The 55,876-nt window shown below is 60.7% G+C and carries 59 protein-coding genes (1 of these 59 cut by a window edge); 20 read left to right on the forward strand and 39 right to left on the reverse strand.

The features are described from left to right. Together FSO04_RS47230 and FSO04_RS14440 are read left to right on the forward strand one after the other, a co-directional pair. A partial coding sequence (locus tag FSO04_RS47230) for a hypothetical protein (protein ID WP_206753078.1) occupies positions 1-269 on the forward strand: 269 nt, incomplete at its 5' end. Between the two features lie 975 nt (positions 270-1,244). Beyond that, the gene (locus FSO04_RS14440) at positions 1,245-1,745 is read left to right on the forward strand and encodes a hypothetical protein (protein WP_154560335.1); all 501 of its coding nucleotides are present in this window, start codon (positions 1,245-1,247) and stop codon (positions 1,743-1,745) included. A 241-nt stretch (positions 1,746-1,986) separates the two neighbouring features. Here FSO04_RS14440 and FSO04_RS14445 read toward each other — a convergent pair whose 3' ends face one another. From FSO04_RS14445 to FSO04_RS14475, 7 genes are all read right to left on the reverse strand, one after another. Next, positions 1,987-2,427, reverse strand: a complete 441-nt coding sequence (locus FSO04_RS14445) for an ester cyclase (RefSeq protein WP_154560336.1) — start codon at positions 2,425-2,427, stop codon at positions 1,987-1,989. A 38-nt stretch (positions 2,428-2,465) separates the two neighbouring features. Beyond that, on the reverse strand, positions 2,466-2,813 hold the full coding sequence (locus FSO04_RS14450; protein ID WP_154560337.1) for a hypothetical protein: 348 nt from the start codon (positions 2,811-2,813) through the stop codon (positions 2,466-2,468). 204 nt (positions 2,814-3,017) lie between these two features. Continuing rightward, a complete protein-coding gene (locus tag FSO04_RS14455) occupies positions 3,018-3,593 on the reverse strand; it encodes a hemerythrin domain-containing protein (RefSeq protein ID WP_154560338.1) in 576 nt (191 codons plus the stop codon). A gap of 381 nt (positions 3,594-3,974) precedes the next feature. Next, positions 3,975-4,940, reverse strand: coding sequence for a hypothetical protein (locus tag FSO04_RS14460; protein WP_154560339.1), 966 nt, complete (start codon positions 4,938-4,940; stop codon positions 3,975-3,977). Positions 4,941-5,017: 77 nt separating this feature from the next. Then, a complete protein-coding gene (locus FSO04_RS14465; RefSeq protein WP_154560340.1) occupies positions 5,018-5,821 on the reverse strand; it encodes a glycosyltransferase family 2 protein in 804 nt (267 codons plus the stop codon). Positions 5,822-6,067: 246 nt separating this feature from the next. Then, positions 6,068-7,192: a glycosyltransferase family 2 protein gene (locus FSO04_RS14470; protein ID WP_233464855.1), complete on the reverse strand. Its 1,125-nt coding sequence runs from the start codon at positions 7,190-7,192 to the stop codon at positions 6,068-6,070. Then, on the reverse strand, positions 7,189-7,521 hold the full coding sequence (locus tag FSO04_RS14475; protein ID WP_154560341.1) for a hypothetical protein: 333 nt from the start codon (positions 7,519-7,521) through the stop codon (positions 7,189-7,191). Before FSO04_RS14475 ends, FSO04_RS14470 begins: the two co-directional genes overlap by 4 nt. A 542-nt stretch (positions 7,522-8,063) precedes the next feature. On the opposite strand from FSO04_RS14475, the gene FSO04_RS14480 reads away from it, so the two are divergent. Then, a complete protein-coding gene (locus tag FSO04_RS14480) occupies positions 8,064-8,285 on the forward strand; it encodes a hypothetical protein (protein WP_154560342.1) in 222 nt (73 codons plus the stop codon). A 724-nt stretch (positions 8,286-9,009) separates the two neighbouring features. On the opposite strand, the gene FSO04_RS14485 is transcribed toward FSO04_RS14480, so the two are convergent. From FSO04_RS14485 to FSO04_RS14500, 4 genes are all read right to left on the reverse strand, one after another. Further along, positions 9,010-10,542, reverse strand: coding sequence for a sensor domain-containing diguanylate cyclase (locus FSO04_RS14485; protein WP_154560343.1), 1,533 nt, complete (start codon positions 10,540-10,542; stop codon positions 9,010-9,012). A gap of 247 nt (positions 10,543-10,789) precedes the next feature. Beyond that, positions 10,790-11,212, reverse strand: coding sequence for an ExbD/TolR family protein (locus FSO04_RS14490; RefSeq protein WP_154560344.1), 423 nt, complete (start codon positions 11,210-11,212; stop codon positions 10,790-10,792). Continuing rightward, positions 11,209-11,919 carry a MotA/TolQ/ExbB proton channel family protein gene (locus FSO04_RS14495; RefSeq protein ID WP_154560345.1) on the reverse strand — a complete coding sequence of 237 codons (711 nt, stop codon included), beginning with the start codon at positions 11,917-11,919 and terminating at the stop codon, positions 11,209-11,211. The genes FSO04_RS14490 and FSO04_RS14495 overlap by 4 nt, the downstream gene beginning before the upstream one ends. Before the next feature lie 2 nt (positions 11,920-11,921). Further along, the gene (locus tag FSO04_RS14500; protein WP_233464856.1) at positions 11,922-12,284 is read right to left on the reverse strand and encodes an energy transducer TonB; all 363 of its coding nucleotides are present in this window, start codon (positions 12,282-12,284) and stop codon (positions 11,922-11,924) included. Positions 12,285-13,122: 838 nt separating this feature from the next. Here FSO04_RS14500 and FSO04_RS14505 point away from each other — a divergent pair. Continuing rightward, positions 13,123-15,408: a TonB-dependent receptor gene (locus FSO04_RS14505; RefSeq protein WP_154560346.1), complete on the forward strand. Its 2,286-nt coding sequence runs from the start codon at positions 13,123-13,125 to the stop codon at positions 15,406-15,408. Between the two features lie 79 nt (positions 15,409-15,487). On the opposite strand, the gene adh is transcribed toward FSO04_RS14505, so the two are convergent. Continuing rightward, the gene (adh, locus tag FSO04_RS14510; RefSeq protein WP_154560347.1) at positions 15,488-17,008 is read right to left on the reverse strand and encodes an aldehyde dehydrogenase; all 1,521 of its coding nucleotides are present in this window, start codon (positions 17,006-17,008) and stop codon (positions 15,488-15,490) included. Positions 17,009-17,482: 474 nt separating this feature from the next. Here adh and FSO04_RS14515 point away from each other — a divergent pair, with 474 nt between their 5' ends. Then, the gene (locus FSO04_RS14515; protein WP_154560348.1) at positions 17,483-19,210 is read left to right on the forward strand and encodes a methanol/ethanol family PQQ-dependent dehydrogenase; all 1,728 of its coding nucleotides are present in this window, start codon (positions 17,483-17,485) and stop codon (positions 19,208-19,210) included. A gap of 91 nt (positions 19,211-19,301) precedes the next feature. Beyond that, positions 19,302-20,534: a c-type cytochrome gene (locus tag FSO04_RS14520; protein WP_154560349.1), complete on the forward strand. Its 1,233-nt coding sequence runs from the start codon at positions 19,302-19,304 to the stop codon at positions 20,532-20,534. Positions 20,535-20,650: 116 nt separating this feature from the next. Here FSO04_RS14520 and pqqE read toward each other — a convergent pair whose 3' ends face one another. The 6 genes from pqqE to FSO04_RS14550 all read right to left on the reverse strand — a co-directional run bounded on the left by pqqE (position 20,651) and on the right by FSO04_RS14550 (position 26,102). Next, a complete protein-coding gene (pqqE, locus tag FSO04_RS14525) occupies positions 20,651-21,787 on the reverse strand; it encodes a pyrroloquinoline quinone biosynthesis protein PqqE (protein WP_154560350.1) in 1,137 nt (378 codons plus the stop codon). A gap of 1 nt (position 21,788) precedes the next feature. Continuing rightward, the gene (gene pqqD / locus FSO04_RS14530) at positions 21,789-22,070 is read right to left on the reverse strand and encodes a pyrroloquinoline quinone biosynthesis peptide chaperone PqqD (RefSeq protein WP_154560351.1); all 282 of its coding nucleotides are present in this window, start codon (positions 22,068-22,070) and stop codon (positions 21,789-21,791) included. Continuing rightward, positions 22,067-22,786, reverse strand: coding sequence for a pyrroloquinoline-quinone synthase PqqC (gene pqqC / locus FSO04_RS14535; RefSeq protein ID WP_154560352.1), 720 nt, complete (start codon positions 22,784-22,786; stop codon positions 22,067-22,069). The genes pqqD and pqqC overlap by 4 nt, the downstream gene beginning before the upstream one ends. Positions 22,787-22,788: 2 nt before the next feature. Next, positions 22,789-23,712 (reverse strand): pyrroloquinoline quinone biosynthesis protein PqqB, encoded by a 924-nt coding sequence (gene pqqB / locus FSO04_RS14540; protein ID WP_154560353.1) that lies wholly within the window; start codon positions 23,710-23,712, stop codon positions 22,789-22,791. A 69-nt stretch (positions 23,713-23,781) separates the two neighbouring features. Beyond that, on the reverse strand, positions 23,782-23,856 hold the full coding sequence (pqqA, locus tag FSO04_RS14545) for a pyrroloquinoline quinone precursor peptide PqqA (RefSeq protein ID WP_006410019.1): 75 nt from the start codon (positions 23,854-23,856) through the stop codon (positions 23,782-23,784). Between the two features lie 272 nt (positions 23,857-24,128). Further along, positions 24,129-26,102 (reverse strand): sigma-54-dependent Fis family transcriptional regulator, encoded by a 1,974-nt coding sequence (locus FSO04_RS14550; RefSeq protein ID WP_154560354.1) that lies wholly within the window; start codon positions 26,100-26,102, stop codon positions 24,129-24,131. A gap of 474 nt (positions 26,103-26,576) precedes the next feature. Here FSO04_RS14550 and FSO04_RS14555 point away from each other — a divergent pair, with 474 nt between their 5' ends. From FSO04_RS14555 to FSO04_RS14575, 5 genes are all read left to right on the forward strand, one after another. Beyond that, positions 26,577-27,035, forward strand: a complete 459-nt coding sequence (locus FSO04_RS14555; RefSeq protein WP_154560355.1) for a universal stress protein — start codon at positions 26,577-26,579, stop codon at positions 27,033-27,035. A gap of 193 nt (positions 27,036-27,228) precedes the next feature. After that, on the forward strand, positions 27,229-28,044 hold the full coding sequence (locus FSO04_RS14560; protein ID WP_154560356.1) for a creatininase family protein: 816 nt from the start codon (positions 27,229-27,231) through the stop codon (positions 28,042-28,044). Positions 28,045-28,106: 62 nt separating this feature from the next. Continuing rightward, positions 28,107-29,279 carry a YncE family protein gene (locus tag FSO04_RS14565; RefSeq protein WP_154560357.1) on the forward strand — a complete coding sequence of 391 codons (1,173 nt, stop codon included), beginning with the start codon at positions 28,107-28,109 and terminating at the stop codon, positions 29,277-29,279. Positions 29,280-29,660: 381 nt separating this feature from the next. Continuing rightward, the gene (locus FSO04_RS47505; RefSeq protein ID WP_233464857.1) at positions 29,661-29,897 is read left to right on the forward strand and encodes a haloacid dehalogenase-like hydrolase; all 237 of its coding nucleotides are present in this window, start codon (positions 29,661-29,663) and stop codon (positions 29,895-29,897) included. Between the two features lie 144 nt (positions 29,898-30,041). After that, positions 30,042-30,623, forward strand: coding sequence for a hemerythrin domain-containing protein (locus tag FSO04_RS14575; RefSeq protein WP_154560358.1), 582 nt, complete (start codon positions 30,042-30,044; stop codon positions 30,621-30,623). Between the two features lie 193 nt (positions 30,624-30,816). On the opposite strand, the gene FSO04_RS14580 is transcribed toward FSO04_RS14575, so the two are convergent. From FSO04_RS14580 to acs, 3 genes are all read right to left on the reverse strand, one after another. After that, positions 30,817-31,560, reverse strand: coding sequence for a YoaK family protein (locus tag FSO04_RS14580; RefSeq protein WP_154560359.1), 744 nt, complete (start codon positions 31,558-31,560; stop codon positions 30,817-30,819). Between the two features lie 49 nt (positions 31,561-31,609). Next, a complete protein-coding gene (locus FSO04_RS14585) occupies positions 31,610-32,215 on the reverse strand; it encodes an acetate uptake transporter (protein ID WP_154560360.1) in 606 nt (201 codons plus the stop codon). Between the two features lie 106 nt (positions 32,216-32,321). Next, entirely contained in the window at positions 32,322-34,298 is a 1,977-nt protein-coding gene (gene acs, locus FSO04_RS14590; RefSeq protein ID WP_154560361.1) for an acetate--CoA ligase, read from the reverse strand. 290 nt (positions 34,299-34,588) lie between these two features. Between acs and FSO04_RS14595 the strand changes: the two genes are divergently transcribed. Beyond that, positions 34,589-34,780, forward strand: coding sequence for a DUF2964 family protein (locus FSO04_RS14595; RefSeq protein WP_154560362.1), 192 nt, complete (start codon positions 34,589-34,591; stop codon positions 34,778-34,780). 67 nt (positions 34,781-34,847) lie between these two features. Here FSO04_RS14595 and FSO04_RS14600 read toward each other — a convergent pair whose 3' ends face one another. From FSO04_RS14600 to FSO04_RS14610, 3 genes are read right to left on the reverse strand one after another with little or no spacing between them, the layout of a single operon-like run. Further along, the gene (locus tag FSO04_RS14600; RefSeq protein ID WP_154560363.1) at positions 34,848-35,318 is read right to left on the reverse strand and encodes a hypothetical protein; all 471 of its coding nucleotides are present in this window, start codon (positions 35,316-35,318) and stop codon (positions 34,848-34,850) included. Positions 35,319-35,333: 15 nt separating this feature from the next. Then, complete coding sequence (locus FSO04_RS14605) at positions 35,334-35,735, reverse strand: DUF3564 domain-containing protein (protein WP_154560364.1); 402 nt, start codon at positions 35,733-35,735, stop codon at positions 35,334-35,336. A gap of 47 nt (positions 35,736-35,782) precedes the next feature. Further along, the gene (locus FSO04_RS14610) at positions 35,783-36,076 is read right to left on the reverse strand and encodes a c-type cytochrome (protein WP_372342366.1); all 294 of its coding nucleotides are present in this window, start codon (positions 36,074-36,076) and stop codon (positions 35,783-35,785) included. A 349-nt stretch (positions 36,077-36,425) separates the two neighbouring features. Here FSO04_RS14610 and FSO04_RS14615 point away from each other — a divergent pair, with 349 nt between their 5' ends. Then, the gene (locus FSO04_RS14615; RefSeq protein ID WP_154560365.1) at positions 36,426-36,701 is read left to right on the forward strand and encodes a DUF1488 family protein; all 276 of its coding nucleotides are present in this window, start codon (positions 36,426-36,428) and stop codon (positions 36,699-36,701) included. A gap of 30 nt (positions 36,702-36,731) precedes the next feature. Here FSO04_RS14615 and FSO04_RS14620 read toward each other — a convergent pair whose 3' ends face one another. From FSO04_RS14620 to FSO04_RS14640, 5 genes are all read right to left on the reverse strand, one after another. Next, positions 36,732-37,760 (reverse strand): Acg family FMN-binding oxidoreductase, encoded by a 1,029-nt coding sequence (locus FSO04_RS14620; RefSeq protein ID WP_154560366.1) that lies wholly within the window; start codon positions 37,758-37,760, stop codon positions 36,732-36,734. Between the two features lie 332 nt (positions 37,761-38,092). Continuing rightward, positions 38,093-38,875 carry a helix-turn-helix domain-containing protein gene (locus tag FSO04_RS14625; RefSeq protein ID WP_154560367.1) on the reverse strand — a complete coding sequence of 261 codons (783 nt, stop codon included), beginning with the start codon at positions 38,873-38,875 and terminating at the stop codon, positions 38,093-38,095. After that, positions 38,868-39,299, reverse strand: a complete 432-nt coding sequence (locus tag FSO04_RS14630; protein WP_154560368.1) for a response regulator — start codon at positions 39,297-39,299, stop codon at positions 38,868-38,870. Before FSO04_RS14630 ends, FSO04_RS14625 begins: the two co-directional genes overlap by 8 nt. Positions 39,300-39,483: 184 nt before the next feature. Next, positions 39,484-40,131: a response regulator gene (locus FSO04_RS14635; RefSeq protein WP_154560369.1), complete on the reverse strand. Its 648-nt coding sequence runs from the start codon at positions 40,129-40,131 to the stop codon at positions 39,484-39,486. Continuing rightward, positions 40,128-42,272 (reverse strand): sensor histidine kinase, encoded by a 2,145-nt coding sequence (locus FSO04_RS14640; RefSeq protein WP_233464858.1) that lies wholly within the window; start codon positions 42,270-42,272, stop codon positions 40,128-40,130. The genes FSO04_RS14635 and FSO04_RS14640 overlap by 4 nt, the downstream gene beginning before the upstream one ends. A 322-nt stretch (positions 42,273-42,594) precedes the next feature. On the opposite strand from FSO04_RS14640, the gene FSO04_RS14645 reads away from it, so the two are divergent. Next, positions 42,595-43,071, forward strand: a complete 477-nt coding sequence (locus tag FSO04_RS14645; RefSeq protein ID WP_154560370.1) for a universal stress protein — start codon at positions 42,595-42,597, stop codon at positions 43,069-43,071. 111 nt (positions 43,072-43,182) lie between these two features. On the opposite strand, the gene FSO04_RS14650 is transcribed toward FSO04_RS14645, so the two are convergent. From FSO04_RS14650 to FSO04_RS14695, 10 genes are all read right to left on the reverse strand, one after another. Then, entirely contained in the window at positions 43,183-44,010 is an 828-nt protein-coding gene (locus FSO04_RS14650; protein WP_154560371.1) for a universal stress protein, read from the reverse strand. Then, a complete protein-coding gene (locus tag FSO04_RS14655; RefSeq protein ID WP_154560372.1) occupies positions 44,007-44,510 on the reverse strand; it encodes a universal stress protein in 504 nt (167 codons plus the stop codon). Before FSO04_RS14655 ends, FSO04_RS14650 begins: the two co-directional genes overlap by 4 nt. 42 nt (positions 44,511-44,552) lie before the next feature. Further along, entirely contained in the window at positions 44,553-45,389 is an 837-nt protein-coding gene (locus FSO04_RS14660; protein ID WP_154560373.1) for a universal stress protein, read from the reverse strand. 139 nt (positions 45,390-45,528) lie between these two features. Continuing rightward, on the reverse strand, positions 45,529-45,633 hold the full coding sequence (locus tag FSO04_RS47510) for a hypothetical protein (protein ID WP_325063524.1): 105 nt from the start codon (positions 45,631-45,633) through the stop codon (positions 45,529-45,531). Positions 45,634-45,806: 173 nt separating this feature from the next. Beyond that, complete coding sequence (arcC, locus tag FSO04_RS14670; RefSeq protein ID WP_154560374.1) at positions 45,807-46,718, reverse strand: carbamate kinase; 912 nt, start codon at positions 46,716-46,718, stop codon at positions 45,807-45,809. Between the two features lie 10 nt (positions 46,719-46,728). After that, on the reverse strand, positions 46,729-47,727 hold the full coding sequence (argF, locus tag FSO04_RS14675; protein ID WP_154560375.1) for an ornithine carbamoyltransferase: 999 nt from the start codon (positions 47,725-47,727) through the stop codon (positions 46,729-46,731). Between the two features lie 38 nt (positions 47,728-47,765). Then, positions 47,766-48,983: an arginine deiminase gene (locus tag FSO04_RS14680; protein ID WP_154560376.1), complete on the reverse strand. Its 1,218-nt coding sequence runs from the start codon at positions 48,981-48,983 to the stop codon at positions 47,766-47,768. A 25-nt stretch (positions 48,984-49,008) separates the two neighbouring features. Next, the gene (gene arcD, locus FSO04_RS14685) at positions 49,009-50,490 is read right to left on the reverse strand and encodes an arginine-ornithine antiporter (protein ID WP_154560377.1); all 1,482 of its coding nucleotides are present in this window, start codon (positions 50,488-50,490) and stop codon (positions 49,009-49,011) included. A gap of 33 nt (positions 50,491-50,523) precedes the next feature. Next, on the reverse strand, positions 50,524-51,984 hold the full coding sequence (locus FSO04_RS14690) for an MBL fold metallo-hydrolase RNA specificity domain-containing protein (protein ID WP_154560378.1): 1,461 nt from the start codon (positions 51,982-51,984) through the stop codon (positions 50,524-50,526). A 36-nt stretch (positions 51,985-52,020) separates the two neighbouring features. Continuing rightward, the gene (locus tag FSO04_RS14695) at positions 52,021-52,260 is read right to left on the reverse strand and encodes a hypothetical protein (protein ID WP_154560379.1); all 240 of its coding nucleotides are present in this window, start codon (positions 52,258-52,260) and stop codon (positions 52,021-52,023) included. A 306-nt stretch (positions 52,261-52,566) separates the two neighbouring features. On the opposite strand from FSO04_RS14695, the gene FSO04_RS14700 reads away from it, so the two are divergent. The 6 genes from FSO04_RS14700 to FSO04_RS14725 all read left to right on the forward strand — a co-directional run. Next, positions 52,567-53,079 (forward strand): flavodoxin family protein, encoded by a 513-nt coding sequence (locus FSO04_RS14700; protein ID WP_154560380.1) that lies wholly within the window; start codon positions 52,567-52,569, stop codon positions 53,077-53,079. Between the two features lie 157 nt (positions 53,080-53,236). Further along, a complete protein-coding gene (atpD, locus tag FSO04_RS14705; protein ID WP_154560381.1) occupies positions 53,237-54,730 on the forward strand; it encodes a F0F1 ATP synthase subunit beta in 1,494 nt (497 codons plus the stop codon). Beyond that, on the forward strand, positions 54,727-55,185 hold the full coding sequence (locus tag FSO04_RS14710) for a F0F1 ATP synthase subunit epsilon (protein ID WP_154560382.1): 459 nt from the start codon (positions 54,727-54,729) through the stop codon (positions 55,183-55,185). Before atpD ends, FSO04_RS14710 begins: the two co-directional genes overlap by 4 nt. After that, on the forward strand, positions 55,182-55,499 hold the full coding sequence (locus FSO04_RS14715; protein ID WP_154560383.1) for an AtpZ/AtpI family protein: 318 nt from the start codon (positions 55,182-55,184) through the stop codon (positions 55,497-55,499). Before FSO04_RS14710 ends, FSO04_RS14715 begins: the two co-directional genes overlap by 4 nt. Further along, entirely contained in the window at positions 55,492-55,764 is a 273-nt protein-coding gene (locus FSO04_RS14720; protein ID WP_154560384.1) for an N-ATPase subunit AtpR, read from the forward strand. Before FSO04_RS14715 ends, FSO04_RS14720 begins: the two co-directional genes overlap by 8 nt. A 2-nt stretch (positions 55,765-55,766) precedes the next feature. Further along, positions 55,767-55,876 carry the beginning of a F0F1 ATP synthase subunit A gene (locus tag FSO04_RS14725; protein WP_154560385.1) on the forward strand. The gene runs 589 nt beyond the window's last position, so 110 of the gene's 699 nt are visible here — the first part of the coding sequence; the start codon lies at positions 55,767-55,769; its stop codon lies beyond the right edge, outside the window.

Raw genomic sequence — 55,876 nt, forward strand, 5'->3', positions numbered from 1 at the left:
CTGTTGCTGGAAGGCATTGCCTTCAAGGACGGAGAACCGGTGCAAGACGATCAACCCGGTCAGCAGAAACTCGCCGCCTGACGTCGCCGGTCATCAACCGCTCATACACCAGACTTGACCGTATCTCTCGCCGCAATAAACTCAGTAACAGTCATCTGATAGCGGACTTCTCGACGGACGCCAGGCGTCCTTCGGTCGATATCGGTCAGCACGACAGCTTTGCCGTCGATCGACGCCTCAAGGCGCAACGCGCGAATCTCGCGTTCTGATGGGGCTTCCGTCTCCGACATAAGCGTCATCGTGCCTGCTGCACTATGGACAGGCATGGTGAGTCCCCTTCACTCGTCCAGATCAGCACTGCGCCAGCAACTCGCTGTGCGAACTTCGCTGAAATCCTTGTTGTAGTACGCTCACGAACAGAGGTGGGAGTCGTTACCTGAGCTTTGCGAAAATCTGATTTCCAGGTACATCCACGACCCAGTGTGAGTCACGGCTTATCGTCAGCAGCGGAATCGCTAACGTCGACAGGAATACGAGCGATTCTTATCTGCATTAACAAACCGAAAACTTATGCGTTAACGCTGCTATCGGGTCCCGTGAAGAATGGGACCCCATCAAGGTTTGGCTTGCAGGCTATGGTGCGCCAACTTTTCTGAACAAACAGTAGGACTTATCCCACGCGTCGGGGAGCAAAGACCCCCTCTCCGCAGCACGAGGCCGTCGTGGGCAGGAGAGTGCATCACCGGCATGCACCTTCGCTTTACTGGCGACGGGTCGACCGACCCTATCAACGATATTCGTCAAGACGTTAACTGTTCGGTTGTGTCCGGCTCAATGAGTCAGTGACGTAATGTGATCTACGTCAAAGTATGCGTGGAGAATGTCAGAAGGGGAATGCACCGTCGCCTACGCGTTGGGATTCGGTGTCTTTATCGAGTATGGATTGAAGCGCGCAGCTTCGTCGCCGGTCCAATCATTGAGCTGCGCGAATCTCCGTTGCAACGATTCCATTTCGTTGCGACCAAATACCTCATCAGCCGTATCGGTCGATCAAGGGACCGTGTATCGCGCCCTTGAGTATCTCGCACCGGCAAACTTCTCAGGCACCGCTGATTTAACTTGTGGTTGGCACTGGCGCTCTTCTGATCCACGTCAAATGGGGTCGGGCCAAGGCGGTCGATGATGCGATCAGGCGAGAAAAACTCATAACTCGCAGGTTCATCGATCGATGTCGGGAGACCGTCATGAAAAAATTCCTTGTTGCTGTTGTCACTGGTCTTGCCCTCAGCGGCCAGATGTTACCGACAACCGCAGCCGCGCAGACCACGCAAACGAAAAAGGCCCCTCCCGCGCAGGTGCCTAACACCGCTGAATTCGACAAGCAGCTCGCGCAGGTTCGGGCAGAGATGAAAACGATGCAAGCCCAAATGGATCAGGTCCGTCAGACGCAGGATCCACAAGAGCGGCAGCGGCTTTTGCAGCAACACTGGGCCACGATGCAAAGTGCCATGAGCGCAATGCGCGGTCTATGGCGACCGGGAATGATGGGCGGTCCTGGGATGATGGAGCCCGGAATGATGGGCGGTTGGGGGCATATGGGCGGCTATTACTCGAACCTGACACCCGAACAGCTTCGGCGACGCCAGTATATGACCGACCAGTACCTGAACATGCAGCAGATGATGATGAACAATATGATGTTGCACCAGCAGTACCTGATGGGGTTGCCTGCATCGACGAAATAGACGCGGACGCCGCCGTGAACGCTGACGATCGCCGATCTGTGCCACGGTACCTGATCAGTCACGCCTGGCAACTAGAGGAAGAAATGGCTGTTGTCGCCCGGAAGCTGCCCTTGGGGTCGCGCTTCCCGCAACGGCCGGAGAGGGTCGCCCGCGTCGGTAGGACATTCGAGCGACTTCTCTGCGCGGACAACGAGCCTTCGATTTAGTCGATTGCAACCGTTCGTAAATAGACAATGCTTGTTCAATTGAGGCTGGGCGGCAGCGTTCCGAGCTGATGGAAGACACTTAGCCAGTCCTCGAGATGCCAGGTTTTCGCTATACGTTCGCCGCGGAACTCGTGAAAAGAGTGAATCGCAAACTCGATTGGCTTGGATGTCGCTGCGATGCCCATCAGAGATCCAGACTGCGTTCCCCTGACTTTTGCCCGCACGCCAACCATGTTTCCGTGGATCAATACATCCAGGATCTGAATGTCCATGTCCGGCAACGCAGAAGCCAAGTCAACAAATACTGGAATCATCTGGTCTGGCCCCCCGGCCGGCCCGAAAGACGCAGGCACGTATTGCCAGTCGGGCGTAACAACCGTCCGCAGAAGCGCTACGTCTTTTTGAGCGTGCGCGCGGTAAAAGCGGCCAATGATCTGCTGCGCAAGATCGCGGGTTATTTCGTTTGCCTGGACCATGGCATCACCTCTCACCGACAGAAGACGACACGCCCGGTCTAGAGGGCATGTTGCAAGGCAAAATTGAAGGCGAGGATGCCAATGGAACAGCCCACCCCAGCCAGAACATTTGTAATTCGATTATCGAGATCGTGATGTCGCCCCAACCAGGCTCCCAGGAGGAAAGCGACTTCGAAAATGATCTGGAGTGCGACGAACACGAGCATGAGCAGATACTCATAGCCCATAAACTTGTAGTTTGAGAAATTCATCCCGTAGTCGAAAATCCACCTGCCGACGCGATGAGTTTCGTAGACGAATAAAAGAAACGGGAACAGATAACTGGCAACGTACGTGGGCATCGTTGCGTGCCGCAGTTCCAGACGAAAGTGGTGCATGGCTTGCATATCGCCTCCCTTCTTGGCGGCAAGCGTCCTCACATCCTGTCACACCTGGAACGATCTGGCGGGCGGTCAAACATTCCATGAGTGTCGCTCGCAGAATGCGCTCTTGCCGGGCCGAACTGGTGATTCCGGGATGAAGGGCACTTACCGTCTAGCATGAACATGCGCCAACGCTGTCGCATTGACGCAGATCAACATTTGCATTTCCTATGGTTCCCGGGTGGCCTTGACGATCATCGCAAAGAGGCGGCCGAGATCTGCCTCAACCGTGACGCCGGCGAACGGATCGCGGTTTGTGCCAAACGCCTCGTCCAGCTCGTTCCAGTCTTCCTCCGTCAGCCACTGACGCGCGGCAGGCAGAATCACCTCTTCTTCCAGGCGCCTGTGATTTGCGGAGAACGCGGCGTATTCTTCGACCATCTTGCGCAACACCGGGAGCGCGGACTCGCCAACGAGTTCGTATCGGGTCAACGCATGTTCGATGTTTCGTATTCGAGCCTTGCCCTCAGCGTGCTGTTTCTCTAACTCGTCGATGGTCTTGTCGAGGTCGTTGGCATGGTGTCGCAAGCGCGCGAACAGGTAGCGCTCTTCCTTGGGATGATGTAGCTGCTCCGGATACTCGCTAATGTAATACAGCATGGACCGAAACATCGTCGGTCTAGGCACGGCTGCGCCGGCACCGAGCAGTTTGACAAAGCGTTGCATGCCCGTGACGACCATCGTTAGCTGCTGGTGTTCCCTAATGATGACCCGTACGGCCTTTCTCGCTACCGGCGTTTGCATATCGAACCCCTTACCCGTCGACACGGCGGGTTCAGCCTGCGGACGGCTGAGTCCCGTGTATCAAAAGTATGGAGGGCACGACGGGTAACCCTATGATCTGCATCAAGGATTCAGGTCAACTCTCGGCCTCAAAGCGGTGTGAGGATGCTTCTGGCAATAGGAGTATTCGTTCTTTTCATGAGAAATCTGGCGCTTTCGCCCAGAAAATCCAAATGCATCAACGGCTTGAAGAATCGTTGACGGCGCGAAATCGCCGAACCGGAGAGCCTTTCTGCAAGCGTCTCTGCGCGAGGCTACCGTCAGATTTCTCACGAGAAGGACGATTGCCCCCTGGAGGGCGAAAAACAGAGTAAACCTCAGCGATCGGAGATGCAGATACCCTCAGTTGAAGGGAAACATAAATCGGCCCGTCACGCTCGTATAGCGATAGCCGCTACCGCCCCCCGCGAAGCCAGCCGTGTGGTTGTTGGTCGTGTCCACGGCGACCTGCCACTGCATGGTCCGGCTACGGTGATTTTGCAGGCCGATGCGCGCTCCCCAGATGTTGACCACCCCGTTCTCCGTATTCTGACGCCCAAGGTCAGCGCTCACGAAAAATGCCGCCTTGTCGCTGAGTGCGGCTCGCCAGGAAAGCCCACCCGAATACTCGGCCAGCCAGCGTGGCGAGTAGTAGTCGCCACGATTGGGATTGCTGTCGTAGTAGTTCCGAGTCTTGATGTAGGAGTTCAGCCCACTGTTTGCCACCAGTTCGTAATTCCATCGCGTGCGCAGCATTGGACGCGTGTTGTGATCCGAGAACCACATCGCACCCGCTACCGCCCCGACGGTAAAACGCGGAGTGAACTGATGATCCAGTACCAGCATGAGGCTGTTATACGTCAGACCTTGCTCAATCCCGCTGATCGAATCGACCACATTTCGCTCGGCGCTCACGCCGAGCGACGTGTCACCGCTGATGTGCCGCATATAGTCGAGCATGCCTGTTGGCGTAGCGTAGCCGCCGGTGTCCATGACGCCCAGGTGCGCGTCCACGATCTGCTGCGCGTCATGTTGTCGGTACTGCCCGTACAAGCCTCGCCCGTAGACCGACCAGTCGGGCGCGTTGTAATGCGTAACGCTCGCGCCCAGCCCCCAGCCATTCGGGAAAAGATAGCCGATGTTCGCCCGTTCTTCGTCGAAGTGGTCGCTGTCGTTGCTGAACAATGCATCTCCGGTCAGCGTGCCGTATTTGCCCGGTCCATCGCGGGACTGGGCATACGCGGACACTGGCGTGCATATTGCCAGGACGCTGGCGAGGCTCAGCGTGCGCCAGAGCGCACGCGCGTCAAGATGGCTGCATGCATACATGAATGGACAATCCCTTTCTTTTTTTCCGTTAGCTCGTCACTTGGTGCCCGAGTGTTTGCCGCGTGTGATGAATCGCATCACGCAGGCTGCAAGACGAGCTCGTAAAACAGGCTGTAGAAGACGAACCCGGGCACGTTGCGGCGCACCTTCAGACCTTGCTCCGCAAACATTCGGGACTGGATCCGGTACATGATCCCATTGACCATCATCACCAATGGCAGCACCAGCAGCGTCACAGGCCCTGCAATCCAGTAGATGCCGAACAGCGCTAGCAGCAGCCCCGGTAAGAAGACGAGCGTATAGACCAGATCCAGATGCGGAAACAACGGGTTCCGCCAGATGAACAGCGTGATCATGCGTGGCTTGAACAATAGTTGCCAGTGCGCCTTGAACGCTTCCATCAGACCGCGAGACGAGCGCTGACACTGTCGGATGAACTCGGGCCACGTGGCGGGCACGTTGGCGCACAGGAAGGCATTCTCGGCATAGCCAACGCGGTATCCGGTCTTCAGGATGGCTGAGGTCGGCACAATCTCCTGGCCCACGACACGCGGCCAGCCAGCCACCTCGCGTAGCACGCACCGGAGACCGCCGTTGACGTGATCTCGGTTCCAACGGCTGTTGAGTTGATCAGCGACATTCGCAACGTCACTTGGACCTCGCGCACGAGAAAATCCGAATCTTGAAGGGCACCGGTACAGGTAATCACTCGCGCGTAACCCGACGAACTGATCGCCTTGCACATATCGGTGAAAATATTCCACCGAGGGACGCTGTTCCTCGAAACTTTCGCGATCGCTCGTCACGAAGACTTCCGATCCTCCTGCCTGCCGGGGTGCCGATATCGGTTGCACATGGGTTGCCGCCGCAGCCACCTTCATTGCGATCCACGACACACATAGCGACGAGCGGGGTGTCATTTCGTCCCCCACGTTTTTCGCGTTTTCAGCAACTCGTCAAGGTAACCAAGTACGCTAGCCGGCTGTAGCAAAAAACTATAAAACAGCAGGTAGGCGGCCAACCCAACGCCATTGCGCCGTACCGTCAGGTGGAGTTGCCTGAACGTTTTTTTTCGACCGAAAACATGACGGCACTCATCAATCCCGCCAGCGGAACCAGGGTGACGGTCATCGGACCGACGATCCAGTAAACCCCGAAAAGAGCAGACACGAGGCCCGGGATAAAGGCAAATGAGAACGCCACATCCAACCAGGGAAACAACAGGTTCCAATAGATAAAAAAGTCGACAGGCGCGGCGTCGACAGGATGTCGGGATGTTGCCGAAACGCTTCCATCATTCCGCGGGCCCAGCGCTGACGCTGCCGGACAAACTGCCGTACCTTCGTCGGCACATTCGTGAAGCAGAACGCATCTTCGCAATGGCCGACCCGATAGCCGGCTTTCAGCAGGGCCCAGGTCAGCACGATGTCTTCGCCGACGCACGGGGGCCATCCCCCTACCTCCCTCAGCACCCGTCGGTCGTATAACGAAAACTCCCCTTGCGCAACCAAGGTTCCCTGATACAGGGACTGCATGCGTTTGATGGCCGCAATTCCGACGAAATAATCCCATTCCTGGCAACGCGTCAACCAGTTTTGACGGGAGTTTCTCACCAGTATCGCCCCCGCTACGGCGCGCGTGTTCGGCGGATTGTTCACGTACCGTTCGACGATGTTCACGAGCGCTCGACCATGTAGCTGGGAATCCGCGTCGACCGTCAGGATCAAATCATGCTGCGCGCGGCTCAATCCTTCATTGAGTGCATTGGCTTTCCCATCATTTGTAGGGATGTCGATGAGTTCCAGCCACGCGTACTCGGTCCGCGCGGCCCTTACCACCTGAGCGGTGCGATCGCGCGACCCATCATTAATGACGATCACCTGCATCGACGCCGGATACTGCTGCCGACCAATGGCCGCCAGCGTATCGTGTATTGAGGCCTCCTCGTTGTAGGCTGCGATCAGAATTGTCACGGGCGGATAGCTCGCCGACGGCGCATGAGTCGGGCGCCGGTCAAGTAAGAGGCTGACCACGAGAAAGGCATTCATGAAGCCCGGCACGATCGCGATGCCGCCGACCGCAAGCACCGTCGCTATACTTCCGATCCAATGAGACAGATCCGCCATCCATGGCCGCGCGGCCCACACGGAAAACGCTGTCCAGCTTGTTGCCGCGCACAACGCCAGCAGAAATTTGCAGCGTACCGAGAGATAGGCATGATGTCGATGGACACTGGGGGCTGTGTTATTCATTCGAGTCGGCTCGCGTTACAGATACGCTTATAAGGAGCCAATCTGGTTCCTATAAACATATAGTCGGTCTCAAGCTTTCGTTGAATACCCACGCGGGCAATGGTGCAATTGGCCTGCAGGGCAAGTGTGATGTTGAACGTCGTAGTACCTGTACCATTCGCATAGGATGCTGCACGCGCGAACGGCCGGGTCGGACCAAATCGGCGTCGCGGCGAGCGCGGGCGAAAATAATCTTTGTTCCATCGTGAGCCTTCCTTGCGGACGATGTGCTGATGTGGATCCGCGCGCACCGCCCACGCCAGGACCACGAACCCTATGACTTTCGTCACTACAGGTTCCGATTCAATTGGAATTCAGAAATAGAAGCTCGAAATTATTCGTTCTTTGCGAGCATGGTCTAACCCCCGATTCACGATGGCGAACTACTGATATTTATTCACAATCCCTATGCATGTTTTATGTCTTGTTTTGATCAGCGATACATTTACGCTGACGCACATCTTAAGAAATAATGTATTCAGTCATTTGATCTGAATCAGAACCCCGTGACGTCTTGCCGAACAGCTGAGACGGCGGGCGGTACCGAACCACACGCAGTCAAAACATTCACTCCCGATGCTGGCTTTCTCATGTCCACACCAACTTATCGACAGAATGCCGGCGCATCTGAACGCGTCTTGCGAGCGCACTTGATGTAGATCAAACCTGCTGCCCCTCCAGGCGCAAATAGCCTCTGGAAGCCGGTATGCCCCGCATAAACGACGAACTCATCATTGGCGATGTAGCGTACAGGGGCACGGCGGAACCCTGCTCCCCCTACTGGTCAATCGCGTGCGAGGTCACGTCGAACCGCTAATTCCAAAGGACCGCTATGAATTTTGGTGCGCACGAAATCTTCCCCTCCGATTGGGTTCGTACTGGAAGCGGCCACACTTGGCTGTTGCAAGCCAGCAAGAAATATCGTGCCGAATCCGAAAATCGTTTCGCTGGAGCAAATGCCGGCCAGGTCAAGATGAAAGTTGCGGATATTCTTCATGTCCAGACAGACCACCACCGCGAAAGCGCACGGGGTACGCCCCTTGAGGTTGCTTGAGCTATGCGTCACGCGGCAAGTGCTCTGTAGGCGAACGCCTACAGAGCATGACGTTCGGCTACGTCATTCTCGGGCTCCTCTGATTTAACTTCGCGGGTGTCTGTCCAATAATAAATTCACGGACCTGTGGAACGACTTTCCGTCGCAGTCCAACCGGAGTTCACGTCATGAACAGCAACCGCGTTTCCCTGCGATCTCTTGTGGATAAATGGCTTGCACCTACGCTTTCGATGCCCGCGAGGGTGACGCAGATTGGTCGGGTGCTCGCGACGCACGGCCGCTATGTGCGACTGGAAGGATGCATCTCGACCGGACCACTGACGATCGTATTCTTCCGGCATGAGGACGGTTCCTGGTGTGTGTTTCCGTCCGTCCCCGCGTCACCCTCGATGTCTGGACGTCTCTTTGCGAACTGAGCCGTCATGCCCATAAAGTGAATCGACCATACACCCATTCTCATTGCGATGGCGCCGCCGAGCGGCCCGCGCCGACGTTGCCACGCTTGCGGCACTGAGAAAATTCGGCCAGACAGTTCCAATACTGTGAAAGAGGCGAGGAGCGCGACGACGGGTGAAAGTAAAACAAGAAATGGTAGATACTTTTCGCTATCGCAAGCACTGGCCCTGACCCCGCACCCAAGTAAGGCAGCTACGGTCTCAAGACCATTACGGTCATGCACGGCATGCTTCCGCGTGCCGAGATCAGACTTGCTAGCGGCACTGCTCTACTTCGCGACCGCGTCCATGGCCCAAAAACGAAATACCCCTTTGCCCGCTTTCTTTGCGTCGTACAAGGCCGCATCAGCCCGCTTCTTCAACAGTTCAAGGGGCTCGTGTTCTGTTGCGAAGGCAATGCCGATGCTCACGCCAATTTTCACCGTCGCGCCTGCTGATAGCGCATAGGGTTCGGATAGCTGCTGGATAATGCGCTGCGCAAGTGCGGCGGTGGAGGACGTGGTTGAGCTCTCAAGGACAATGGCGAATTCGTCGCCGCCGAGCCGTGCCACCAGCTCCCCTTGTCGCAGCGTCCGTCGCAATCGCTCGCCGACCATTTTCAGTACTTCGTCGCCCGCCGCGTGGCCAAAGCCGTCATTCACCTGTTTGAAGCTGTCCAGATCGAGATACATCACCGCCAATGCCGGATCGTGATCGTCCGCGCACCGGGAAAGTTTCCACTCCAGTTGTTCGCGCAGGTAGCGTCGGTTCGGCAGACCTGTCAGCACGTCGTGACGGGCCCATTGAAGAATTCTGGCCTCGGCGGTCCTACGCTGCGTCACGTCCTCGATGATGATCACAGCGCTGCCGTCAGGCACCGGATTGCGAGTCATCTCGAGCTGGCGGCCATCATTGAGATTCAGGTCAAGCGGAGCGTGTTTCTCCAACAGCCATGTCGTACACCGCTCGACAAGCTGCTTCCGGAGCGTTTCGCCATACTTCGCGAGCCCTAACTGACCAATGAACTCAGGGAGAGGGACATTGAGCTTCAGCATCTCGACAGGGGCGCCGAAAAGCTCTGCGGTTCGGCGATTGGCAATGATCACCTTCGCGGCGCTGTCGATGGTGCACAGCCCGTGCGGCATATACGCCAACGCCGCATCGAATTGGGCCCCAAGTTCAGCGTGCCTTTGTTCGGCCGTCATCAGGGCAACAAGCATCGCATAGTGGCGCCTGACCACCGAAGTCATCGCCGCAACGTACAGGCAAAGTGGTGGCACCAGAATCCACATTGCGCTACGGGAGGCGAGCAGCCCGGCCAGTCCAATGGGAATTGCCCCTAGGCAAATCTGCGCGATCGCCAGCCGGGGCAAGGCTGCATTTCTTGATGCTATTCCGCCTAGAATCCCGGCCGTCACCATGACGGCGAGCGCTGCCAGTTCGCCGTCATGGGACAGGATGCAGCCCATCGTACCGAGGCCGAACAGCAGGCAGGCCAGTAGCGAAGGCGGGACGTATCGGACGGCCCACGGGCCAGGGTGAACCGCACCCGTACGGCTGCGCACGATGTAAGCACGAGCGATCCCGAGCCGTGTTAACAGGAGGCCAATATCCGCCACGAGCCATAGCTCGGCCCACGTCTGATGCAGACGGATCGCGGCTACGAGCGCAATGAAACCGCTTGCGCCCCCCGACATGACGAGCGGCCGTATGTTTTCAAAGAGCGTCGACAGCAGTGACGAACGAACGGCGACCGTGACGTCGCCGTTGTGCGGCGCTGGCGTCGCAAGAATCGAATCGAGAATGAATGTCTTGCCGGGCATGCTATGACCGCATCTGAAATTTTCTGCCAGGCCGCGTCGAGTGACGACTGCTCCCTGTGTTTGCGGAGAAAGCAGTGCTCTTACCGGGCGCTCAATGCCACTTTTTCGTTAGAGAACGTTGAACTGAGGAACTCTCGCTTTAACCGGTTCGTCCCCGTATGCGCGTTGACTATAAACACCCAATGGGCAACTCCGTTGATTTAAGTCAAAGGCATGAAAGGGGCATGAAGCGCAGGGCCGCGCTACGTCAATTCCGTGGCACCACGTTCGCCGTTATGACTGCGACGTGCGCGATGCCCGCATGGCCGATTCTGGCGAGCAGATTCGCAACAGCGCCGAATGGTTGGCTTTGATCGGAACGCAGGTTCACCACGGTCGGGTCATCCCGCGCTGCGATGCGCTTGAGCGTCGGCTCCAGTTGGTCCGCGGCGATGTCGCGGCCGTCGATCGTGAGCTTGCCGTGTGCATCGAGGCTGACCGTCACCGCGTGATCACGCGCTTCGGGCGCGCTGGCTGCAACCTTCGGCAGATCGATATGCAGCCTTCTGGTCAACATCGGCGCCATGACCAGAAGAATCACGACGAGTACCAGCATGACGTCGACGAGCGGCGTGATGTTGATTTCAGCGAGCGGTTGGTCCGTGTCTTTTGCGTTCGAACGGGAAATCATGTGAGTACCTCCGCCCGATGAGCGCCCGTCACCGCGCGAAAACCGTTGCGTTGCGCAACGTTGACGAGATCCGCGGCGTAGTCCTCGAGATCGGCAATCGAGATGTGAACGCGGCGCACAAAGAGGTTATAGGCCAGAGCAGCGGGGATGGCGACGGCGATCCCGATTCCCGTCGCAGTCAGTGCTTGCCCGACCGGGCCGGCGACCCCTTCGATCCCGCTCGCGCTGCCCACAGCGACCGCGTGCAGTGCATGGATAATGCCGAACACCGTGCCGAACAGGCCGATAAACGGCGCGGTAGTGGCAATCGATGCAAGCAGCGCCAAGCCGCGTTCAAGCGTGCGCCTTTCTCTTTGGATCTGTTGGTTCAGGAAGCGATCGAGCAATTCGTGGCGGTCCCAGGCCACGAATTCTGCATTGGCCGCTGCCGTCTCCGCTGGGGCGGTGCCCGACCATGCGGCGAAGCCGGCGCGCGCCACGCGCGCCTTCGGACACTCCGAAGCGTGTGACGGGCTACCTGGCATGCCCGACGGATCGCGCTCGGCAGCGCTCCAGAAGAGCGCTGTGAAGCGCCGGTTCTCAGAAGCAAGATGCCAGTACGCGCAGCCTTTGTACAAAATCAGCCACCACGTCAGCAACGAACATGCTGCGAGCAAGCAAAGCGAAGCGTCGACAATGAGCTGTGTGGCGACGTCAGATATGTTCATGGTCAGGCTCCAAGTTTGAATTCGATGGGTACCTGGACCCATCCATCGACCGGCTGAGCGCCACGGCGAGCCGGCGCAAATCGCCAGTTGGTGACGGCTTCGAGTGCCGCGTCATCGAGCGACTCGTGGCCGCTCGACGACGCGAGTCCGACGTGGTCTGGCCGGCCGCTGGCCAGCACGTGAACCTTAAGCATGACGGTGCCTTGCCAGCCGCGTTGTTGAGCCACGCCTGGGTAGGTCGGCGCGGGATTGTGCAGGTAAGCAGCGCCGAAGCTCGGTTCGGTGAGCGGTTCCTGTGCCGGCTGGGAGTCCGGCGATTGTGCTGCCGACGCATTGCGTGCTTCGCGACCGGTATCTGTGGACACCGGTTGTGGCGTCGCTCTCGGAGCTGCAGTCGAGGGCGCAGGCTGCCGCTTCGATTCATTGTTCGGCGCGGTCTTTGCGAGCGGTTTCGATGGCGAAGCCTGAGCCGAGTTTCTCGGAGTGGTCATATCTCTTGCACGGCGCAGCGGGATCGAGGGCGGTGGCGCGGGAGATGCCATAGCCGGCGTCAGGTCGGCGTTGCGGTCTGCTGTTCGTGTTGAAATCGCGGCCGGTGGCGGTACGGTACCCCCTACATCGAATTGCAGGTCCAGTGGATGCGGCGCCGTGTATTCCAGGTTTTCCACGGACACGCGCCATGCCTTGAGCACAACCGTGCAATGGACGGCAAGCACGACTAACGCAATGGCATGCGCGCGTGCTCCCCGAAGGTCGCTGAAAACGCGGCTGGTGTGCGGCGGGAGTCGGCTCGCTGCGACGCGCACCGGCGGGTTCGCCGCCAAGGCGCACTGAAGGCCACGCACTCTGCGTCGCGCCGCGTTTGCACCTTTCAGTGTTGAAGTGATCATGCACGCCACCCCCGGATTCTGATTGCCATTCGGATCGCAACATGTGTGCCGGTCGTGAAGACGCGCGTGCGGCCTTGTTTCGATCAAGCGCGGACCGAAGGCGCGCGTTCAGTGTTCCCGTTCGCAACACCGCTGTACCAATTCGACACAGGTGTCACATGAGCGAAGGCAAACGCGGTACAGCGTTCGACATCGCGTCGCATAGCGTCGATCTCCGGCATCGATGTTGCTTGGAAGTGGGTACATCGAAAACCGCAATCAAAGAACATACCGCGCAGGACCATGAAGTCGATGCGCGCCACGGAGGAGACACATGAAGTCGCATCGCGACGACTGGCGGCGTACGCGCATCGCCACCGCCATAGCGGGCATACTCGCCATGGCCCAGGGTACTTGTGCAGTGGCGCAAGACGAACCCGCATCGTCGTCCTCGCAGGTGATGCCGGTCGTGACCGTGGTCGGCACCGCACCGCTGACCGGCCTCGGCATGCCGCTCACCGAAGTGCCTGCCGCGGTGCAGATCGTCAGCGCGAAGGACATCGAGGCGCAACACCCGAATACCATCACGGCCTACCTGGAGCAGAACGTCACAAGCGTGACGCTCAATTCAAGTCAGGGCAACCCCTATCAGCCGGACGTCAACTATCGCGGCTTCACCGCTTCGCCGCTTCTCGGCACACCTCAAGGCCTGTCGGTGTTCCAGGACGGCGTAAGGATCAACGAGCCATTCGGCGACGTGGTCAACTGGGACCTGCTCGCGCAATCGGCGATCGAACGCATCGAGGTGATGCCCGGGTCCAATCCAGTATTCGGTTTGAACACGCTAGGCGGCGCGATCGCCATCACCACCAAAAATGGCCGCGATAATCCCGGCGGCAGCGTCGAAGTGGAGGGCGGCTCGTTCGGACGCAGGAGCGTGGTCTTAACGCAAGGTGGCCAGTACGGACGCTTTGACTATTTTGTCACCGCTAACGACGAGGCCGATCAGGGTTGGGCCGACCACAACCCCAGCCGCGTGAAGCAGCTATTCGGCAAGGTGGGCTATACGGACCCGCGCACCACGGTCGAGCTGAGCCTCACCGCAGCCGACAATCAGTTGCAAGGTACCCAGACCATTCCGCGCTCGTTTCTCGGCAATACGCGCCAACCTTATACGTATCCCGATGAGAATCAGAATCGCGCGATCATGCTGAACCTGTCGGGCAAACATGACTTCAGCGATGCGTTGCAGCTCTCCGGCGACGCGTACTACCGGCACTACAACAACAACAACCTCAGCAGCAACGTCAATGGAGATTATGGTTCCATCGATCCGGCGACGGGCGCGATCGATACTGTACCTGCGCAGAACGCGCACTCAGTGATCTCGCAGGACAGTTATGGCTTCGCCCTGCAATTGAGCGTCACCGGAAAAGTCGCGGGGATGGACAATCAGTTGACGGCGGGTGTCAGCGGCGATTTTGCGAACACCGGCTTCGCGCAGTACACGCAGAATGCTCAGTTCGCCTCGGATCGCCAGACCGTCGGGACCAGCGGCTTCAGCCTGAAAACCGACGCATCGACGCGGAACAGCAATCTCGGTGTGTTCGTGACCGATACGCTTTCGTTGACCCGCACGATTGCGCTGACGGCCTCGGCGCGCTACAACCACGCTAGCGTCGATATCGAGGATCGCAGCGGCATGCAGCCCCTGTTGAATGGCTCGCACAGTTTTTCGCGGATCAATCCTGCGGTGGGCATCACCTATAACCCGGCGCCCTGGTTGACGGCTTATGCCAACTACAGCGAGGGCACACGTACGCCGACCGCGATCGAGCTGGCCTGCGCCGACCCGGCTGCGCCCTGTTCGCTGCCGAACGATTTCATTGCCGACCCCGCGTTAAAGCCGGTCATATCGCGGACCTTCGAGGCGGGCGCGCGCGGAACGCTATCGTCGGCAATTCACTGGAGCGCGGCATTGTTCCGCACCGAACTTCACGATGACATAGCGTTTGTCAGCAGTAATGGAGCATCGACCTCGACCGGATACTTCCAGAACATCGGCGCCACACGGCGGCAAGGGTTCGAAATTAACGCACGCGCGCAGACAGGTCCGCTTACTGTGAACGCAGGCTATACCTATCTGCGCGCAACCTATCAAAGCAGCTTTGTCGAGCAAAGCGCGAGCAACTCGAGCGCTACCGCCCAGGGCAACATTACGGTGCACCCGGGCGACCGTATTCCCGGCATTCCGGAAAACACGCTGAAGTTGCGTCTGGATTATGCGGCTACCGCGAAATGGAGTGTGGGAGCAAACATACTCTATCGCAGCTCGATATTCGCCCGTGGCGACGAGAACAATCAGGACAGTAATGGGCGTATCGCGGGCTATGCGATCGTCGATCTGGACACGACCTATCAGGTCACGAAGCAACTGCAGCTATTCGCGCATGTGAACAATCTGTTCGACAAACGCTACGCCGACTTCGGCATCCTCGGGCAGAATTTTTTCAATGGCCCCGGCCATTCGTTCTCGCCCGATGCGGTGACCAACGAACAGTTTCTCGGTGTGGGTGCGCCGCGCGGCGTATGGGTTGGATTGCGCTATGCGTGGAAGTAAAGCGGGGATGCGGGCCGCGACGTATATAACCACTTGTCTGGAGCGGGTCTCACACCGCTCCAGATCCGTGCGTAGTGGGCTAGAAGAAACCCAGCGGCTGCTCGCTATAGCTGACGAGCAGATTCTTGGTCTGCTGATAGTGGTCGAGCATCATCTTGTGAGTCTCGCGACCAATGCCGGACTGTTTGTAGCCGCCGAATGCCGCGTGCGCCGGATAGGCGTGATAGCAATTCGTCCATACGCGGCCTGCCTGGATTTCCCGGCCGAAGCGATAGGCACGTGTACCGTCGCGAGTCCATACACCGGCGCCGAGGCCATACAGCGTATCGTTGGCGATTTCGAGCGCTTCCTCTTCGTTTTTGAATGTCGTCACCGACACCACCGGCCCGAAGATTTCTTCCTGGAAGATACGCATCTTGTTGTGGCCACGGAAAACAGTCGGCTTCACGTAGTAGCCTTTGCTCAGTTCGCCGCCGAGCGTATTGCGTTCACCGCCGATCAGACACTCAGCGCCTTCCTGCTTGCCGAGATCGATGTATGAGAGGATTTTTTCGAGCTGTTCCTCCGAAGCCTGGGCGCCGATCATTGTCTTCGTGTCGAGCGGATGCCCCTGCCTGATTGCGGCGACGCGCTTCAGGGCACGCTCCATGAAGCGGTCGTAGATTTTTTCATCGATCAGTACACGCGATGGGCACGTGCATACTTCACCCTGATTTAACGCAAACATCGCGAAACCTTCGAGTGCTTTGTCGAAGTAGCCGTCGTCGCGATCCATCACATCGGCGAAGAAAATGTTCGGGCTCTTGCCACCGAGTTCGAGCGTCACCGGGATGATGTTCTGGCTCGCATACTGCATGATCAGGCGGCCTGTGGATGTCTCGCCCGTGAAGGCAATCTTCGCGATGCGCTTGCTCGACGCGAGCGGCTTGCCGGCTTCGAGGCCAAAACCGTTGACCACGTTCAGCACACCCGGCGGCAGCAGGTCCTGGATCAGTTCCATCAACACCAGGATCGATGCAGGAGTTTGCTCGGCAGGCTTGAGCACGATGCAGTTCCCCGCGGCCAGCGCGGGCGCGATCTTCCACACCGCCATCAGGATCGGGAAATTCCACGGAATGATCTGACCGACCACACCGAGCGGCTCGTGGAAATGATAAGCCACGGTATCGGCATCGATCTCTGAGAGCGTTCCTTCCTGTGCGCGAATGCAACCGGCGAAATAGCGAAAGTGGTCGATCGCGAGCGGGATGTCGGCGGCGAGCGTTTCGCGGATCGGCTTGCCATTGTCGATCGATTCGGCAAACGCGATGCGCGAGAGGTTCTGCTCCATGCGGTCGGCAATACGGTTCAGGATCGTTGCGCGCACGGCCGGCGCGGTATCGGCCCAGGCTTTGCGGGCGCGGTGGGCGGCATCGAGGGCGAGTTCGATATCTTCTTCTGTCGAGCGTGGGATCGACGTAAAGGCTTCGCCGGTGATGGGCGACACGTTGTCGAAGTATTCGCCGCGCACCGGCGGAACCCAGTTGCCGCCTATGAAATTGGCGTACTGCCGCGCATACGGAAATTCGACGTCGAGAAACTGCATATCTGCGTGGTTCATGCCTGACTCCTCCAATGATTGTGTGACTGGTGTCGATGGAGACGGTCCGCGTTGGCTCGACGTATCCGCCGTGCTGACACACTTCATCGTGCGGGGCATTCAGCGAGAAGCGTGCCATTCGGTCCTGTTTGCGTCGCGGCAGGCGTCAGGCGAACTCAGATGTCGACCACCACGCGCGACGCATACGTCGCCGCGAGTGGATCGCCTCCACGTGCCGCTTGCTACGTCCGTGTGGTAACTGTCATTTTTAGCAACACATCCTCGCTCGACTGCGCCAGCGTGCAACACCGGTTGTCACTCCGCGATGACCGCGCAATCGCGTAGCAGCGCCCGTCCTTATGATCCGCGACGGCTCGCGGCAACGCCACTGCCAATGGCACGCGACTTGCCTTGAATGGTCAGCAGCCAGTCTGCATTCACTAGACGATGGCGCCGCCGCACGGCCTCGCGTCGACAACTCAACAGGAGACAAGGATGAAAGCACGTTTAACTTCGGCGACGCGGCCTAAGGCGCTTGCGATGGGTGTGGCCGCCGCCGTCAGTCTGATACTGGGGTCGGTCGCAGTAGCCGACGACTATCCCGCCGTCACCTACGAGCGTTTGACTGCCGCACAAAGCGACCCCGGTTGGCTCACGTATTACCGAACCTATAACGGTCAGGCGCATTCACCGCTCAAGCAGATCGACGCAGCTAACGTCAAGAACCTCAAACAGGTGTGGAGCTACAAATTTCCGGCGGATCTGCAGCAGGGTTTCGAAGCGACTCCGATTGTGAATGGCCGCTACCTGTTCGTCACCACGCCGAAGGACAACGTGTATGCATTCGACGCCGCAACCGGCAAGCAACTCTGGAAATTCGAACCCAAGCTCGGCGCGGAATCGTTCAAGACGGCGTGTTGCGACGTGATTAACCGCGGCGTGGCGTTGTACGGCAAGAACGTCTACTTCGCGATGCTGAGCGGCGACGTCGTCGCGCTCGACGCAAAGACAGGCGCGCTTGTCTGGCGCAAGCAGATGTTCGAGCCGGGGCTGGGTTACGCGTTCTCCCTTGCGCCGCTCGCGCTCGACGGTGCGTTGGTGGTGGGCAGTGCAGGCGGAGAGTACGGCGCACGCGGCTTCATCGCAGCATTGAATCCCGACGATGGCAACGTGATCTGGAAGCGCTTTACGGTACCCGCGGCCGGCGAGAAGGGTGGCGATTCATGGCCGAACGGCATGCAGGAGCACGGCGGCGCACCCGCCTGGCTGACGGGCACCTATGACGCCGCATCGAAAACGCTTTACTGGGGCGTGGGTAACCCGGGACCGTGGCTCGCCGATCTGCGGCCCGGCGACAACCTGTATTCCGACTCGCTGCTCGCACTCGATCCCAGGAATGGCAACCTCAAATGGCATTACCAGTACACGAAACATGACACATGGGACTACGACGGCGTCAATACGCCGGTGCTTGCCACGATCAAGTACCAGGACAAGGATTACGACGCCATTATCCATGCGGACCGTAACGGCTTTTTCCACGCGATCGATCGCACGACCGGCAAGCTGATCTACGCGAAACCCTTTGTCACTGCATCGTCGGTCACCGGCTATACGGCGGATGGCTCGCCGATCCAGGACGCGTCGAAATATCCGAAGGCCGGCACGACGATCGAAACCTGTCCGAGTTTCCTCGGGGGCAAGAACTGGTGGTCGGTTTCGTACGATCCGGACAAGCATCTCGCGATCGTTCCCGCTCTGCATGCGTGCATGTCGCTCTCCGGCAAATCAGTGAACTACATGGAGGGCCTGCCGTACCTTGGCGAAGGGTTCGAGATCAAACCGGAGCCGGGCAGCAAGGGTTATGGAGAGCTCCAGGCGATCGACGTCAACACCGGCAAAAAAGTCTGGAGTCACTGGAGCAAACTGCCGTGGAATGGTGGCGTAGCGACCACTGCGGGCGGCCTCGCGTTTAGCGGTTCGCTCGACGGCCACCTGTATGCATTCGATGAGGCGACCGGCAAAGTGTTGTGGCAGAGCCCGAAACTGGCCAGCGGGATCGTTGCTCAACCGTCGGTGTTCGAAGTCGACGGAAAGGAGTACGTCGCCATTCTTGCCGGTTACGGCGGTGCCAACCCGATCTGGGGTGGGCCGATGGCGAAGGCTGCGGAGAAGGTCCCACGCGGCGGCACGCTGTATGTGTTTGCGCTCAACCACGGCTGATGTTCACCAGGCTGCCACGACGGTTTGCCCAGCGCGACATTTGCGCAGGCCGTCCAGCCGTCGTGGCCTGGTCTTTCCCGGAAGCAGGATCATGAAAACTCGACTCAATTCGTTCGCTCTCGCCGGTATGCTGCTGGCTACGGGCACAATTACGCCAGGTCTCGCTAACGCGGGTGTGCGCGTTTGCACGTTTCCCGGCAGTCCATCGACCGCGCTTGACGAGGCCGTGACGCGCGAAGCGTTTCGCACGGCGGGCATTGCGTTGTCGCTCGCACCCGGGGGATTCGACGGGAGTGACGACGACGGCGTATCGCTGAAAGAACTCAACAAGGCGCTTGCGCGTAAATGCGACGTCATTGCCGGCTTTCCGCGCTCGAGCGTCGCCGACGGGTCCGGCAGCAAGCTGACTTTCTCGCGCAGCTATCTGCACTCCGGCTACGTGAGCGTCACCACCCGCGAATCGTCAACGCCGTCCAGCGGCGAGGAGATCGTCGCGGCAACCTATGCGAGCCCCGCGCAGCTTATCGCCGTGCAGCAACCCAACGTCAGGCTCGATCTGGAGAACACGGCGGCACTCACCGTCGACGCCCTGGCAAGCGGACATGCGCAACGTGCAATCGTCTGGTATCCGGCGGTGGTGGCATATACGATCACACATCCGCAACAGCACTTCCAGATTACCAGTACGGTTTCACCGTATGCGGACTGGCATCTGGTATTCGCTTTTGGCAAGAATGGCGCGGCGTTGCAACCGCGCATCGACGCAGCGCTGGAGAAGTTGGCGTCGAACGGCAGGCTCGCAGCGTTGACCCGCAACTGGACACTACCTGAGGCGGCTCAGGCAGCCCGTTCGCCCGCGGCCGAATTTGCCTATCGAGACGGCCCCGGCCGCAGCGATACGATGTGGCGAATGATGCTGGCCGGCAGTCGCGGGTCGCAGCAGGGCCGCTTCATCAAGGTCGATGCAAGCGCCGCGGGCGACGCCCCCGGCTTCGACCGCACGCAGGTGGCGCACGGCAAAACCCTGTACTCGAGTGCGTGCGCAAAATGCCACGGTCCCGCCCTGCAAGGTTTGAATGCACCGGCGTTGCGTGGTCCTGCCTTTGCGCCGGCGGCAAACGCGAAACTGACCATCGGCGGGGTGTACGGATACATGACGAACAATATGCCGGCGGACCGCCCCGGCAAGATGAAACCGCAGGACTACGCGGACATCATGGCGTTCCTGCTGTATTCAAACGGCTATAGCGCCGGTGCCACCAAGCTGACGGACGACAACGCCAAGGCGTCGAAGACGCCGCTCAACGCGGGTACTTCGCAATAGTCTCGACAGCTTCAACGGTCTTGATTGGCGCCAAAAAAATAGCCCGGTGATTCTCCGTCATTCACGGGAATCACCGGGCTTTCTCGAAACTCTCGAAACCGCAACTTCATCTGAAATCATCCCAAACGCAACGAGTTATCCCTGCTGCGGAAAATCAGCGGCTGGACCTGGTCGTCACGTGCCGGCCGCCGCGCCAGCGTCACCACCTGCTCAATTTGCCCGTGATGCGCCGACTTTGCGCACACCGGGTCCGCAGCCGCAGCGTCTCCGGTCAGCAGATACGCCTGGCAGCGGCAGCCTCCATGATCGGTTTCGCGCTCGTCGCAGCTCCGGCACGGCTCGCGCATCCAGCCATCACCACGAAACGCATTGAACGCATGGCTGTGGTACCAGATATCCGCCAACGAAGCGTCCTGCACGTGGGGCAGATCCAGACCCGGCAGCGAGCGTGCTGCGTGGCATGGCAGCGCGGTGCCGTCCGGCGCGATGCCGAGGAACACCGAACCCCACCCGTTCATGCAGGCCTTGGGCCGCACCTCGAAATAGTCAGGGACCACGAACAGGATCCGGCAGCGATCGCCGACGCGTTCACGGTACTGATTGACTGTCGCCTCGGCCTCCCGCAATTGTTCGCTGGTCGGCATCAACTGGTCGCGATTGAGCATCGCCCAACCGTAGTACTGTGTGTTCGCCAGTTCGAGATAGTCGGCGCCCATCTCAAGCGCCATGTCGATGATCTGCCCGACATGCGGCAGGTTATAGCGATGCAGCACGCAATTGAGCACCATCGGATAGCCGTGTGCCTTGATCAGGCGCGCTACGCGATGTTTCAACTCGAAGGTCTTCGTGCTGGACACGAAATCGTTCAGCTCACGCGTCGAGTCCTGGAAGGAGAGCTGAATATGGTCCAGCCCCGCCTCTTTCAGACGGGCGATGCGTGTCTCGTTGAGCCCGACACCTGAGGTGATCAGATTCGTGTAGAAGCCCAATCCACGCGCGTGCTCGACCAGCGTTTCGAGATCGTCACGCACAAGCGGCTCGCCGCCGGAGAAGCCAATCTGCGCTGCGCCGATGCGGCGCGCCTGCGTGATCACGTCGCGCCAGGTGTCGGTATCGAGCTCTGCACCGTGACTGGCGAAGTCGACGGGGTTGTAGCAGAACGCGCAGTGCAAAGGGCAGCGGTACGTGAGTTCCGCCAGCAACCACAATGGCGGGGAGGGGCGAGTGCCTGGGAAATCGATCGTCGTATCCATGTCAATCCAGCCAGCCGCGTTGCCGCGCATGGTCGATGAAGCGGTATACATCGGCGGCAAGGTCCGACACACTGAACAGGTCTTCCAGTTCGTCGATGATGTCGTCTAGTTCCCGGGTTCCGTCGCAGCGCGCGAGAATTTCGCCTGCACTCGGATTGAGTTTGACCATGCCTTCTGGATACAGCAATACGTAGGCATCCTGCGCGTCTTCCCATTGCAGGCGAAACATCGTGCGCAGATGTGGCCGCAGGCTGGCGTAGTGATCGGGGTGTGGAGCGTTCATACCGGGTACGCCTTTTCGATGGCGTCGAGCATTGACCAGAGAATGTCTAGCTTGAAGCGCAGGATGTTGAGGGCACGCTGTTGGGCGTCGGGGGTCTTGAAGTGACTGAGCGTGACGTCGAGCCCGTGCTCGACATCGCGCTGGGCAAGCGGAATGCGGCTGCGGAAGTACTGCAATCCCTGCGCGTCGATCCATGGATACAGGTCGGGCCAGCCGGTCAGACGGTCGCGGTGAATCTGCGGCGCGAACATCTCAGTGAGTGAAGAGCAGACTGCCTCTTGCCACGGCGCCCGCCGGGCGAAATTGACATAGGCGTCCACTGCGAAGCGCACGCCGGGTAGCACCAGCTCGAGCGACCACAATGCCTTGCGGTCGATGCCGACCGCGTCGGCGAGATGCGCCCATGCTTCAATGCCGCCGGGGTTGTCGCCGTAGCCATCGTGATCGTGCAACCGCTCGATCCAGAGGCGGCGCGTCTGCCTGTCATCACAATTGGACAGGATCGCGGCATCCTTGAGCGGGATGTTGATCTGGTAATAGAAGCGATTGGCGACCCAGCCGCGAATCTGCTCAGGCGAACACTTGCCACTGTTCATCCGCTGATTGAACGGATGATGAATATGATAGTGCGCGCCGAGCGCGCGTAGACGCGCTTCGAATTCGTCCGGTGACCAGGGGACGGCGTGGGTAACAGTGGTAGGCAGCGGGGCGTTCATGGCTATACCTGGAATTGCATTCCGTCGCGTGCCACTTCGATACCGCGTGCGCGTATCACGGCATGTTCGGGGGAATGCGGGTCGAGAATCGGATTGGTGTTGTTGATGTGAATCAGCACCTTGCGCGTCGCAGTGGGCAGCGCGTCCAGTAGCTGAACCATCCCTGACAGACCGCGATGGCCGCACTGCGCAAGATGGCCCATGTCGGCCGCGAGGTGGGTCGACAGGCCGAGGTCGATCATTTCGGTCGCGGACCAGAACGTGCCGTCAACCAGAACGAGTTGCGCAGAGCGCATCGCGGCGAGCACAGGTTCCGGTGCGCTCGCGAGCCCCGGAGCATAGAAAACGCGTGCGCCGGTAGCAAGGTTCTCGATCAGCAGTGCGATGTTGTCGCCTGGTGCGGCATTGGCACGCCGCGGCGAATAGGGTGGTGCCTTGCTTTCGATCGGTAATGCGGTGAGGCGGATACCCTCCACCGGCGCGATCGTGAATGGCTGATCGAGCACGATCTCGTGACGCTCGACGCCACAGTAATGGTCGAGCAGCGGAACCAGCGGTAAACCGGTGGAGAGATCGGCGAACACCGGTGCGCAGGCATACAACGGTAGGGGCGTGGTGCGTTCGCGCAGCATCAGCAGGCCGGTGACGTGATCGATCTGTGCGTCAATCAGCACGACCGCGGCAATGCCGCTGTCACGAATCGAGCGGGCCGGTTGCAGTTCCGGATTTGCGCGCAGCTGTGCGAGCAGATCCGGCGAGGCATTGATCAGAATCCAGTCGACACCGTTCTCGCTCACCGCAATCGAAGATTGGGTGCGCGGCAACACGTCGCCAGTCTGGTAACGGGCCCGGTTGCAGTTCACACAGTTGCAGTTCCATTGCGGCAGTCCGCCGCCTGCACCGGAACCTAGAATTTTGATCTTCATGAGCCATGCTCCGGGCGCCGCCGCGCACACCGACATACTGCGATGGGCGGGCGGCGCTTCATCGTTGCTTCAGCGATTGGCGATGTACATCGTGATTTCAAAACCGAAACGCAGATCGGTATAGGCGGGGGTGGTCCATTGCATGGTTGTCTCCTTGGATACGACATGTGATTGAGAAACCGCATTGAGGAAGCGGTCATAATGATCAAATGCAAGGTCTATGCCGGGCTTGTCACGTGCTGCGATCGGTACAGCCGGCGCACGATTAGCGTTTTGCGTCCTGAACGAAAGCGTCGTTGGACACCGACTCACGTTTTGCTGAGGGAAACTGACTAACTAGTCCGGCGCGTGAAACAGCGCGCTGTTCAGTTCGAGGACACCGCTGTTGCAAATTGGAGCACCTGTGCCGCAGGCGGTCAGACGGCGTCGTCGGCGTTGTCCATACCCTGCGGCGGCAGTTTGCGGTAGATCGTATTGCGCGAGACGCCGAGTGCGCGGGCGGCAGCCGACACGTTGCCGCCATGCTGCGCAACCGCCTTGGCGATGGCGTTGGCGGCGACATCCTCCAGCCGCCCGCTTGATAGCGGTAAGGTTTCCGTGGTGCTCGCAGGCGCGGCGGCAGTGCCGCGCACGTCGTCGAAGAAATCGTCGGGCAAATGCTCGCGCCGGAGCTGACCGTCCGCATCGACCATGGCGGCGGCGGTTCGCAGAAGATTGCTGAGCTGGCGAAAATTTCCGGGCCACGCGCATTGCTCGAACAGCGCCATCACCTCGTCGGCGACGCTCAGTCGCTGCCCATCCGCGCTTTCGGATGATGCGGATTGCAGCATCTTCTGGATTACGGCGGATAGATCCGTGCGCTCGCGCAGCGGTGGCAATTTCACTACCAGTCCGTTCAGGCGGTAATACAGGTCCTCGCGAAACCGGTTCTGCACGATCATGTCGCGCAGGTCGCGGTGAGTTGCGCAAATGATGGCGATATCGACTGGTATCGACTTCGAGGAACCAAGCGGATTGATGAGGCGCTCCTGCAGCACGCGCAGCAACCGCACTTGCAGCGGGTAGGGCATGTCGCCAATCTCGTCGAGAAATAGCGTGCCGCCGTTGGCCTGAAGCAATTTGCCGACGGCGCCTTTGCGCCGCGCACCGGTGAAGGCGCCTTCTTCATAGCCGAACAACTCGGATTCGATCAGCGTTTCCGGTATCGACGCGCAGTTGACCGCAACGAACGCACCCGAGCGGCGCGGCGAGTCGTTGTGGATCGCCTGGGCGAGCAGCTCCTTGCCGGTGCCGGTCTCACCGGTAATCAGGATCGGGATGTCCTTGCCGATTACCTTGCGGACTTTGGCGATGACGGCCGCGATCTGCGGGTCGCCGGTGTCCAGATAGCTGAGTCTCGACAGCACGCTCGCGGCTAGGGGAGGGGACGCCACGCGTTGTGCGGGTCGTGACTCGCGATGCTCCTCCGGCGGCCAGGCATCATTGGTGCGTGTGGCACGCCGGAATTCGACGTGAGCGCATACCACCGCGCCGTTGCTCAGGTTCAGCGACAGATGCTGGTCCCGGCTGACGCGCAGACGGTCGATCAGTTGCGCGCTGGTGAGGCCGAATAGCGAGGACAGGGTATGCGCGCGCAAGCTGGTGAGCGGCAATCCCAGTTGAAATTGCGCACTACGATTGGCCGAAAGGAAGCGGCCATCGCAGGTAAACGCGACGATGCCTTCCATCAAGGTGCCGAGGAATTCGGGCCGACCGTGAAATGCAATTTGCAACGTCTCGCGAAAGGTATTGGTAAACAGATGATTCTCGATCATCTGTACGGACATCTTTGCCAGCGCCAGCGTGTGCTGGTGATAGCTGCGATGGTCGCCGGTGACGTCGAGCACGCCGATCAGATCGCCGTACGGATCGAGAATCGGCACGCTGGAACAGGTGAGAAAGCGATTGGCAGCCAGATAGTGCTGTTCGCCATGCACGACTGTCGGACAGCGCTCGGCGAGCGCCGTGCCGATTGCGTTGGTGCCTTGCCGGTCTTCCGCCCAGTTCGCACCCGGACGCAGCGCGACTTTCTCGGCTCGTCGGAGAAAATCATCGTCGCCGATCGAGTGAAGGATCAGCCCTTCGGCGTCGGTCAGTACGATCATGCTCTGTGTGTTGACGATCTGCTCGTGCAGCGTTTCCATCACAGGCGTGGCATGCGCGCACAGGACACGGCTTTGCTCGAGTTTCAATGTGAGTTCGGCTGCCGGCAGCACGTCGTAATCCGGCCGCATCGCGGCGCTCAAGCCGAACGTTTCGGAGCGTTCGTGGGATTTCTGAATCGACGGCGTGAGCCAGCCGGCCTCACGAGTCGCCATTGGCGTTACGGCGTGACCGACATCATCGCGCATTGTCTCCTCCTGCTGGTCAGCCCCGGTCGCTTCGCCAGGGTCGTGCGGGTACAACTGTGGGTACAACAATAAGCAAATCCTGCGCCAGGTCGGCGTTAATCGCACGCCGGCAGAGAGTCTTCGCCTTTGTGGTTGCGCCGTGGCGGGGCACCCGGATCTAGCCGGTTAGCCGCAGTCGCATCTGGCGACGCGAGATTACGCATATTCATCCCGATACGCGTAAGCGGCTTGATTTGAATCAATGCTAGTGAAATGCGCTGCCGCATCCGACGAAACGTCGGGTTCGCGACCAGGTACGCCAGCGACGGCACGTACGCCATTGATACAAATCAATCCAGGCGTGAGGGGAAACGCAGATGATGAATTTGTGATCGCTTTCAGTCTAGGTGGGGCGCGTATTCGCGTAGTTTCCGGCGGCGCGATTGATTCGCCATCGGGGGCGCATTCATAATCGACTTACCAGAGAGGATGGCCATGTACAAAGATATCCTGGTGGCACTGGATGGCAGCAACGCGTCGAAGGGTGCGCTAAAGGAAGCTATCCGCATGGCGAAGCTGGCCGACGGCACGATGACGGTGGTGTACGTGCTCGACCGTTTCGCGATGTTTGCCTATTCAGCCAATTCCGACCAGTTTGCGATGGTCGAGGCACTACGAGCTGAAGGCGATCGAATCCTGGCGAATGCGCATAAAGACGCGACGGAGGGCAACGTGGCGTGCAAGGTCGCTATCGCCGAGACGGACAACATCAGCGAAGACGTCGCCAGCTGCTTGCTGCGTTACGTAGAGGGGCAGGACGTGGACCTTGTCGTGATGGGTACCCACGGACGTCGCGGAATGCAACGCATGATGCTAGGTAGCGTCGCCGAGCGATTCCTTCGGTTCTCGACCTGCCCGGTGCTGCTGGTTCGTGATACGGTCGTTGCAACTTGAGCGACGTGGAGTTGCTGCCGCGCAGGCGCGTCAGTTCGGGCGGAGTGTGCGCATCAAGGATTTCGTAAGTCGGTAAGCGACGTGTGTACATGAGGCGACAGTCTCGCCGGTGCGAAGAACAACAGTAGACACCCCACGGGATACTATGCGGATATTCGCTCACGAGGTACGCATTTCCCACGAGGACTCCTTCATGCGCTTTCCCCCAGGACGAGCTTTCGCATCCGTCATTTTGCTCATCGCCACGCAGACTGTTTTTGCTCAAACCCCGAAAACCGTCTTCCTTGAGGACCTGACCTGGACCGAACTGCGCGACCAGATTCAGACGGGCAAGACCACCATCATCGTCCCCATTGGCGGAACCGAGCAAAGCGGCCCCGACGTCGCACTCGGCAAACACAATGCACGCGTCAAGGTGCTGTCGCAGCGCATCGCCGAGGGCCTCGGCAACGCGATCGTCGCGCCGGTCATCGCCTACGTGCCGGAGGGCGGCTACGCTCCGCCGACCTCGCACATGCGTTTTCCCGGCACGATCACCGTGCCGGACGACGTGTTCGAAAAGACGCTGGAATCCGCCGCGAACAGCTTCAAGGTTCACGGCTTTACCAACATCGTCTTTCTCGGCGACCACGGCGGCTACCAGAACGATGTCAGGCACGTTGTAGCCCAACTCAACAGGAGCTGGGCCGGCACGAATGCCCGCGCATTCGTGCCGCCGGCGTACTACGGCACCAGCTCGGACGGTTACTCGCAGATCCTGCGGCAGCACGGGGTCAGCGATGCTGAGATCGGCACGCACGCGGGACTCGCGGATACCTCGCTGCTGCTGGCGGTCGCGCCGCAGATGGTGCGGCTTGAGCGCCTGCGAAGCGGTCCGAAACTGGGACCGGCCGACGGCGTCTATGGCGGCGACCCGCGGCACTCGAGCGTCGAACTTGGTCAACTGGGCATTGACGCGATCGTGTCGCGGACGATTGACGCGATCAAGAAAGAGACCGCAAGCCGTTGAAGCATTCGACAGACTTCTGCTTCCGTCCTCGATCCCCCATCCACTCGACAACGGAATTCACGATGCAATTGTGTCCTCCCCGTTTTTCGCGCGTTGCAACGGCCGTCGCCATCGCGCTGGCCGGTTTCTGTGCCGCCGGCGCTGCATCGGCTGCGTTGGCTGTCACCACGGTGGCCGGCATGCCGCCCGTGGTGAACCCCGATAACCTGTATAGCGAAGCGGGCACCGGCCATATGAGCCCGGCGGTCGCCGGCGCGTTGCCGCGCGTCTATGTGCCGAACCTGCGTTCGAACGACGTCTACGTGATCGATCCGGCCACGCTGAAAGTGGTCGACAGGCTTCACGTCGGCCTCAGTCCGCAGCACGTCGTTCCCGCCTGGGATCTGCAGACGCTGTGGGTGGCCAACAACGCCGAAGGCCGCCCCGACGGCAGCCTGACGCCGATCGATCCCAAGACCGGCAAACCCGGCAAGCAGATCATGGTCGACGATCCTTACAACATGTACTTCACTCCGGACGGCAAAGAAGCGATCGTGGTGGCCGAAGCACACGCGCGGCTGGACTTTCGCGATGTGCACACGATGGCGCTGAAATCGAGTCTCGACGCGCCGCAGTGCAAGGGCATCAATCACGCCGATTTCTCGATCGACGGCAAGTACGCGCTCTTCACCTGTGAATTCGGCGGCAAGCTGGCCAAGATCGATCTTGTCAACCGGAAGGTCGTCGGCTACCTCGAACTCGACAGGAAGGGCATGCCGCAGGACATCCGCATCTCGCCGGACGGCAAGGTGTTCTTTGTCGCCGACATGATGGCCGACGGCGTCTACGTGATCGACGGCGACAGCTTCACGAAGATTGGCTTCATCAAGACCGGCGTGGGGACGCACGGCCTGTACCCGAGCCGCGACGGCACCCGGCTCTATGTGTCCAATCGCGGCTCCAATCTCGTGCACGGACCGAGACATGGCAAGGGCAGCGTATCGGTGCTCGACTTCGCGACGCGCAAGGTCGTCGCGAACTGGCCGATTCCGGGCGGCGGCAGTCCCGACATGGGTAATGTCAGCCCGGATGGCAAGATGCTGTGGCTATCCGGTCGCTTCGATGACGTTGTCTACGCGATCGATACGACGACCGGCTCTGTCAAATCCATTCCGGTTGGCGCGGAACCGCACGGACTCTCCGTCTGGCCGCAGCCCGGGCGTTATTCACTTGGCCACACCGGGAATATGCGTTGACCAGGGACTGGAAACCGGACGGCGTCCTCTATCGAACAATGCGGCGCGATCCGGTTGCCGCCTTCGATTTCGACGGTATTATCACCGCCTCGCACAGCCTGCCTGATTTTGTGCGTTATGCAGTCGGTAGTCGAAGGTTGATCTATGGCGCGATTCGTACGGCACCATGGCTGGCATGCTAATCGGTGCCGCGACCCGGTGTGAACTGAAGGACCGGCGCAGCGATACGCAGCTCAAGGGTCGCCGGCGCTTGTTCGAGCGGAAATGGCCGCGCGGATCGAAGAACATAAGCGTCGTGGTCACCTACTGGTACTGGCCAGCGCGTCTCGCGCGCTCTACCTTAAGGCCTAGGCTACGAGCGCGGGATTCGACGCGGTACTTGTGACCGAGCTCGAATTTCGTGATGACCGCTTTTACGGCCGCCTGCCTTCGCCGAACTGTTGGGGACCAGAAAAAGTACGACGACTGCAACGCAGGTTCGGCGATAGTCAACCGCGTGTGCTCTATGTGTATGGTGATAGTCGAGGCGACAGGGAAATGCTCGCGCTCGCCAAGCACGCGTGGCTATGCGACCACGGTGAAATGCCTTCCATCGATGCATCGACGTCGCACTTCTAGTGCGCCGGTTGATCTCAATCAACGCGCAGGCGTTGGCGGACGTCCACAGTGAAATGAAAGTGAGGACGTTCTCGCCGGTGCTCGCCGTCAATGCGTGGCAGGCAATCAAATCGTCAGTGTATTTCGAAGGTCGGAGAGTTTGATATGCAGCCGCTGGGACCTCGCAGTGCCATACAAGTCATCCTTAATGAGCACGGACAGTTGTCAGCGATTATCGAAGGCATGCTGTGTTTTACCCGTCTGCTGGAAACTGGGTCGAGGGCTCCGGGTCTCATGGTGTTTCGGGCGATGCTTTACTACATCCGGGAGTATCCGGAGCAGATGCATCATCCGAAGGAGGATCGTTACCTGTTTGCTCGGTTGCGGGCCCGGACAGATGAATTTGACGATGTACTTGACGAACTGGAGGCCCAGCACGCTGAAGGTGACGTGCGGGTGCGAGATCTGGAGCACGCGCTGACCCGGTATGAACTGAAGGGCGAGTCCGCATTTGCTGCGCTGCGCGCCCTGGTGCAGGAATACGCAGAGTTCTGCCTGAAACACCGGAGTCTGGAGGAGGAAGTGATTCTGCCTGCTGCGAGACGTTTGCTGACGAAGGATGACTGGGCCGAGATTGACGCGGTGTTTGGGGTCAACCGTGATCCGTTCGATGGAGTCAAGCTCGAAGAGGATCTTGGCAAGCTATTCTCGATGATCGTCAAGGCCATTCCGGAAGCGAATAACTAGCGGTTCGTAGCGCTCGATACGCAGCCAGTCCACGTTAATTGCACCTCCATGAGGCGCAATATGAATTCGATGCCGTTCAGTTCCAATCAAGGAAGGGGTAACGTTTCTGTTCGACGTATCCCGTCACCCAATCCCGTGGCGACGTGACCAGCGGTCGAGCAGCGCGAAACAGGGGGGCGTTGCGAAAAGTACTCTACCGGCGCTGCGCGAGCATATCGTCGAGGACCGGAACAGCGGCGAGAGTAAGAAGTACGACAGCAAGGGGAATGGTCGAGATGAACCCAAAGTGCTTGAAGCCTACGGCGCCTGTCAGGCCACCTGCGAGGAACGACAATAGGAGCGATCCGAGGATGTGCAGTTTCTCGCGATCTGCACGGACGGTACTCCCATCCATTGCTCCAACGTTCCAGTAAAAGAACTTGCCGAGTTCGATGCCGATATCCGTCACAAGACCGGTGACGTGTGTCGTGCGGATCTCCGCTTTTGAGATCTTTGTGATCATGGCGTTCTGCAGACCCATCACGTAGCACAGAAGACAGACGGTCGCCGGTACGAAAAGGACGCGATGGGTCTCGAGATTTGTGCCAAGCAGGCCAAAGCAGAGGAGCAGCGTAGCCTCGAGCAACAACGGCATTGCATACAGACTGTGCAATTGCTGGCGACGCCCCCAGTTGATCATGATTGCGGACGTGGCGGCCCCGAAGAGGAACGACAACAAGGAACTCAATCCCGTAACGATCGCGTTGATTTCGCCGAGCGCGAGGTTGTCGGCGAGCGACGACAAAATGCCCGACATGTGTGATGTGTACTGCCCCACAGCGAGGAAGCCGCCGGCGTTGGCCGCGCCGGCGACAAAAGCCAGCGATCGTCCCAGGCGCAGATTCGCCGCGTCACTGCGCTCAGGTTTCGTGAATCCTCGAAGATAGTTGATCGGCATGCCGAGATTTTATCCGTGTGAGCGGCGGTGCGGTGGCCGCCGCCTGCTTTCAGGCGCCGCGAAGTCCCTCGGTGACCGTTACGGTCACGTCGATCTTCTGAACGACGGTTCCCACCGGCAGCACCGTGTGCCCATGCGTTTCGTTGATGATCTCAGCCGCCGACAGGTAGAAAGCCAGCAGCGCCGTCAGCAGACCGAGGTAACCGCCGGCGTGGTGCAACCACACGAGGCCGGTCCATTCGCTCGCAGCAAGCACGAAGAAAGTGATCCACAAAGACAGAAACACCAGTTGCAATGCGCGCGGCGCAAGCCATGTCGCGACCCACATGTAGAGCGTGAACACGCCCCACAGGAACAGATACCAGCCGATGAACGCCGCGGGCACGGTGCCGTGCAGGAACAACACGAAGAGGGCGAACGACCACCAGAAGGCGCCATAGCTCAGAAAGGCCGTCGCGCCGAAACCATTGCCGCGCGGTATTTCCATGAGTCCGGCGAGCATCTGCGCGGTGCCGCCATAAGCGAAAGCGACGGCGAGCACCATGCCCATCGAATCGCCGCTGAACCAGCCGGCGTTGATCATGCTGAGCAGCCAGGTCGTCAAGGCAAAACCGCCGAGGCCGAGCGAAGCGGGATTAGGGGCTTTGATATTCATGATGAATTCCTCATGCAAAAAACCGAAGTATTGCTTGCGCGACTGTCGTGAAAACTGGCGCCGCGCAAGGGTCACATCGCAATCGAACGCCGGAGCGCAGGACCGTTCAGATCGAATCGGCGAACTGTGAAATCACGGCGGGGTTTTCGACGGTCGACGTGTCCTGCGAAATCGCTTCGCCCTTCGCGACTGAGCGCAACAAGCGGCGCACGACCTTGCCGGAGCGGGTCTTGGGCATGGCGTCGCCAAACCGGATGTCCTTCGGCTTCGCGATCGGACCGATTTCCTTGGCGACCCAGGCGCGCAATTCGTCCGCTATGCGCTTAGCCTCAGCACCGGTCGGCCGCGCCGTTTTCAGAACGACAAAGGCGACGATGGCTTCGCCGAACGTCTCATCCGGACGCCCGACGACGGCGGCCTCGGCGACGAGCGGATTGGCCGCCAGTGCCGACTCGATTTCCATGGTGCCCATGCGGTGTCCGGACACGTTCAGGACGTCGTCGATACGACCTGTGATCGTGAAGTAGCCCGTGTCCCGGTCACGAATCGCGCCGTCGCCGGCGAGGTACAGCTTGCCGCCGAGTTCGTCGGGGTAGTAGCCGTTGCGAAAGCGTTCAGGATTGTTCCAGATCGTGCGGATCATCGAAGGCCACGGCTTGCGGATGACGAGCACGCCGCCTTGACCGTTGGCCACTTCATGGCCGGTTTCGTCGACGATCGCTGCGTCGATGCCCGGCATTGGCAGCGTGCACGATCCCGGCACGAGCGGGGTCGCGCCTGGCAGCGGCGAGATCATGTGGCCACCCGTTTCGGTCTGCCAGAACGTGTCGAGCACCGGACAGCGGCCGCCGCCGACATGTTCGGCATACCAGTTCCATGCGCTTGGGTTGATCGGTTCGCCGACCGTACCGAGAATGCGCAGGCTACTCAGGTCGAAGCTGCTCGGATGCACGGCGGTGTCAGCGTCGGCGCTCTTGATGAGAGACCTGATGGCGGTCGGCGCAGTGTAGAAGATGCTGACCTGGTGGCGCTGGATCATGTCCCAGAAGCGGCCCGCGTTCGGATAGGTGGGTACGCCTTCGAAGATCACCTGGGTCGCGCCGACTGCGGTAGGGCCATAGCAGATGTACGTGTGACCGGTGATCCAGCCGATGTCGGCGGTACACCAGAAGACATCGGCTGGCTTGATGTCGAAGGTCCATTTCATCGTCACGGCGGCCCACAGCAGATAACCGCCGGTGCTGTGCTGCACGCCTTTGGGCGCGCCGGTCGACCCTGACGTGTACAGCACGAATAGCGGGTGTTCCGCACTTACCCATTCCGGTTCGCAGGTATCGGGTTGGTCCTGTTCGAGTTCATGCAGCCATGCGTCGCGTCCTGCGATCCAGGGAATCCGGCCGCCGGTACGGCGATAGATGGCGACCGTTTTGACGGCTTCGGCGCCGCCCATCGCAAGGGCTTCGTCGGCGATGGTTTTGAGCGGCAGTGTCTTGCCGCCGCGCACCTGTTCGTCGGCAGTAATCACTGCCACCGCGCCGACATCGACCATCCGTTCATGCAGCGATTTCGCGGAGAAGCCGCCGAACACGACGGAGTGCGGCGCGCCGATGCGCGCACACGCCAGCATGGCGGCGACGCCTTCCACCGACATCGGCATGTAGATCACCACCCGGTCGCCTTTCGTTACGCCGCGCGCACGCAGCGCGTTGGCGAGTCTGCACACGCGGTGATAGAGCGCCTGATAAGTGATGCGCGTGATCTTGCCATCGTCCGCCTCGAACACGATGGCCGTTTTGCCTGCGAGTCCGTTGGCGAGGTTGCGATCCAGGCAGTTGTATGACGCGTTGAGTTCGCCGTCTTCGAACCATTGATAGAACGGCGCGTCCGCCTCGTTCAGGACTTTCGTGAAGGGCCGGCGCCACTCGAGATGCTCTTTGGCAAGGCGCGCCCAGAACGCTTCGTGATCGCGTTCGGCCTCGGCCACGAGGGCATGGTAAGCCTCCATGCCGTCGATGCTTGCGTGCTTGAGCGCGGGGATTTTCGGCGCCGGAGTATTGAGTTGATTAAGCTCGATGGTAGACATCCAGTGTCTCCTCACATAAAAGTCAAGGATAGGGCGAGGCCTGAAACGGCGAGTCGCCTGAAGGAAGGCTCTTGATGGCCTTGGTGCAGGTGAGTGCGTGTAGGTCAACTATGACCGCACGGCCGATCGGGCGGTTGATACACATCAAGGGAGGGACTGAGGGGAGAGCGGCCGGTGCTTGATGCAAATCAATCGCAATACCTCCGGCGGGGCGATGATGAGTTCGTCGTTGACTGTTCGCGAATGTCACGCCGGTACGGAATCGCGTGCTTTGAGCATAGGGGGACATCATGGTCCAGGCAGAACCCAGAATCATCCTGGCGGCGGTGGCCGTTTTTACGGCATTGGCGGGTTTGGGTGCAACCATCCGCGGTTTGCTGTTCGACAGTCCAGCCTTTATCCACTATGGCGCGCTGGCACTGGTTGCCGGCGTCGCCAGTTTCGTCGTCCTGCTGATACCAACGACTGGAGACGGCACTTAGCCCTTCGCGCGTGAGGCGCGTGCCTACGTCGATGTCCGGGTTTTCGCCGCCTTGAGCGCAGCCCGCATCAGGCTTTGACCGTGCCGCATGCCCGGGCCGGCGTATCCGATGATGCCGCGCGCTCACTCGGTTCGAGCCGCAAAGCGCCCCAGCCGAGCGGCGCAAACACGTGGCCGCCCGCGAGTTCGACCTGCTCCACAAATGACTCGAGCGTGATGCCCGCCATGATGTGAATCGGTGCATTTCCGACAAAGCTTTGGGTACGCAGCCACGGCATCTCGCCGCGATTGATTTCGTTGGCGCTGCGCTCCTTGCCGTCGTAGCCGAGATCGGGCGTATACAGCGGACCATCGAAGGCGACGGTCAGGATCTGCTCGGGACCGTCGGTATAAGGAGGGCCGGCGTGCTGTTCATAAGGCACGCGTTCCCAGCCGTCGCCCCATTGCTGGTCGAGCGTCAAACGCGTGAAATAAGCCCAGGGCGCGCGCACGAAGCAGAGTCCGTACGCATGACGCACGCCGTCAAGATTGGCAATCATTCCCACGGTGGCACCTCATGCTGGTGGTAGTGTCGACAACCCTAACGGGTTGCCGTCGGCGGCGAAGATACCGTCTTCCGGCTCCGTGTTCTCGTTGTCGACACATTGCACGTGCCAATGGCCCGTCATCAACGATCTGCCCGCATCCCAGCACCATTGGGCGCGTCCGGTCTCGCCCTCGAATGGCCCAGACGTGGCGTTCAGATCGAGCCCTTCGAGTACGCAGCAGGGCGTCGAATCGTGCGGTCCGCAGATGAGCGTGTTGCCGCAATCGACGTGCAAGGCGCCCCATTCGGGCAGTTCGAGCCCCATATGCCCCTCGCGTGACCATTGACGTGTTTCATTGTCGAGCCACAGGATGGCGAATGCCATCGGATTGACACGATCGAACGTGTCGAGATGAATGGTGAGGCGCATGAGGGTTCTCCGTACATTTCAGGAACATGTGCAAACGAACTGGGTGGCTATTGACTCAACACCCACTGGATCAACGTGTGAGCATCTTCGGGTGTCAACGGGCCGCCGCGATCCGCCGGCAGCGGCATTGACATGTCGCCCCAGTGGGCCTTGCCGCCGAGTCGCAGCTTGTGTTCGAGCATCACGCTGGCGTTTGGTACGTCGCGATAACGGTCCGCAATCTGCTGAAACGAAGGCGCGAGAAACGGCGCGTCCCGGGTATGGCAGAACATGCAATGCTGTTGATCGACGAGTGCTGTCGGCTCGGACTGGGCAAGCGCTGCGCCGCTTGCTGCGAGCAACAGCGCAAGTGTGCTTGCAGTGAGATAGTGCGGGTGCAGGGCGTTCACGAGACACACTCCAGGACAGGTTTTGAGTTCAGTGTAGGGGCGGTGCCGCTCTCGCGATTGACCCAAATCAATCGCCTTTCTCACGCGCGCGGGCGTCCGCTTTCCGCAGCCCAGCGCAAGAGATCACTTGACCTGAGTCAAGCCGGATCGCCAGCGAAAATTGGGTGACAGGCAAACGAGGCCTATTCTGTTCACAGACGGGTGCCACGCGTGGCGGCACGCGCTTCGCTTTGCCGCGCGGGCATTGCAGTCGCTCGCATGACGGCGCCTTAAGCGCCACGCCTATCTTCAGGCTGCGGTCATGAATATTCATTTTCCCCAGGAACGTCCGGAATATTGCGCTCGCGATCTGGTCATCGCCTTTCCGGCAGAGATCGGCGGCGTGCGGGTTCAGTGCGCGATTACCGCAGAGGCGCTCGAAGATCACTTTGGCGCAGCGTCGTTACGTGAAGACGACCTGATCGCCGCGTTCGATACTCATCGTTATCCGATCGAACAGGCGGCGCGGCGTCTGCTGGACGAGGTGGGCGCCACGCCGGTCATGCTGCACAGTGGCTACTTTCGGTTTTGCGACTGAAGCGGCCGTCATCAATGAGCCGCTTCGTCCCTACGACACGGCTTCGGCAAGTGGACGCCGCGGCGAATGAGGCGTTTGCCGACCGCGGCCGATACGCAGCAGCAATTGCGGCACGCCGTCCAGATTCAAGGCGGCGCGCAATGTGTCGCGCAGTGGAGCCACTTCGATCGGCTGATTCAGATAGGACGCCGTGATGCCCTCGTCCGCGGCGGTAAGCAGCACCCGTTCAAGCGCTTGACCTGCCGCCAGCCACGCTGCGGCATCGTCCGCTCCGGTGGCGATACACAGCAGTAACGGCGAGCCGGTGACCAGTGTGTGATGGGCGGCTGCCATGCCGCCCAGGTCGAACGTGCGAATCACCGAACCTACCAGGGGCACCGCGAGATCGAGCAGGGCGCGCATGCCCGGCGACAACGCTGGCATGCCATCCCGGCTGCGTTTCGGATGGATCCAGCTCGCCAGTTCGCGCCTGAAGCGCGGATCCTTGAATTGCGCCTGATCGGCTTCAGCGATCAGCGTGGCGAGGTGCTCGCGGATGGCCGCGTTCCCGGCGCAGACAATGTCGGCACCCTCGGCGGCGCCGGCTTCCTCGAACCGCAACTGGAGTTCGACCGGGACGGGTTCGTCAGCGAAGGTTTCACGGGTCGTGACGCGCCGCGGCATGGCGTCAAATAGTGGTGTAAGGCTGGCGTCGCAACGGCCGTCGCGCAAGATCCGCAGATGCGCCAGCACGTCCACGTCGGCAGGCGAGGGAAACAGCGTAATCGCGTAAGCAAGACCGAAGCGGCTCAGCGCAACGCGGAGATTGAATAGCGCCGCGCCACAGCTGATGATCAGCTCGCGGTCAAAGGGATCGACCACCGGCAGCGCCCGCATACGGTCCGCGCACAGCGTGACGCAGTCGCCGTCGACGATGAAGTGCCAAGGTTGCGTATTATGGTTGGATGGCGCCAGCACTGCGTATCGTAGTGCAAACCGCAGTTTTTCTTCGATGCCGGCATTCGGGGCGAGTTGATGCTCGTCGACCGACCAAGCTGTGTTCTGGGGAAGTACGTTCATTCAGGGCCTCCTGCGCGTTTTCCGGATCGGCCGAACCGTGCGTGCGATGCCGGTTGTCCGATCACGTCGTCAAGCTATCGTGTCAGATGGCCTTATGTGTGACTTGACTCAGATCAAGCGCTGGTGGGCGGACTGCGGTGAAATGGATGACGGTGCCTGTCCGGCCCGCTGCCGCGGTTCCGCGGTGCTATCGATCCGCTAAACGCTGCTTGAGTACGCAAAAAAAGGCGGCTAACTGCACCGCCTGAACACGCCTCTTCCGAGGGAACGCTCGTAAAATTCCTTGTCAACCGAAGCTGCCGCGTCTGGCACCATGCATTTCAGGTCCGGGACTACACGCGCGCGAGGCCCTCGAGGTCCAGAATCCTGATCTGCTTGCCATGCGTATCGACCAAACCGTCTTTCTGAAACTTCGAAAACATGCGGCTGACAGTTTCGAGTTTCATCCCGAGGTAGCTGCCGATCTCCTCGCGTGTCATGCGTAAATTGAAGGTGGCCGGCGAGTAGCCGCGAGTTTTGAGCCTTCCTGACAGGTTCAACAGGAATGCGGCGACCCGCTGATCGGCGGACATCGTGCCGAGCAGCATCATGAGTGTCGCCTCGCGAACGATTTCGCCGCCCATCAGACGGTGGACGTGCTGCTGCACCACCTTCACCTCGCGGCACATGACTTCGAGCAAATGAAACGGGATGATGCAGACATTGCTGTCCTCGAGGGCGATCGCGTCGCAGCTATGCTGCCCAGAGCAGACGCCGTCGAGACCGAGCGAATCACCGGGCAGATGAAAACCGGTGACCTGTTCCCGGCCGTCGCGATGCATGACGACGGTCTTGAACGAGCCGGCGCGGACCGCATAGATGCTCTGGAATGAATCGTTGGCGCGGTATAGCGATTCACCGGTTTTGATCGTGCGGGAAACGCACATCAGCGACTCCATGCGCTCCAGTTCAGCTTTCGTCAAACCTTGTGGCATGCAGATCGAGCGCAGCGAGCAGCTCGAGCAGCGTGCGGCGGGGCGGGCCGGTACTGACGGCGCGAGCGCAGAATGGCCTGACGCCGGCAGTGGGACACGCTGCAGCGGCATGATTTCAGAATACTCGGCGACGTCAGACATGATGTGCTCCTGTGTAATTGAGGCCACGTGCGCAACGCTCGTGGGCAATCCGCTTGATCGTGTTGCACGCAAGATCAAATTCGCCCGTCTTGTCGAAAAAGTACTGCGCGCCGGCCGCGAGGCACGCCTGCCTGAACCCCGCACTCGAATGATTCGTCAGCACGATCGTGATTACCCGTGACGTGCTGTGCTCGAGGTCATGCAGCAGTTCCATACCGGTGCCACCGGTCAGGCGCAAATCCAGGACCACGACGTCGGCTCTGGTGGTGTCGATACCGGTGAGCGCGGCGCCTGATTCTTCGGCCTCGCCTACGATCTCGACACCTTCGATTGCGCCGAAGCGCGCCGCCATCCGTTGTCTGATCGGGATCGTGTCTTCAACGAGGAAAACGCGCAGTGCTTGCTGGGACGGGCTTGAGTTCATGGCTCGAAGTATCGGCCACGCTGTCTCAAATTAAAATCGGCGGCGAACGAACTTCGGGTAGGCGAGCGCGAAGGTGTGTAGGGAATTTCCTACACGCGGCGAATCCGAGGGTGGAGGTCGCCGCGCGACCGGCGAATTGATGTGACGATTCGATGTGGCTCTGGGGCCTTGCGCCGCCTCGGAACTAGATTTCGTCGTCTTCCCCGAGCAACTTGTGGCGCAGCGCGTAACGCACCAATGCGGCTTCGTGCGGCATCTGCATTTTTTCGAGGATACGCGTTTTATAGGTGCTCACCGTCTTGCTGCTGACACACAACTCCGTGGCGATTTCGGTGAGGGTCTGGCCTGCGGCGATACGGCGGAACACATCGAACTCACGGTCAGACAGGCGCTGATGGGGCAACGTGTCGGCGGGCTCGTTCAGGCTCTGTGCAAAACGTTCGGCCATCGCGAGACTCACGTAGACGCCCCCGGATGCGACTTTGCTGACCGCGGTGACCAGTTCGGCACTGGCGCTTTCCTTGGTTAGATACCCTGATGCCCCCGCTTTGAAAGCGCGTACCGCATACTGCTGCTCCGCATGCATGGTGAGCACGAGAATGCGGAGCAGCGGCTTTTCCTCCTTGATCTGTTTGATCAGCTCGACGCCGTTTCGGCCCGGCATCGACAGATCGAGCACGAGCACGTCGGCAGCGTTAGAGCGGGCCAGCGCTATCGTGCTGACACCGTCATTGGCCTCGCCGACCACCTCGAAGCCGCTTGCGCCTTGCAGGATATGCCGCAGACCGTCACGCACCAACGTGTGATCGTCTGCGATTAGCACTCGAATCATGTTTGCATCTCCTGCTGTTGCACCGCCAGTACCGGAAAGGTCACGGTCAGCGCAAAGCCCTTGTCATTGGAAGTATGAATTTCGACGGTACCGCCCAGCATGTGTGCACGCTCGCGGATACCGAGCAGGCCAAACGATTTGTCGCCGGAGGTGGGCGAGCGGTTCGCGCCATGGCCGTTGTCCGCGATCTGCAACACGCAAACGCCCCCTTCGACGTGCAACGTCAGCGTGACGAGCGTCGCTTCCGCATGCCGGGCGACATTGGTTAGCGCTTCCTGCACGATACGAAATAGCGTCGTTGCGCCCGTCGGTGTAAAGCTGGTGTCGCCGACTTCGATCCGGCGCTCCACATCGATGCCGTAGCGGTTTGTAAAGTCATTGGTGAGCCATTCGATCGCCGGAATCAGACCGAGATCGTCAAGCATGACCGGGCGCAGATCGGCCGCTATCCGGCGCACCGACGCGACCGTCGCATCGATCAGCCGGCGCATTCCACGCAGTTGCTGCAGCAGGCGCGGTTCAGCCGTGGTTTCAAGCTCCTGTTCGACCGACGAAATGTCCATCTTGAGGGCGGTCAATTGCTGCCCAAGGTCGTCGTGCAGTTCGCGTGCGATGCGGGTTTTTTCTTCCTCGCGAACTTTCTGCAGATTGGCAGAGAGTTCGCGTAGTTCCTCGCGCGATTGCCGCTGCGCATTTTCCGCCTTTACCCGTTCAGTGATGTCGCGCAGCATGACCGTGTACAGCTTGTCGTCGCCGTCGCGGATCTGCGAAATCGACGCTTCGATAGGAAACTCTTCGCCGTTGCTCCGTAAGCCGAACAGGACGCGCTGCTTGCCCATCTGCCGGTCGGAAACACCGGTCACGCCGAACTGTTCGACATGCCGCTGGTGTCCTGCGCGAAAGCGCTCGGGAATGAATCGCGAGAGCGAGGCGCCGACCGCGTCCATCGCGGAGCATCCGAAAACCTGTTCAGCCATTGGATTGAAGATGACGATGTTCTGCCGTTCGTCGACAGTAATGATGGCTTCCATCGATGACCGGATGATGCCCATCATGCGTGCCTCGTTCAGGTTCAACTGGCTGCGCGTCTCGCTCGTCGCGGCAGATCCGTCGCCGCGCCCGCTGACGATCACGAAGGCCATGGCGCTGAACAGGCATGCTGCCGCAACGCCGGCGATCAGCACCGTGGTTTCTGCAAATTCGTCCCCGGCTCGCAGATAGCGGCCGCTCGCAGTGTAGGACAGCGTGATAGGTACACCGCCGAGGTGCAAGGTATCGGTTTTGCGGATGACCGGCGCCGTCTCCACCAGGTCTTCATCTCCCGCGGCGGACGAATAAAGCAGCGTGGCAGGCGTTCCGCTAAATACCTGCAGATCAATGCGCCGTTGCCGGGCGAGGGCGTTATCGAACACACGGCCGGTGTCCAGCGCCGCTACCAGCAGCCGCTTGATGTCCGCGCGGCGCGCTTGTGGCGTCGACGGCAATCCGGCGTCCGAGTACACCGGAAAATAGACGTAAAGACGAGGGTGGGGGTTCGAGCCGATATCGCCAAACGGCGCTGCATCCGCGTCGAGCGCGCTTGCCCCTGTATCGATGGCGTGCAGCAACGCCGTACGGCTTGCGGGAGCGCTAGCCAGGTCGTAGCCGACTGGCATCGCATCGACGGTGGCGGGCGCCATCTGGGTAACTGGCGCGACCGGTTGCGGCGTGGCGGCTTGTCCGGCCACGTTACCGGTGCCGCCCGTCAGGCGGGCGACACCGGCGGCGTCAACATCAGCATAGCCAAGCGCGCGCACCACGGACGACGTTTCGTCCAGATCGAGTTGCGCGACATATCGGCGCCAGGCGTCGGCATCGGCCGCCGGCGCGACGGAGAGCAAGCCGCGCACGCCGCGCAGAAGCGATTCTCCGGTGGCGAACTCGCGCTGCAGATCAGCGGTGATATGCGCGGTATTCTGATCAAAGCGGCCGTTGGCAGCGCGCAATGACTGCTCGCCGACCCAGCGCCACGTGCCGAGCGCAGCCACAAGAACGACAGCAAATGTGACCGCCGCGACAAGCATGGGACGCCGCTCAGGCGTGACAACCCGCATGGGCGAAAGCGACTTTTTGGCGAAGGGCGTCTTACCGCGAAAGGGCATGTGCGCCTCATTGGATGGTGGGCAATCCGCAGCGCTGGCCGATGGCGCAGGCGTGGGTCGGGGCAAGTCACTAAGATTTTCTTTAATTGCGACCAATTGGTATAACGCGTGCGCTGCCTATTGTGCGCGGTTTGCACGGATCGTGCCAGTATGCAGCCAACTTACCATGGAGGCCGTGCCGTACATGAATGTGAGCAGACAGCGAGCCGTCGGCGCTTGATCATCGTCAAGCGCATTCCGATCTGCGAACCGCAGCCTGAAAGCTCGTCGCCGCCTGATCACCACGCCCGTTCGGGACGGGTGCGAATTCAAGGAGAAGGTCATGTACAGACGGATTCTCGTAGCAATCGACGGCAGCCAGGCCGCGAAACTCGCGCTCGAAGAAGCGCTAAAAATCGCCCAAGCCGCGCAGGCGATGGTGATGGCGATATTTGTCGCCGAACATGCTGCGCAAATGGTCGACGTAGCAACGGGATTGGTCGAGGAGCAGGCAACCGGTACAGCGGCCGCTGAAGCAGCGATGGCGACGCTCGAAGACGCTCGCGCGCTCTTCGAACAGTGCAACGTGCGCGGAATAACCCGGACGATTGACGCGTATGGCGAAGACATCGTCACGGTCCTCTGCCGCGTGGCAGAAGAGTGTGAAACCGATCTCGTTGTAATGGGCACGCATGGGCGTCATGGCATCGGGCGGGTGTTGCTCGGTAGTGTCGCCGAAGCATTTTTACGGCGTGCCGGGATGCCCGTTCTGCTGGTCCGACGCGAACGGGACATGGACGAAATACCGTCGTACCTGTAATCGGGCGGTGGCGCGCCCGGGAAACCGAGGCCCCAAAAAAAGAAGCGCCCTGAAAACCGGGCGCTTTAATTTGCGCGAGGGCTTTTTTCGCGCAATTCGTGACTTGTCAGATCAATGCGACATCAGCACCGGCACGGTCATCGACTCAAGCAGGGTCCGTGTGACGCCGCCGACCAGCAGTTCCTGTGCGCGTGCATGTCCGTACGCGCCCATCACCAGCAGATCGATATGACGATCGGCCACCATGTTCAGCAGCATTGCGCCTGTAGGGACGCCGACCACCTTGGGCACGGCCGAAAATCCCGCCTGGATGCCGTGCCGTTCGAGCCAGCCGGCGACGTCGATGCCAGCTGGCGCTTCGTTACCCTGGTGTCGCTGCACGGTCATCACGGTGACGAATTTCGCGCGTTTGATCACCGGCAACGCATCGGCCATGGCCCGGGCGCTCTCGCGGCCGCCGTCCCACGCGATCAGCACGTTTTCGGCGAACGAACGGACAGTCCCGGCATAGGGCAGCACAATGGCGGGGCGGCCTGAGCTCATCAGCACGTCCTCGACAAAATGGTGTGCGATATAGGACGAAGGGTCGTCGGGATCATACTGACCGAGGATCAGGAGGTCGGCATGGCGTGTGTGCAGGACCGCCGTTTCCACCGCAGGCCCGCCCGGTGCCCGCCATTCCACGCTGCGCCCGGCTCGTTCGCCTGCCGCCATGAAACGCGCTTGCGCGCTTTCGAGATTGGCATGGCGTTGCGCTTCGTGAGCCGCGACCCATGCGCGTTCGCCGTGAAGAAACATCGGCTGTGTCAGATCCTGACAAACCACATACAGGCCGATCAGATGCGCGTCGTGCCGGCCGGCCAGCTCAAGTGCGAATTCGGTCCGCGCGGCGCTATGGGTGCTGTCGTCGAGATGCACCAGTAGGGTTTTGCAGGTCATGACGGCTCCTTGATTGATTCGACTGTCTGCGCGCCGTTTGCCGAAGGTTTGGCGCTGTGCGCCCGGATCATCAGCACCGGGCACTGCGAGATGCGCAGAAAACGTTCGGCCACACTGCCGAGCACCAGTCGCTGGAAGCCCCGTCGCCCGTGCGTGCCCATTACCACCAGGCTGGCCTTGAAATCGTTTGCCGCGCGCAGTATGCAATGCGCGATGTCGTCGCCCGCCAGGTCGGTTTCGACGATGCGCGGCGTGCCCTGCACGCCGGCCCGCTTCATGCGCGCGACTGCGTCTTTGATCACATTTTCGCCTCGCTCCAATAGTGCATTGCGGGCATGGGTCAGGTCGGAACCGGGCGTGTCATATACCAGCATGGGGACGTCAACGACAAAAAGGGGTTGTAGTTTTGCGCCGGCATCGCGCGCGAGTTGCAATGCTGCGTCAAGGGCACGCGCGGACGTTTCACTGCCGTCGACGGCAACCAGAATCTGTTGATACATGGTGAACTCTCCTGAATGGACCTGACTCGAAGCCTCGGTTCATCAATGTGACATCAGTACCGGCACGGTCATCGATTTGAGGATCGTGCGGGTCGCTCCGCCCATCACCAGTTCCTGCCAGCGGGCATGCCCGTAAGCACCCATCACGAGCAGATCTGCGCCGATCGCGGATGCCTGCGACAACAGCGCGTCGCCGATCAACGCGTCCGTGTAGGCTTCAATATCCTTGACCTCGACGTTGCCCCCGTGCCGCGCAATGAGCGTCGCGATATCCGTGCCCGGAATGCGCGAGCGCGGCTCGTCACGCGCGCCGTTGATCGTGACGATTGTGGTAGTCTTCGCCGCGCGCATGAATGGCAGCGCGTCGTGTACCGCACGGGTGGCTTCGCGACTACCGTCCCAAGCGACCATCACATGCGCACCGGGCGACGTGACGCTACTGGCGTACGGCACCAGCAACACTGGCCGGCCTGCGGACATGATCAGGTTTTCAGGAAAAAAATCGCCGACGTACGATTCCGGATCGCCAGGATCATCCTGGCTGGCGATGATCAGATCGGCGCACCGGCCGCGATGCGGCACGGCGAGGCTGGCCGGGGCGTCGGCGGTGATCCACTCGCCGGCAACCTCGGCCCGGCTCAGCTCCGCATGAAAGAGCCGTTCGAGCGCGCCGCGGCGTTCCTCGCGCAGCTGTTCGTGCGTAGCGTAGTATTCGGCGGTTCCGGCCATCACGTAGAGCGAGCGCGGATCGGGCGAGAACACGGCAAACACGCCGGTCAGATGGGCATCGAATTGCTTGGCGAGCCGCAGCGCGAGTTCGAGCCTGGGGTGCGCGCGCTCACTCGTATCCAGGTGAACGACGATGGTCTTGTAGGTCATTGCAACGCTCCAGAAGTGGGTGAGTGGCGTATGAACGCGTGATCTGAGTCTAGGAGCCAGGTAGTCACTGACGTTGATTCAGATCAACGGCGCGGTAGCGCGCGAGACTTCATCTGGATGCGCCGACGGCAATCCGTGCTCAGGCCATGCCATGAAAACCCGCGTCCGTGTAGACGGTCGAGCCAATCAACAGCATGCCTGCGTCACTCGCGAGAACGGCGGTGATCCAGCCGATTTCCTCGATCGTGACGAGATGCTGCGCGGGCGCGCGCGCTGCATCTCGAAAGCAACTCGTTGAAGTGGTCGATACCCGATGCGGCTCGTGTTTTCAGCGCACCGGCGGCGAGATAGCGGACGCTCGACTCGAGCGCCGCCTTCACCGGTCTCATCACGAGCTAACCGATCACCGAACGCTCTTTACGCGCGCACGACACGCGTACCTGCTGTACCGTTTGCCATCTGCTCGATGCGGTCGAGCGAGCCGATGACTGCCGGCCGGCCAGTGCGTGAGACGAACTCGCACGCCGCCTCGACCTTCGGCCCCATTGAGCCGGCAGGGAAAGACATCGAGCGAAGTCCCGCCACCGATACCTCGCTCAGCACGCGTTCGCAGGGCGTGTGCCAGTCAGCATAGACTGCGTCCACGTCGGTCGCGATCAGCAGCAGATCGGCGTCCACGTCCGCTGCAAGCAGCGCGCTGCACAGATCCTTGTCGATTACGGCCTCGACGCCGCAGCGAGTCCGCCCATCGGTTCCGACCGTGACCGGAATTCCACCGCCCCCGGCTGCGATCACAACGGTATCGTGGTCGAGCAACCAGTGAATGGGCTGAAGGGCCACGATGCGTCGCGGTTTCGGCGACGCGACGACGCGGCGGAAATCATCGCCGTCCTGAGCGACGCTCCAGCCTTTGCTGATGACCAGACGCTTGGCCTCCGCCTCTGTGTAAACGGGACCGATTGGTTTGGTGGGGTGAGTAAAAGCCGGGTCACCGGCGTCGACCTCGACGCGCGTCAGCAGCGTCGCCACCTGCCGTTGGGGCGGCAAGGCATTAGCCAGTTCCTGCTCGAGCAGATAACCGATCATGCCTTCCGACTCGGCGTCGAGCACATCCAGCGGCGCCGCACCAGCCGCACCCGCGGCGGCGGCCTGCAACGCCAGCAGGCCGACCTGGGGTCCATTACCGTGCGCGACGATCAATTGATTGCCGTCGGCAAGCCGCGCGATCTGCTGTGCGGCGCGACGGATATTGGCGATCTGGTGGGACATCGTCATCGGCTCGCCACGTCGAAGCAGCGCGTTACCGCCCAGTGCGATCAGAATGCGCATGATGGGTTCCTTAAGCAAGTGTCGCCACGAGTACCGCCTTGATCGTGTGCATGCGGTTTTCAGCCTGCGAAAACACGATCGACGCATTCGATTCGAAGACTTCGTCGCTAACTTCGAGCTCGGACAGACCGAAGTGCTCGTGAATCTGCCGGCCGGTCTCGGTCTCCAGATTGTGATAAGCGGGTAGGCAATGCATGAAGTGGGTGCGCTGCTTGCCCGTCGCTTTCATCAACCCGGCATTGACCTGGTATGGCCGCAGGAGCTCGATGCGCGGCCCCCAGGCCTCCACCGGCTCGCCCATCGAAACCCATACGTCGGTATAGACAAAGTCGGCGCCGCTCACTGCCTCATGGGGATCGTCGACGATCGTCACGCGAGCGCCGGTCCGTTCCGCAAGGCGCCGCATCTGTTCCACAAGGTTGTCGTGGGGCCACAGTTCGCGCGGCGCGGCAATACGCACATCCATGCCCATCTGCACGCCGCCGATCAGCAGTGAATTGCCCATGTTGAAGCGGGCGTCGCCGAGATAGCAGAATGACAGCTCGTGCAGTGGCTTTTCGCCAAATTCCTGCATCGTCAGCAGGTCCGCGAGTACCTGGGTCGGATGGAATTCGTCGGTCAGGCCGTTCCATACGGGAACATGCGAATACTTCGCGAGATCCTCCACTACGCTCTGGTGAAAGCCGCGATATTCAATCCCGTCGTAGAGCCGGCCGAGCACGCGCGCGGTGTCTTTGAGCGACTCCTTGCGGCCAAGTTGCGAGCTCGCCGAATCGATGTAGGTGACATGGCCGCCCTGGTCGTGCACGGCAACCTCGAATGCGCAGCGCGTGCGGGTCGAGGTCTTTTCAAAAATCAGCGCGATGTTCTTGCCGTTGAGCCGAGCGACTTCGTTGCCGGCGTATTTGGCGCGCTTCAGTTCGGCGGCGAGGTCGAGGAGAAAACGGATGTCGCGCGGGGTGAAGTCCTGCATATTTAGCAGGCTGCGGTTGCGCAGGTTGAATGCCATGGCGTGTGGTCCTTGAAATATGGGAGGCAGGAGGAGTGTCAGACGGGATCGCGTTCGATCGGACAGGTCATGCAATGTCCGCCGCCGCGCCCGCGCCCCAGTTCCCCGCTCGGAATCGTGATGACTTCGACGCCCGCCTTACGCAGCAGCGTGTTCGTGTAGACGTTGCGGTTGTAGGCCACCACGACGCCTGGCGCGAGCGCGATCACGTTGTTGCCGTCGTCCCACTGTTCGCGCTCGACCTCCCATGTGTCGCCACCGGTGGCGACGGTGCGAAGTTCTTTAAGACCTAGCGCCTGGGCGACGACATCGAGAAACGATGCGGTCTCGGGCCGGACATCGAGCGTGTGTGGCCGTTGCGACGGGCGCAGGCTGGTGCAGCGAATGCCATCGACGACTTCCGGAAAGATCGTGACCAGGTCGCGGTCGCAGAAGGTCAGCACCGTATCGAGATGCATCGCGCCGCGCGAACGTGGCAACTGCGCGGCGATTACATGTTTCACCGATTCATGTGCGAAAAGAGATCGTGCGAGTTGTGCGACGCCCTGCGGCGACGTGCGCTCACCCATGCCGATGAGTACAACGTCGCGCGATAAAGGCATGACGTCGCCGCCTTCCAGCGTAGCGCCGCCATGATCGAGATCAGGGCCGCCCCACCAGATGCGCGTGCCACCGCTGAACAGTGGATGAAAACGGTAGATTGCCGCGCTCAATAGCGTTTCCTGGCGACGCGCGGGCCAGTACATCGAGCCGAGTACGGCGCCGTCGTTGATCCAGCAACTGTTGTCGCGGGTAAAGAGCGTATTGGGCAACGGCGGGAGGAGAAACCCGGCAGGCTCTGTACATTTCGCCAGCAAGCCCGTGGGCTCAAACGGCAGCTCGGCCCGCACGATCCCGCCGATCAGCCTGGTGGCGAGCTCGGCGGCTTTCATCTCGTTGAGCCAGGGCAGCAGTTGCGCGGATAGTTCCAGGTCGACAGTGCCTGACGACAGCTTGCGTTCGAGTACCCAGTCGCGTGCTTCCTGGCCTTGCAGAATGTCCGCGAGCAGGTCATGCATATCGAGTACTTCAATGCCGCGATCCTGCATCGCGCTAACAAACGCGTAGTGGTCGGTCTTGGCCTGGGAAACCCACAATACATCGTCGAACAGAAGTTCGCGGCAATTGGCCGGGGTCAGGCGCGCCTGGGCGAGCCCGGGCCGGCAGACCATGACCTTGCGCAAGGTGCCGACCTCGGAAAAGACGCCGAGTGCCATAGAGGTTCTCCTTGTAGTGGGCGGCTTACAGGCCTAACGCGCCGCTTGACAGCAGCCAGGCGGCGATTGCGGCGAGTCCGATCAGCGCGGCCAGAATGACGGCTTCGAAGGGCTTGAAAAGACGTGCGCCGCGTTCGTGTTTTGCCCAGCCATACAGCAGCACGCCGGGCGCGTAGAGGAGGGCGGAAAGCAGCAGATACTTCGGGCCGGCCGCATACAGCAGCCAGCAGCAATAGACGCTTGCGGTCGCGCCGATCAGCATGTCGCGTCCACGAACGGTGTCGGTTACGGCGTAGCCTTCGCCGCGTATGGCAATGCGGGTCGCGTACACAGCCGAGAAAAGATAGGGAACAAGGATCATCGAGGTCGCGAGCGAGATCAACGCCTGGTAGGTCGCGTTCGACACCAGCGTGATGATCAGGAACAGCTGCACGAGCCCGTTTGTCACCCACAGTGCATTGGCAGGTACGCCGTGGCTGTTTTCTCGGGCGAGGAAGGCCGGCATCACGCCGCCGCTCGCGGGCGTGAACAGCGTTTCCGCAGCCAGCAAGGTCCACGCGAGCAGCGCACCGCCTACCGACACCAGCAGCCCGATGCTGATCAGTACCGCTCCCCAGGTGCCGACGGCCTTGTCGAGCACGCCAGCCATCGACGGGTTCTTCATTGCGGCCAGATCGCTCTGCGAGACGATGCCAAGCGACAGCAGCGATACCGCCATCAGCAACAGCAACACCACTGTGAAACCGAGGAGGGTCGCGCGCCCAATATCCTGACGACGTTGCGCGCGGGCCGAAAACACATTTGCGCCCTCGATGCCGATGAATACCCATACGGTGATCAGCATCGTGCTTTTGACCTGCGTGAACACGCTGCCGAGCTTCGGGCTGCCCCAGAAGTCCTGCGTGAAGATGTGGCTTCTGAATGCCGCGAGCGCGAGCAGAATGAACAGCAACAGAGGAATGACCTTGGCCACCGTAGTGATCGCATTGAGAACGGCCGCGCTGCGCACGCCACGCAGAATCACCGCATGCATGATCCACAGCACGATCGACGCGCCCAATACCGCGGCGCGTGTGTTGCCGTCGCCGAACACCGGGAAGAAATAGCCTAGCGTGCCGAAGACGATGACGAGATAGCCGACATTGCCGATCCACGCGCTGACCCAGTATCCCCACGCCGAGTTGAAGCCGACGAATTCGCCGGCGCTTGCGCGCGCATAAGCATAGATGCCGTTGTCGAGATCGGGTTTTCGCGTCGTCAGGGTCTGGTAAACGAACGCGAGCATCAACATGCCCACACCGGTAATCAGCCAGCCAATCAGGACCGCAGCTGCGCCGGCGCCCGACGCCATGTTCTGCGGCAGCGAAAACACACCGCTGCCGATCATCGACCCGATCACAAGCGCCGTCAGCAGGCCGAGCCGCAGGGGCTTCGCCGTCGAGACCTTCGTCTGGGTGGCCGCTCCGGACACAGGTGGTCCCGACAATGAATCCGCTAGATTCTTCATGACATGCCCTCGTTATTCTTCAAGATACGTTGATTAGCTCACTTCGGGACGGCTGGCCGATTGATCTGGATCAGCCATTTCAGGGTCGGACATCGCCGTTGCCGCGCAGGGATGAATGTCTGCATCGCCGCCCGATCCGGGCAGTTCGACGGATTCAAGATAAGTGGGCACCTCGCAGTGCCAGTGAAGCGTTTCTTCGATATGACGCCGCAGCGCATCAGCAGCGGCAGGCTCGCCGTGGGTGATGAACGTTCGCTCCGGCGGCACGGAGATGGAGTGAAGCCATTTCGTCAGTTCCTGGTAATCCGCATGCGCGGACAACGACGAAAGCGTGACGACCGAAGCCCGCACGGGCACATAATCGCCGTGAATCTTGATCGCGGGCTCATGGGCTCCAAGCGCCGCGCCGCGTGTGCCGGTCGCCTGGTAGCCGACCAGCGCGATCGTGTTGCGGCTATCGGGCGCGAACGCCTTCAGGTGATGCACGACCCGCCCGCCGGTCGCCATCCCGCTGCCGGCGATCACCACCATCGGACCGTGCCGCGCCGAGACGGCCTTGGATTCGTCGACGGTACGCACCATTTCGGCTGCGCTGCTGATCGCGTTGGCTTCGGTCATCGTGAGGCGATGCTCGCCCACGTGATGCCGGTACAGTTGCGTGACGCTCGACGCCATCGGGCTGTCGAGAAACACCGGCACATTGGCCATCCGGCCAGATGCCTTCAGGCGAGCGATGTAGTGAAGAATGGATTGCGCACGGCCGACCGCGAAACATGGAATCACGACCACGCCACCGTGCTGGAAGGTGCGCGCGAAGATGTCGGCGAGTTCGGTGGCCGGATCGGCGGCCTCGTGCAGACGATCCCCGTAGGTGGACTCGACTACCAGATAGTCGGCGTGCGCAAGCGGCATGGGCGCGCGCATGATCGGATCGTTCGGACGGCCAACATCGCCCGAGAAGGCGATCACCTTGCCTTCCATGCACACCACGACGCTGGCGGCGCCCAGAATGTGCCCGGACGGCAACAGCCGGAAGCACGCTTGCTCGTTCAGTTGCTTCGGGACATCGAACTCGCGTGGCACGAGCAGCTGCAACACCTTTTCGGCGTCTTCGAGCGTGTATAGCGGCAGCGCCGGATGATGTTTCGAAAATCCATGCCGGTTCGCGAAAGCAGCCTCTTCTTCCTGCAGTTTGGCGCTGTCGCGCAACAACACTTCGCACAGGTCGCGGGTGCCACGGGTGCAATAGACGGGTCCCCGATATCCCATCCGCGCGAGGACTGGCAGATAACCGCTGTGATCCAGGTGGGCATGCGTCAGGATCACGGCATCGAGTGATTCGACGGGAACCGGGAACGCGCTCCAGTTAAGCAGGCGCAGATTCTTTGTGCCCTGAAAAAGCCCGCAGTCGATCAGCACCCGAAGGCCGGCTCCCTCCAGCAGATACCTCGAGCCGGTGACGGTTTCTGCCGCACCTAGAAAAGTCAGCTTCATTGCTTCACCTCTTTTGGCGGATGAGCCGCACGCCCGTCACACTGCAGCGCGTTGGCCGAAGTTGTTGCAGAGGGCTTCAGCGAAGCGTTTGAAGGCGTGCAGCGAGCCCGCGATGCTCTGATACTTCTCGCGGCCAATTTGTCCGTCCAGCGTGATCAGCATTCCGGACTCTCGGGCCAGCGCGAGAATTTCATCGAATTCACTGACGGCGTTGCGTGCGTCTTTCGGTTGTCCAGCCAGCGCTGTGGCACGGACGGAAAAAGTATCGTTCGGCATGGCCGGTCTCCTTACAGGTCAACCTCCGCGCGCTTATCAAGGGCGTCGCGAGGGTTTCCGATTGCTGCTGTCCTGAAATTCAGTATTGGTCAGCGCATGGCCGATAGAAATCAGGTCGCGCTGAGCTTGGCGTAGGGCGTCCTGCGTTCTTGTCAGGGATTTCCTACACGCCATGGCGTGGTAATGACGCTCAAGTTCATCGCTTGACATGGATCATGAGAACGCGCCCAACCGCACCTATGCTCGTGCCATGCACTGCGAATCCCGCATGTGAGCGCACTGCGGTGTGCGGTCAGGAGATCGGAAATGCCCGAAGCAAAGGTTCTTGTCGTGTATTACTCGCGTACCGGCACCACGCGTTCGCTCGCGTCGGCGCTCGCAAAGATGCTGGCCGCCGATCTTGAAGAGATCTGCGATTGCAGCGATCGTGACGGGCCTGGCGGCTATCTGCGCTCACTGTTCGATGCCATCCGCAAGCGGCACGTTGAAATCGTACCGGCGGGGCTGGACGTCTCGGCGTACGACCTCGTTGTCATCGGGTCGCCGGTGTGGGCGAGTTCGGTATCAGCACCGGTGCGTTCTTACCTCATCGAGAACCGGGCACAGCTGCCGCAAGTGGCGTTCTTTTGCAGCTTCGGTGGAGGAGGCGCTGACAAAGCGCTGCATGAGATGCAGCAGATTGTGGGCAAGCCGGCCGTCGCCGAATGCAAAGTCACTGCGAGCGAGGTTCATCACGGCGCACACACCGCGCTTGCGGCTTTTGTCAGCGAACTTAAGCGGCACATCGCCAAATCCCGAAATCTGGAATGGGCGTGCTGATCCGTCGACACTTCGTAACGATGGGCGTGGCATAGTCGGCCTCTCGCTCAGGCATCGTGAGGCGTCATTTCTCATACGTTTGATGGAAGTCAATTTATCGGTCGATTGGGGCGGTATCGTGCGACTATCAAAAAAGCGGCCGCAAGGAATCCTCGATATGTCGACTCATTCAACAGCACCCTTGCCAGCGAGACAGCCCGCCGTAAGCGACGGTAGCGTTGTCGCTGTGCGGGGCGCAGTGGTCGACGTCAGGTTTGCGGGTGATCAGCTTCCGGCCATCGACGACGCGCTCCTCATCCTGCCGGACGATCTCGCGCCGGTTCTCGCCGAAGTTCAAGCCCACCTGAGCGAAACAACGGTGCGGGCGCTGGCGCTGCAATCGACGGCGGGATTGCGGCGCGGCGCGCGCGTGCGGGCCTGTGGCGGTCCCATTGAGGCGCCAGTCGGCGAGGCGGTGCTCGGCAGGCTGCTCGACGTGACGGGCGCGACCCGCGACGACGGCGCGGCGCTCCCCGCGCAGATCGAGCGCCGTCCGATTCATCGTGCAGCGCCGCCGCTCGCCGCGCAGACCGGCGCCACTACGCTGTTTTCGACGGGCATCAAGGTAATCGACCTGCTTGCGCCGCTCGCCCAGGGCGGCAAGGCGGCGATGTTCGGTGGTGCGGGCGTTGGCAAGACCGTCCTGGTCATGGAATTAATCCATGCGATGGTCGAGCGCTACCAGGGGATTTCGGTGTTCGCAGGCGTTGGCGAACGCTCGCGCGAAGGCCACGAGATGCTGCTCGACATGCGCACGTCGGGCGTGCTGGCGCGCACGGTGCTGGTGTACGGCCAGATGAACGAACCGCCTGGCGCACGCTGGCGCGTGCCGTTTACGGCATTGACGATCGCCGAGTATTTCCGGGACGAACGCCGGCAAAACGTACTGCTGCTGATGGATAACGTGTTTCGCTTCGTGCAGGCGGGTGCCGAGGTGTCGGGCCTGCTGGGGCGCATGCCTTCGCGAGTCGGCTACCAGCCTACGCTGGCGAGCGAAGTCGCCAGTCTGCAGGAGCGCATAGTGTCGGTCGGCGACGTATCGGTCACGGCAATCGAGGCCGTGTACGTGCCCGCCGACGATTTCACCGACCCTGCCGTGACCGCGATCGCCGCGCATATCGACAGCATGGTCGTGTTGTCCCGTTCGATGGCCGCCGAAGGCATGTATCCCGCCATCGATCCGATCGCGTCGTCTTCGATCCTGCTCGATCCGCTCGTAGTCGGCGAGGAACACGCGGCAGTCGCGACCGAGGTGCGCCGGATCATCGAGCACTACCGCGAACTACAGGACGTGATCTCCTTGCTCGGTATCGAGGAACTGGGCGCCGAAGACCGCGCTCTCGTAGGGCGTGCGCGGCGCCTGCAGCGCTTCCTGACCCAGCCGTTTGCCGTGACCGAAGCCTTCACGGGCGAAGCAGGCCGCTCCGTGGCAGTCGCCGACACGATCGCCGGCTGCAAGGCGATTCTCGCCGGCGAGTGCGATACATGGCAGGAAAGCTCGCTCTACATGATCGGCACGCTCGACGAAGGCCGTCGCAAGGAAGAGGCGGCCGCCTCGCAGGACATGGCGGCGCACGGCATGGAGGCGCACGGCATGGAGGCGGTGCCATGAGCGCCGCGCCGCTAACCTTGACTGTGGCGACGCCGCTGCGGGTATGGTTCGACGCTGTCGAGATCGTGTCCCTGCGCGCGGAAGACGCAAGCGGCTCGTTCGGCATCCGCCCCGGACATGCCGATTGCGTGACGCTGCTGGCGCCGTCGGTGGTCCGTTGGACCTGTACCGACGGTACGACGCGCTATTGCGCGGTGGATGGCGGCGTATTGTTGGTGTCGGGCGGCGTTCGGATATCGATCGCCTGCCGCGAAGCAATCTCAGGCGATTCGCTGGAAAGTCTGGAAGCCGGGGTCCGCAGCCGCCATGCCGAGGAGGACGATGCGGCGCGGCGTGCCCGTGTCGAGCAATTGCAGCTGCATGCTCGCGCCGTGCGTCAGATGTTGCGCTATCTACGGCCGCACCCGGGCGGCGGCGGTGCCGACGGACCCGGTATCGGAGCCAACCCACGATGAATCCACATCAGATCGACCAGCGCAAACGGCCTGACGACAGGATGGCCGGCGCGGCCCGCCAGGCCGCCGAGCTCGATTCGCGTGGACGCGCTGAACCGGAGCCGTCGCTGGGTAGCAGGCTCGGCCAGATTGGCATCCTGGGGTGGGCCATTGTCCTGCCGACGCTGATGGGGCTCGCGATCGGACACTGGCTGGACCGGACCTTCGGCACGCGCGTGTTCTTCTCGGCGCCGCTGCTGATGATCGGTGCTGCGATCGGTTTCTGGTCGGCGTGGAAATGGATGCATCGTCAGCAACGGGGGCGCGATGACTAGTCCGCTGCCCTTGATCGCACAGTTGGCCGTGGGACTCGCGCTCGGCACGTTGGCCGGCGCGTGGCATTTCATGTCGCTGCGCTGGAACTGGCCGCTCTTCGCCGAGGGCCGCGCGGCAGCGGCGCTGGCGTTGCAGCTTGCCCGCTTCGCGCTCACCGGTGCGCTGCTGTTCATGCTCACGCACGTCGGCGCATTGGCGCTGCTTGCCGGCATGGCCGGCTTTCTGCCAGCACGCGCCATCGTAATGCGGCGCCAAGGAGGCTAGCCATGACTGCTTCGCCGCTGGCCACCGCGCCGCTCCTGCATCTCGGTCCGCTCGCGATCACTGAGCCCGTGATCGCGACCTGGGCAATCATCATCCTGATGACCGCGGTGTC

Origin of the sequence: Paraburkholderia madseniana (assembly GCF_009690905.1) — a bacterium.
GTDB lineage: Bacteria > Pseudomonadota > Gammaproteobacteria > Burkholderiales > Burkholderiaceae > Paraburkholderia > Paraburkholderia madseniana.

Coding starts and splice junctions, on each gene's coding strand:
- FSO04_RS14485 (WP_154560343.1), bottom strand. CDS start 10,542: ATGCCCGGCAAGACATTCATTCTCGATTCGATTCTTGCGACGCCAGCG.
- FSO04_RS14465 (WP_154560340.1), bottom strand. CDS start 5,821: ATGAAGGTGGCTGCGGCGGCAACCCATGTGCAACCGATATCGGCACCC.
- FSO04_RS14595 (WP_154560362.1), top strand. CDS start 34,589: ATGGTCCAGGCAGAACCCAGAATCATCCTGGCGGCGGTGGCCGTTTTT.
- arcC (WP_154560374.1), bottom strand. CDS start 46,718: ATGCGCATTCTGATCGCACTGGGCGGTAACGCGCTGCTTCGACGTGGC.
- acs (WP_154560361.1), bottom strand. CDS start 34,298: ATGTCTACCATCGAGCTTAATCAACTCAATACTCCGGCGCCGAAAATC.
- FSO04_RS14450 (WP_154560337.1), bottom strand. CDS start 2,813: ATGCAAGCCATGCACCACTTTCGTCTGGAACTGCGGCACGCAACGATG.
- FSO04_RS14585 (WP_154560360.1), bottom strand. CDS start 32,215: ATGAATATCAAAGCCCCTAATCCCGCTTCGCTCGGCCTCGGCGGTTTT.
- pqqB (WP_154560353.1), bottom strand. CDS start 23,712: ATGAAGATCAAAATTCTAGGTTCCGGTGCAGGCGGCGGACTGCCGCAA.
- FSO04_RS14460 (WP_154560339.1), bottom strand. CDS start 4,940: ATGTATGCATGCAGCCATCTTGACGCGCGTGCGCTCTGGCGCACGCTG.
- FSO04_RS14555 (WP_154560355.1), top strand. CDS start 26,577: ATGTACAAAGATATCCTGGTGGCACTGGATGGCAGCAACGCGTCGAAG.
- FSO04_RS14660 (WP_154560373.1), bottom strand. CDS start 45,389: ATGACCTACAAGACCATCGTCGTTCACCTGGATACGAGTGAGCGCGCG.
- FSO04_RS14550 (WP_154560354.1), bottom strand. CDS start 26,102: ATGCGCGATGATGTCGGTCACGCCGTAACGCCAATGGCGACTCGTGAG.
- FSO04_RS14520 (WP_154560349.1), top strand. CDS start 19,302: ATGAAAACTCGACTCAATTCGTTCGCTCTCGCCGGTATGCTGCTGGCT.
- pqqE (WP_154560350.1), bottom strand. CDS start 21,787: ATGGATACGACGATCGATTTCCCAGGCACTCGCCCCTCCCCGCCATTG.
- FSO04_RS14655 (WP_154560372.1), bottom strand. CDS start 44,510: ATGTATCAACAGATTCTGGTTGCCGTCGACGGCAGTGAAACGTCCGCG.
- FSO04_RS14715 (WP_154560383.1), top strand. CDS start 55,182: ATGAATCCACATCAGATCGACCAGCGCAAACGGCCTGACGACAGGATG.
- argF (WP_154560375.1), bottom strand. CDS start 47,727: ATGGCATTCAACCTGCGCAACCGCAGCCTGCTAAATATGCAGGACTTC.
- FSO04_RS14690 (WP_154560378.1), bottom strand. CDS start 51,984: ATGAAGCTGACTTTTCTAGGTGCGGCAGAAACCGTCACCGGCTCGAGG.
- adh (WP_154560347.1), bottom strand. CDS start 17,008: ATGAACCACGCAGATATGCAGTTTCTCGACGTCGAATTTCCGTATGCG.
- FSO04_RS14695 (WP_154560379.1), bottom strand. CDS start 52,260: ATGCCGAACGATACTTTTTCCGTCCGTGCCACAGCGCTGGCTGGACAA.
- FSO04_RS14605 (WP_154560364.1), bottom strand. CDS start 35,735: ATGCGCCTCACCATTCATCTCGACACGTTCGATCGTGTCAATCCGATG.
- FSO04_RS14480 (WP_154560342.1), top strand. CDS start 8,064: ATGAATTTTGGTGCGCACGAAATCTTCCCCTCCGATTGGGTTCGTACT.
- pqqC (WP_154560352.1), bottom strand. CDS start 22,786: ATGAACGCCCCGCTGCCTACCACTGTTACCCACGCCGTCCCCTGGTCA.
- FSO04_RS14565 (WP_154560357.1), top strand. CDS start 28,107: ATGCAATTGTGTCCTCCCCGTTTTTCGCGCGTTGCAACGGCCGTCGCC.
- FSO04_RS14645 (WP_154560370.1), top strand. CDS start 42,595: ATGTACAGACGGATTCTCGTAGCAATCGACGGCAGCCAGGCCGCGAAA.
- FSO04_RS14455 (WP_154560338.1), bottom strand. CDS start 3,593: ATGCAAACGCCGGTAGCGAGAAAGGCCGTACGGGTCATCATTAGGGAA.
- FSO04_RS14680 (WP_154560376.1), bottom strand. CDS start 48,983: ATGGCACTCGGCGTCTTTTCCGAGGTCGGCACCTTGCGCAAGGTCATG.
- FSO04_RS14720 (WP_154560384.1), top strand. CDS start 55,492: ATGACTAGTCCGCTGCCCTTGATCGCACAGTTGGCCGTGGGACTCGCG.
- FSO04_RS14580 (WP_154560359.1), bottom strand. CDS start 31,560: ATGCCGATCAACTATCTTCGAGGATTCACGAAACCTGAGCGCAGTGAC.
- FSO04_RS14490 (WP_154560344.1), bottom strand. CDS start 11,212: ATGATTTCCCGTTCGAACGCAAAAGACACGGACCAACCGCTCGCTGAA.
- atpD (WP_154560381.1), top strand. CDS start 53,237: ATGTCGACTCATTCAACAGCACCCTTGCCAGCGAGACAGCCCGCCGTA.
- FSO04_RS14575 (WP_154560358.1), top strand. CDS start 30,042: ATGCAGCCGCTGGGACCTCGCAGTGCCATACAAGTCATCCTTAATGAG.
- pqqD (WP_154560351.1), bottom strand. CDS start 22,070: ATGAACGCTCCACACCCCGATCACTACGCCAGCCTGCGGCCACATCTG.
- FSO04_RS14600 (WP_154560363.1), bottom strand. CDS start 35,318: ATGATTGCCAATCTTGACGGCGTGCGTCATGCGTACGGACTCTGCTTC.
- FSO04_RS14505 (WP_154560346.1), top strand. CDS start 13,123: ATGAAGTCGCATCGCGACGACTGGCGGCGTACGCGCATCGCCACCGCC.
- FSO04_RS14700 (WP_154560380.1), top strand. CDS start 52,567: ATGCCCGAAGCAAAGGTTCTTGTCGTGTATTACTCGCGTACCGGCACC.
- FSO04_RS14615 (WP_154560365.1), top strand. CDS start 36,426: ATGAATATTCATTTTCCCCAGGAACGTCCGGAATATTGCGCTCGCGAT.
- FSO04_RS14625 (WP_154560367.1), bottom strand. CDS start 38,875: ATGTCTGACGTCGCCGAGTATTCTGAAATCATGCCGCTGCAGCGTGTC.
- FSO04_RS14710 (WP_154560382.1), top strand. CDS start 54,727: ATGAGCGCCGCGCCGCTAACCTTGACTGTGGCGACGCCGCTGCGGGTA.
- FSO04_RS14640 (WP_233464858.1), bottom strand. CDS start 42,272: ATGCCCTTTCGCGGTAAGACGCCCTTCGCCAAAAAGTCGCTTTCGCCC.
- FSO04_RS14470 (WP_233464855.1), bottom strand. CDS start 7,192: ATGAATAACACAGCCCCCAGTGTCCATCGACATCATGCCTATCTCTCG.
- FSO04_RS14560 (WP_154560356.1), top strand. CDS start 27,229: ATGCGCTTTCCCCCAGGACGAGCTTTCGCATCCGTCATTTTGCTCATC.
- FSO04_RS14650 (WP_154560371.1), bottom strand. CDS start 44,010: ATGACCTGCAAAACCCTACTGGTGCATCTCGACGACAGCACCCATAGC.
- arcD (WP_154560377.1), bottom strand. CDS start 50,490: ATGAAGAATCTAGCGGATTCATTGTCGGGACCACCTGTGTCCGGAGCG.
- FSO04_RS14515 (WP_154560348.1), top strand. CDS start 17,483: ATGAAAGCACGTTTAACTTCGGCGACGCGGCCTAAGGCGCTTGCGATG.
- FSO04_RS14495 (WP_154560345.1), bottom strand. CDS start 11,919: ATGAACATATCTGACGTCGCCACACAGCTCATTGTCGACGCTTCGCTT.
- FSO04_RS14440 (WP_154560335.1), top strand. CDS start 1,245: ATGAAAAAATTCCTTGTTGCTGTTGTCACTGGTCTTGCCCTCAGCGGC.
- FSO04_RS14620 (WP_154560366.1), bottom strand. CDS start 37,760: ATGAACGTACTTCCCCAGAACACAGCTTGGTCGGTCGACGAGCATCAA.
- FSO04_RS14445 (WP_154560336.1), bottom strand. CDS start 2,427: ATGGTCCAGGCAAACGAAATAACCCGCGATCTTGCGCAGCAGATCATT.
- FSO04_RS14635 (WP_154560369.1), bottom strand. CDS start 40,131: ATGATTCGAGTGCTAATCGCAGACGATCACACGTTGGTGCGTGACGGT.
- FSO04_RS14630 (WP_154560368.1), bottom strand. CDS start 39,299: ATGAACTCAAGCCCGTCCCAGCAAGCACTGCGCGTTTTCCTCGTTGAA.